At 70.5% G+C, this 53,695-nt stretch carries 40 protein-coding genes and 1 pseudogene; 19 read left to right on the top strand and 22 right to left on the bottom strand.

Annotated elements, in window-relative coordinates; genetic code table 11:
* Window positions 1–99: 99 nt before the first annotated feature.
* Together ACFWR9_RS28970 and rpsO are read right to left on the bottom strand one after the other, a co-directional pair.
* On the bottom strand, window positions 100–2,319 hold the full coding sequence (locus ACFWR9_RS28970; RefSeq protein ID WP_383846954.1) for a polyribonucleotide nucleotidyltransferase: 2,220 nt from the start codon (window positions 2,317–2,319) through the stop codon (window positions 100–102).
* Between the two features lie 302 nt (window positions 2,320–2,621).
* The gene (gene rpsO / locus ACFWR9_RS28965; protein WP_064730122.1) at window positions 2,622–2,909 is read right to left on the bottom strand and encodes a 30S ribosomal protein S15; all 288 of its coding nucleotides are present in this window, start codon (window positions 2,907–2,909) and stop codon (window positions 2,622–2,624) included.
* Window positions 2,910–3,209: 300 nt separating this feature from the next.
* On the opposite strand from rpsO, the gene ACFWR9_RS28960 reads away from it, so the two are divergent.
* Entirely contained in the window at window positions 3,210–3,506 is a 297-nt protein-coding gene (locus ACFWR9_RS28960) for a DUF397 domain-containing protein (RefSeq protein WP_383846952.1), read from the top strand.
* A gap of 47 nt (window positions 3,507–3,553) precedes the next feature.
* Here ACFWR9_RS28960 and eccD read toward each other — a convergent pair whose 3' ends face one another.
* Window positions 3,554–5,065, bottom strand: coding sequence for a type VII secretion integral membrane protein EccD (gene eccD / locus ACFWR9_RS28955; protein ID WP_383846969.1), 1,512 nt, complete (start codon window positions 5,063–5,065; stop codon window positions 3,554–3,556).
* Between the two features lie 287 nt (window positions 5,066–5,352).
* Here eccD and eccCa point away from each other — a divergent pair, with 287 nt between their 5' ends.
* The gene (gene eccCa, locus ACFWR9_RS28950) at window positions 5,353–9,327 is read left to right on the top strand and encodes a type VII secretion protein EccCa (RefSeq protein ID WP_383846951.1); all 3,975 of its coding nucleotides are present in this window, start codon (window positions 5,353–5,355) and stop codon (window positions 9,325–9,327) included.
* 158 nt (window positions 9,328–9,485) lie between these two features.
* Here the strand turns inward: eccCa and ACFWR9_RS28945 are convergent, their stop codons facing one another.
* The 8 genes from ACFWR9_RS28945 to ACFWR9_RS28910 form a co-directional block, all read right to left on the bottom strand.
* The gene (locus ACFWR9_RS28945; protein ID WP_383846949.1) at window positions 9,486–9,785 is read right to left on the bottom strand and encodes a WXG100 family type VII secretion target; all 300 of its coding nucleotides are present in this window, start codon (window positions 9,783–9,785) and stop codon (window positions 9,486–9,488) included.
* Window positions 9,786–9,887: 102 nt separating this feature from the next.
* A complete protein-coding gene (locus ACFWR9_RS28940) occupies window positions 9,888–10,235 on the bottom strand; it encodes a WXG100 family type VII secretion target (RefSeq protein ID WP_383846947.1) in 348 nt (115 codons plus the stop codon).
* A gap of 55 nt (window positions 10,236–10,290) precedes the next feature.
* Window positions 10,291–11,589: a S8 family serine peptidase gene (locus ACFWR9_RS28935; protein WP_383846946.1), complete on the bottom strand. Its 1,299-nt coding sequence runs from the start codon at window positions 11,587–11,589 to the stop codon at window positions 10,291–10,293.
* 24 nt (window positions 11,590–11,613) lie between these two features.
* A complete protein-coding gene (locus tag ACFWR9_RS28930) occupies window positions 11,614–13,305 on the bottom strand; it encodes a hypothetical protein (protein ID WP_383846944.1) in 1,692 nt (563 codons plus the stop codon).
* A 2-nt stretch (window positions 13,306–13,307) separates the two neighbouring features.
* Window positions 13,308–13,757, bottom strand: coding sequence for a hypothetical protein (locus ACFWR9_RS28925; protein ID WP_383846942.1), 450 nt, complete (start codon window positions 13,755–13,757; stop codon window positions 13,308–13,310).
* Between the two features lie 375 nt (window positions 13,758–14,132).
* On the bottom strand, window positions 14,133–14,516 hold the full coding sequence (locus ACFWR9_RS28920; RefSeq protein WP_383846941.1) for a hypothetical protein: 384 nt from the start codon (window positions 14,514–14,516) through the stop codon (window positions 14,133–14,135).
* A 293-nt stretch (window positions 14,517–14,809) separates the two neighbouring features.
* Complete coding sequence (locus tag ACFWR9_RS28915) at window positions 14,810–15,019, bottom strand: DUF397 domain-containing protein (RefSeq protein ID WP_383846939.1); 210 nt, start codon at window positions 15,017–15,019, stop codon at window positions 14,810–14,812.
* The gene (locus ACFWR9_RS28910) at window positions 15,016–15,894 is read right to left on the bottom strand and encodes a helix-turn-helix domain-containing protein (protein ID WP_383846937.1); all 879 of its coding nucleotides are present in this window, start codon (window positions 15,892–15,894) and stop codon (window positions 15,016–15,018) included. Before ACFWR9_RS28910 ends, ACFWR9_RS28915 begins: the two co-directional genes overlap by 4 nt.
* Before the next feature lie 1,534 nt (window positions 15,895–17,428).
* Between ACFWR9_RS28910 and ACFWR9_RS28905 the strand changes: the two genes are divergently transcribed.
* From ACFWR9_RS28905 to ACFWR9_RS28885, 5 genes are all read left to right on the top strand, one after another.
* Window positions 17,429–17,938: a hypothetical protein gene (locus ACFWR9_RS28905; protein ID WP_383846935.1), complete on the top strand. Its 510-nt coding sequence runs from the start codon at window positions 17,429–17,431 to the stop codon at window positions 17,936–17,938.
* An 89-nt stretch (window positions 17,939–18,027) separates the two neighbouring features.
* Window positions 18,028–20,361 (top strand): hypothetical protein, encoded by a 2,334-nt coding sequence (locus ACFWR9_RS28900; RefSeq protein ID WP_383846934.1) that lies wholly within the window; start codon window positions 18,028–18,030, stop codon window positions 20,359–20,361.
* A 69-nt stretch (window positions 20,362–20,430) separates the two neighbouring features.
* Window positions 20,431–20,952 carry a hypothetical protein gene (locus ACFWR9_RS28895; protein ID WP_383846932.1) on the top strand — a complete coding sequence of 174 codons (522 nt, stop codon included), beginning with the start codon at window positions 20,431–20,433 and terminating at the stop codon, window positions 20,950–20,952.
* A 406-nt stretch (window positions 20,953–21,358) separates the two neighbouring features.
* Window positions 21,359–22,039 carry a hypothetical protein gene (locus ACFWR9_RS28890; protein WP_383846930.1) on the top strand — a complete coding sequence of 227 codons (681 nt, stop codon included), beginning with the start codon at window positions 21,359–21,361 and terminating at the stop codon, window positions 22,037–22,039.
* Window positions 22,040–22,840: 801 nt separating this feature from the next.
* Window positions 22,841–23,242, top strand: coding sequence for a hypothetical protein (locus ACFWR9_RS28885; RefSeq protein ID WP_383846929.1), 402 nt, complete (start codon window positions 22,841–22,843; stop codon window positions 23,240–23,242).
* A 115-nt stretch (window positions 23,243–23,357) separates the two neighbouring features.
* Here the strand turns inward: ACFWR9_RS28885 and mycP are convergent, their stop codons facing one another.
* Both mycP and eccB read right to left on the bottom strand, forming a co-directional pair.
* Window positions 23,358–24,638 carry a type VII secretion-associated serine protease mycosin gene (gene mycP / locus ACFWR9_RS28880; protein WP_383846927.1) on the bottom strand — a complete coding sequence of 427 codons (1,281 nt, stop codon included), beginning with the start codon at window positions 24,636–24,638 and terminating at the stop codon, window positions 23,358–23,360.
* 22 nt (window positions 24,639–24,660) lie between these two features.
* Window positions 24,661–26,187, bottom strand: coding sequence for a type VII secretion protein EccB (eccB, locus tag ACFWR9_RS28875; RefSeq protein WP_383846925.1), 1,527 nt, complete (start codon window positions 26,185–26,187; stop codon window positions 24,661–24,663).
* 221 nt (window positions 26,188–26,408) lie between these two features.
* Here eccB and eccE point away from each other — a divergent pair, with 221 nt between their 5' ends.
* The 9 genes and pseudogenes from eccE (at window position 26,409) to ACFWR9_RS28830 (ending at window position 38,416) form a co-directional block, all read left to right on the top strand.
* Window positions 26,409–27,773 (top strand): type VII secretion protein EccE, encoded by a 1,365-nt coding sequence (gene eccE, locus ACFWR9_RS28870; protein ID WP_383846923.1) that lies wholly within the window; start codon window positions 26,409–26,411, stop codon window positions 27,771–27,773.
* Window positions 27,773–28,546, top strand: a complete 774-nt coding sequence (locus tag ACFWR9_RS28865; RefSeq protein ID WP_383846921.1) for a hypothetical protein — start codon at window positions 27,773–27,775, stop codon at window positions 28,544–28,546. The genes eccE and ACFWR9_RS28865 overlap by 1 nt, the downstream gene beginning before the upstream one ends.
* Window positions 28,547–28,845: 299 nt before the next feature.
* Window positions 28,846–28,929, top strand: a pseudogene (locus ACFWR9_RS28860) (SCO5717 family growth-regulating ATPase); the annotation flags it as partial.
* Between the two features lie 588 nt (window positions 28,930–29,517).
* The gene (locus ACFWR9_RS28855) at window positions 29,518–32,022 is read left to right on the top strand and encodes an AAA family ATPase (protein WP_383846967.1); all 2,505 of its coding nucleotides are present in this window, start codon (window positions 29,518–29,520) and stop codon (window positions 32,020–32,022) included.
* Window positions 32,023–32,325: 303 nt separating this feature from the next.
* Complete coding sequence (locus ACFWR9_RS28850) at window positions 32,326–34,185, top strand: ABC transporter substrate-binding protein (RefSeq protein WP_383846919.1); 1,860 nt, start codon at window positions 32,326–32,328, stop codon at window positions 34,183–34,185.
* Entirely contained in the window at window positions 34,178–35,242 is a 1,065-nt protein-coding gene (locus tag ACFWR9_RS28845; protein ID WP_383846917.1) for an ABC transporter permease, read from the top strand. Before ACFWR9_RS28850 ends, ACFWR9_RS28845 begins: the two co-directional genes overlap by 8 nt.
* Window positions 35,239–36,183 (top strand): ABC transporter permease, encoded by a 945-nt coding sequence (locus ACFWR9_RS28840; protein WP_383846915.1) that lies wholly within the window; start codon window positions 35,239–35,241, stop codon window positions 36,181–36,183. The genes ACFWR9_RS28845 and ACFWR9_RS28840 overlap by 4 nt, the downstream gene beginning before the upstream one ends.
* Window positions 36,180–37,385 carry an ABC transporter ATP-binding protein gene (locus tag ACFWR9_RS28835; RefSeq protein ID WP_383846913.1) on the top strand — a complete coding sequence of 402 codons (1,206 nt, stop codon included), beginning with the start codon at window positions 36,180–36,182 and terminating at the stop codon, window positions 37,383–37,385. The genes ACFWR9_RS28840 and ACFWR9_RS28835 overlap by 4 nt, the downstream gene beginning before the upstream one ends.
* The gene (locus tag ACFWR9_RS28830; protein ID WP_383846911.1) at window positions 37,382–38,416 is read left to right on the top strand and encodes an ABC transporter ATP-binding protein; all 1,035 of its coding nucleotides are present in this window, start codon (window positions 37,382–37,384) and stop codon (window positions 38,414–38,416) included. The genes ACFWR9_RS28835 and ACFWR9_RS28830 overlap by 4 nt, the downstream gene beginning before the upstream one ends.
* Before the next feature lie 51 nt (window positions 38,417–38,467).
* Here the strand turns inward: ACFWR9_RS28830 and ACFWR9_RS28825 are convergent, their stop codons facing one another.
* From ACFWR9_RS28825 to rimP, 9 genes are all read right to left on the bottom strand, one after another.
* Window positions 38,468–39,427, bottom strand: coding sequence for a bifunctional riboflavin kinase/FAD synthetase (locus ACFWR9_RS28825; protein ID WP_383846909.1), 960 nt, complete (start codon window positions 39,425–39,427; stop codon window positions 38,468–38,470).
* 91 nt (window positions 39,428–39,518) lie between these two features.
* Window positions 39,519–43,766 carry a trypsin-like peptidase domain-containing protein gene (locus tag ACFWR9_RS28820; RefSeq protein ID WP_383846907.1) on the bottom strand — a complete coding sequence of 1,416 codons (4,248 nt, stop codon included), beginning with the start codon at window positions 43,764–43,766 and terminating at the stop codon, window positions 39,519–39,521.
* 254 nt (window positions 43,767–44,020) lie between these two features.
* Window positions 44,021–44,926: a tRNA pseudouridine(55) synthase TruB gene (gene truB / locus ACFWR9_RS28815; protein WP_383846905.1), complete on the bottom strand. Its 906-nt coding sequence runs from the start codon at window positions 44,924–44,926 to the stop codon at window positions 44,021–44,023.
* Window positions 44,923–45,396: a 30S ribosome-binding factor RbfA gene (rbfA, locus tag ACFWR9_RS28810; protein ID WP_383846903.1), complete on the bottom strand. Its 474-nt coding sequence runs from the start codon at window positions 45,394–45,396 to the stop codon at window positions 44,923–44,925. The genes truB and rbfA overlap by 4 nt, the downstream gene beginning before the upstream one ends.
* An 89-nt stretch (window positions 45,397–45,485) precedes the next feature.
* Complete coding sequence (locus tag ACFWR9_RS28805) at window positions 45,486–45,779, bottom strand: DUF503 domain-containing protein (RefSeq protein WP_064730112.1); 294 nt, start codon at window positions 45,777–45,779, stop codon at window positions 45,486–45,488.
* A gap of 155 nt (window positions 45,780–45,934) precedes the next feature.
* Complete coding sequence (gene infB, locus ACFWR9_RS28800; protein ID WP_383846901.1) at window positions 45,935–49,069, bottom strand: translation initiation factor IF-2; 3,135 nt, start codon at window positions 49,067–49,069, stop codon at window positions 45,935–45,937.
* A gap of 176 nt (window positions 49,070–49,245) precedes the next feature.
* The gene (locus tag ACFWR9_RS28795; RefSeq protein WP_383846899.1) at window positions 49,246–49,527 is read right to left on the bottom strand and encodes a YlxR family protein; all 282 of its coding nucleotides are present in this window, start codon (window positions 49,525–49,527) and stop codon (window positions 49,246–49,248) included.
* Between the two features lie 102 nt (window positions 49,528–49,629).
* A complete protein-coding gene (gene nusA, locus ACFWR9_RS28790; RefSeq protein ID WP_365641960.1) occupies window positions 49,630–50,652 on the bottom strand; it encodes a transcription termination factor NusA in 1,023 nt (340 codons plus the stop codon).
* A gap of 2 nt (window positions 50,653–50,654) precedes the next feature.
* Window positions 50,655–51,221, bottom strand: coding sequence for a ribosome maturation factor RimP (gene rimP, locus ACFWR9_RS28785; protein WP_383846897.1), 567 nt, complete (start codon window positions 51,219–51,221; stop codon window positions 50,655–50,657).
* A 265-nt stretch (window positions 51,222–51,486) separates the two neighbouring features.
* Between rimP and ACFWR9_RS28780 the strand changes: the two genes are divergently transcribed.
* From ACFWR9_RS28780 to ACFWR9_RS28770, 3 genes are read left to right on the top strand one after another with little or no spacing between them, the layout of a single operon-like run.
* Window positions 51,487–52,050, top strand: coding sequence for a hypothetical protein (locus ACFWR9_RS28780; RefSeq protein WP_383846896.1), 564 nt, complete (start codon window positions 51,487–51,489; stop codon window positions 52,048–52,050).
* A 3-nt stretch (window positions 52,051–52,053) separates the two neighbouring features.
* Entirely contained in the window at window positions 52,054–52,575 is a 522-nt protein-coding gene (locus ACFWR9_RS28775; RefSeq protein WP_383846894.1) for a ferritin-like domain-containing protein, read from the top strand.
* A 39-nt stretch (window positions 52,576–52,614) separates the two neighbouring features.
* Window positions 52,615–53,526 (top strand): aminoglycoside phosphotransferase family protein, encoded by a 912-nt coding sequence (locus ACFWR9_RS28770; protein WP_383846892.1) that lies wholly within the window; start codon window positions 52,615–52,617, stop codon window positions 53,524–53,526.
* Window positions 53,527–53,695: the final 169 nt, after the last annotated feature.

Here is a 53,695-nt window from a genome sequence, read left to right as displayed (position 1 = left end):
GGGGGGGGGGGGCTGTCGGTGGTGTGGGGGGGGGGTGGGGGGGGCCCGGGCCGGCGGCCGGTGTGGGGGTGCGGGCCGTCGCCTTGGCGCTACGAGACGTCACTTCTCGGTGTCGTCCTTCTTGTCGTCGTCGGCTTCTTCGCCCTCGACCACGGGGATCAGGGAGAGCTTGCCGCGGGAGTCGATCTCGGCGATCTCGACCTGGACCTTCTGGCCCACACCGAGGACGTCCTCGACGTTCTCCACGCGCTTGCCGCCGGCCAGCTTGCGGATCTGCGAGATGTGCAGCAGACCGTCCTTGCCGGGCATCAGGGAGACGAACGCGCCGAAGGTGGTCGTCTTCACGACCGTGCCCAGGTAGCGCTCGCCGACCTCGGGCATGGTCGGGTTGGCGATGCTGTTGATCGTGGCGCGGGCGGCCTCGGCGGCCGGGCCGTCGGCGGCACCGATGTAGATGGTGCCGTCGTCCTCGATCGTGATGTCGGCGCCCGTGTCCTCCTGGATCTGGTTGATCATCTTGCCCTTGGGGCCGATGACCTCACCGATCTTGTCGACCGGGATCTTCACGGTGATGATCCGCGGCGCGTTCGGGGACATCTCGTCCGGCGTGTCGATCGCTTCCATCATCACGTCGAGGATGTGGAGGCGGGCGTCACGGGCCTGCTTGAGGGCGGCGGCCAGGACGGAGGCCGGGATGCCGTCCAGCTTGGTGTCGAGCTGGAGGGCGGTCACGAACTCCTTGGTGCCGGCGACCTTGAAGTCCATGTCGCCGAAGGCGTCCTCCGCACCGAGGATGTCGGTGAGGGCGACGTAGTGCGTCTCGCCCTTGATCTCCTGGGAGATCAGGCCCATGGCGATACCGGCGACGGGGGCCTTCAGCGGCACACCGGCGTTCAGCAGCGACATGGTGGAGGCGCAGACCGAGCCCATGGACGTCGAGCCGTTGGAGCCGAGGGCCTCGGACACCTGGCGGATCGCGTACGGGAAGTCCTCGCGCGCCGGCAGCACCGGCACGATGGCGCGCTCGGCGAGGGCGCCGTGGCCGATCTCGCGGCGCTTCGGGGAGCCGACGCGGCCGGTCTCGCCGACGGAGTACGGCGGGAAGTTGTAGTTGTGCATGTAGCGCTTGCGGGTCACCGGGGAGAGGGTGTCCAGCTGCTGCTCCATGCGGAGCATGTTGAGGGTGGTGACGCCCAGGATCTGGGTCTCGCCACGCTCGAACAGCGCGGAACCGTGCACGCGCGGGATGGCCTCGACCTCGGCGGCCAGGGTGCGGATGTCGGTGACACCGCGGCCGTCGATGCGCTTCTTCTCCTTGATGACGCGCTCACGGACCAGGTTCTTGGTCAGGGAGCGGTACGCGGCGGAGATCTCCTTCTCGCGGCCCTCGAACTCCGGCAGGAGCTTCTCGGCGGCGAGCGTCTTGACGCGGTCCAGCTCGGCCTCGCGCTCCTGCTTGCCGGCGATGGTGAGCGCCTGGGAGAGCTCGGGCTTGACGGCGCCGGTGAGGGCCTCCAGGACGTCGTCCTGGTAGTCCAGGAAGACCGGGAACTCGCCGGTCGGCTTGGCGGCCTTCGCGGCGAGGTCGGCCTGGGCGCGGCACAGCACCTTGATGAAGGGCTTCGCGGCATCCAGACCGGCGGCGACGACCTCCTCGGTGGGCGCCTCGGCGCCGCCCTCGACCAGCTTGACGGTCTTCTCGGTGGCCTCGGCCTCGACCATCATGATCGCGACGTCGCCGTCCTCCAGGGCGCGGCCCGCGACGACCATGTCGAAGACGGCGTCCTCGAGCTCGGTGTGCGTCGGGAAGGCGACCCACTGACCGCGGATCAGCGCGACGCGGACGCCGCCGATCGGGCCGGAGAAGGGCAGGCCGGCCAGCTGGGTGGACGCGGAGGCGGCGTTGATCGCCACGACGTCGTACAGGTGGTCGGGGTTGAGGGCCATGATCGTGGCGACGACCTGGATCTCGTTGCGCAGGCCCTTCTTGAAGGACGGGCGCAGCGGGCGGTCGATCAGGCGGCAGGTGAGGACGGCGTCCTCGGAGGGGCGGCCCTCACGGCGGAAGAAGCTGCCGGGGATCTTGCCGGCGGCGTACATCCGCTCCTCGACGTCCACCGTGAGCGGGAAGAAGTCGAGCTGGTCCTTGGGGTTCTTGGAGGCGCTCGTGGCCGACAGCACCATGGTGTCGTCGTCCAGGTACGCCACGGCGGAACCGGCGGCCTGCCTGGCCAGCCGTCCCGTCTCGAAGCGGATGGTGCGGGTGCCGAATGCGCCGTTGTCGATGACGGCTTCGGCGTAGTGGGTCTCGTTCTCCACTAGTGTCTTCTCCGTTACTTGTCGTCTTTCGTCCCTCCTCGCCCGTGTGGCGGGGGGACGGTCGTGGAGAAGCGCTCCGTGCGGTGCGGGCCGGTCTTCGATCGAAGCACCCGGGGTTCTGCCCGCGGGGGCCACTACCGAGGACCGGCGGCGGCGAAGCGCGCTTCTCCTCGTTTCGTTCGTTGGGTCGTACGTCGTACGTGCTGTGTCTGATACCACACTACAAAGGGCCGGCGACACCGCGCACGTACAGCAAAGGGAGCGGCCCCCGAACGAATGGGAACCGCCCCCTTCACGGCGTCCTACTTGGCGCCCGCCGCACCGCGGCGGATACCGAGGCGCTCGACCAGCGCACGGAAGCGCTGGATGTCCTTCTTGGCGAGGTACTGCAGCAGCCGGCGGCGCTGGCCGACCAGGATCAGCAGACCACGACGGGAGTGGTGGTCGTGCTTGTGGGTCTTGAGGTGCTCGGTCAGGTCGGAGATCCGACGGGACAGCAGCGCGACCTGGACCTCGGGGGAGCCGGTGTCGCCCTCCTTGGTACCGAACTCGGAGACGATCTGCTTCTTCACTGCGGCGTCGAGCGACACGCGTACTCCTCTTGGTCTGTGTGGCCACCGAGTGCCCCCGGTCTACGTCTCGGGGGGTCTTCCGTAACTCGGAAGGCGGGGATCCGCTGGGCGCGGCCTCCAGGGCTCGGGCTCCGGGGGCGCGTACACATACGGCCGTCACACAGCGTACCAGTGTGGACGGAGGCCTCTTCCCTCAGGCTCGGCGGCCTGGCCGCCACCCTTGTGGTCACGGGTATCCACAAACCGCTGAACAGGCAGAACGACGGGAAGTAGGGTGACCTCACAGACCGCTCGCAGTGCAGGAGGGACCCACCCATCATGGTCGATGCCGAGGACCGGGAACTCAAGGCGCGCAAGGACCGGGAGCGGGACGAGCTCTACTCCCTCGACATCTCCGGCGTCGAATGGCACAGCGCGCCCGGCACCGAGGAGCACGAGGAGCGGGTCGAGATCGCCTACCTGCCCGAGGGTGCCGTGGCCATGCGGTCGTCGCTGGACCCGGACACCGTGCTGCGGTACACGGAGGCGGAGTGGCGGGCGTTCGTGCTCGGGGCGCGGGACGGGGAATTCGACCTGGAGCCGGCGGCGCCGGATGCCACGGGCGGCGCCGGGTAGCACCCGGGCGGGCGGCGCGCCACTCGGCGCCCGCCCGCGGAACCGCCTCAGTTTCCTGTCATCGACCGCGCCGCGGCGTAGACGTCGAACACGGCGAGCGCCAGGGGAATCAAGGTCAGCAGCACGAAGACTTCGGCGATCTCCATGAAACGTCCCCAGAAGGGCGTCACGCCGCGCCGCGGGGTCGTCAGGCCGATCGCGGTGACCAGGGCGACAGCCGCCACGACCGCCGCAGCCAGCCAGACGCTGCGGATGTCGAGGGCACCGGTGTCCCCCTTGAGCGCGTCGTGCCAGTACTCCACCGGGGGGTTCATCGCCAGTCCCAGACCGAGGAAGACGAGACAGGCGAGCCCGGCGGCCAGCGAGGCGGCTACCTGGGCGGTGTAGCGGAAGAGCTGCGCCCGCATCACCATCGCGACGCCGGTGGCGAGCGTCAGCAGTTGCGCCCACACGTTGTCCGTGAAGCCCAGCACGATCGACGCGCCCACGGAGACCAGCGCACAGCCGCCGACCAGTCCGGCGAGGAGTTCGTGGCCGCGACGGGCCTGGACGGCGACGCGCTCGGCGTCCACGGGTTCCGGGGCGGTGTCGTCCGCCGCGTAGGAGCCGCGCGGCCCGTTGGGCGGCTCGAAACCGATGGGGAGCCGCGCGAAGCGCAGGGACAGTCCCGGCAGGAAGGCGAGGGCGCACACCGCCAGGGGGGCGCAGATCGCGGCCGCCTCCATGGGCCGCAGGTCCGTCAGCATCGCCACGAACGTCGTGAGCAGGCCGACCGCCGCGGCGAAGAGGAAGGCCACGAAGGGGCTGTCGCCGCCCGGCGACACCAGGGTGAGTACGACCGACGCGACCAGCACAGCCGCGCACGCCAGCAGGAACTGGAGCCGTCCGATGCCCTGACCCTCGGCGAGCGGCAGCAGTCCTGAACCGGCCACGGCGATGTTCGGCAGCGCACCCAGGCCGAGGGCGACCGCGAAGCCACGGTCGTCGTAGACGCGGGCTCGGACACACGCGAAGGTGACGAGCAGGAGGCCGGTGACCGCGGCGACTATGCCCTGCAGGCTGTGCATGTCGTGGCGGATCTGGGCACTCCAGACCACGAACGCCGACAGCACCGCGAGGACGCATGCCCCGACCAGGCCGGCCACGCGCGTGAGCGAGCCGTCCCACAGCGTGCGGTCGTGGGTGACGGCGGAGGCGACGGCCTCCGAGACGTCGTCGAAGACGGCCGGGGGCAGCGAATCGGCGAACGGGCGCAGCGTGAGCAGTTCGCCGTCCAGAATGCGCTGGGCCGCGAAGGACCGGGCACTTTCGAGGACGGTCCCGTCGCGGCGTACGAGGTGATAACCGACCGGTGCGCCCTCGGCGGGACTCTGCTGGGAGAACCGCAGGATCTCCGGGTACAGGTCGGCGACCGGTACATCGTCGGGCAGGGCCACGTCGATGCGGCTGTCGGGCGCAACGATCGTGACCCGGCAGAAGCCGAGCCCCGAGCCCGCCGCGGCCGGGGCAACGGTGCCCCCCGCTCCGCCTGTCGCGCCGGTGGGCGCGGAGGCCGTCATGGTCACCCGGTGTTCCCCCTCGTAGGTGATGTCGGAAAGGTGCGGTACAGGCGCGCTCTCGCCGCCGCCCGGGCGCCTCGCCGGTGTGTGCTTCTGTCGAGCGTTGCGCAGTCCACATGGTTCCCGGCACGGTTCCCGGCGGGTTCGCGGGTGTTCACGCGTCGCACAGGCACCCTACCGCCCGGCACTGTCGGTGCGTGTCAGTAGGATCGCCCTCTGCGACCGACGTGCGCCGGGAGACGGGCGGCGGACGGAACGGGTCGGGCAGGCAAGGGAATTGGTACGCATTGAGTCACATCGTCGTCAAGCGCCCGCCTCGGGCACTGCCGAAGAACGTGCCCACGCAGGAGGTCCACCTGCAGCCACCGCCGGAGCTTCCGCGCGGGCAGCAGGAGGGCGTCTGGATGCAACTCCTGCCCATGCTCGGCATGGGCGGGTCCGTGGTGTTCTTCTTCAGTCCCCAGGCCCATCCCTTCATGAAGATCATGGGGATGGTGATGGTGGCCTCCACCATCGCCATGGGTGTCGCGATGCTCATCCGCTACCGCCGCGGCAACCAGGGCCAGATGGCCGACATGCGCAGGGACTACCTGCGCTACCTGGCGCAGGCCAGGCGCACCGCGCAGAGGACGGCGACGGCTCAGCGCGACGCCCAGTACTACCTGCACCCCTCGCCCGAGCAACTGTGGGCGCTGGTCGCCGAGGGCAGCCGGACGTGGGAACGGCGCACCGGTGACGAGGACTTCGTCCAGGTACGCGTGGGTCTCGGCCCGCAGGCCCTGGCAACTCCCCTGGTACCACCCGAGACCGCTCCCGTGGACGAGCTGGAGCCGTTGACGACGGGCGCCATGCAGCGCTTCCTGGCCACGCACAGCACCCTTGAGGACCTGCCGATGGCGGTCTCACTAAGGGCCTTCTACCACGTGACGATCAGCGGCGAGCCGGTCACCGTGCGCGGCACCGCCCGGGCCGTCACCGCCTCGCTCGCCGCGCTGCACTCCCCCGAGGACCTGGTGATCGCCGTGGCCGCCGGGCACGAGTCGGCGCCGGAATGGGAGTGGGCCAAGTGGCTGCCCCACGTGCAGGCCGGGGGCGTCGCGGACGGCGCGGGCTCCCGGCGCCTGATCACGGCCGACCCGGCGGCCCTGGAGGAGTTGCTCGGCGCCCGTCTCGAGGGCCGGCCCAGGTTCCACCCGGGCGGACGTCCGGTGCCCGAGCAGCCGCACCTGGTCGTCGTGCTCGACGGGGTGTCCCTGCTTCCGACGTCGCTGCTGGCCAGTCCCGAGGGCCTGCAGGGCGTGACCGTGCTGGAGGTGATCCCCGGCACCCTCACCACCGGACGCGGCGACCTCTCGGTCGTCGTACAGCCGAAGGACCTGCGCCTTGAGTCGGCCCACGGCGCGGTCTACGAGGGGATGCCCGACGTCCTCTCCGAGCCGAGCGCGGAAGCCCTGGCCCGCCAGCTCGCACCACTGCGCGTGGGAGCGGGCGGGGACAACGACGAGCCGCTCCTCGCCAATCTGGACTTCACCGACCTGCTCAGCCTCGGTGACGCCGCCTCAGTCGATCCGCGGCGCACGTGGCGGCCCCGCTCGCAGTCCGAACGGCTCAGGGTGCCGATCGGCGTCGGTGAGGACGGCCGGCCCGTGATGCTCGACCTGAAGGAGGCGGCACAGGAGGGCATGGGGCCGCACGGCCTGTGCGTGGGCGCGACCGGCTCCGGCAAGTCGGAGCTGCTGCGCACGCTGGTTCTCGGCCTGGCGGTGACCCACTCGTCCGAGACCCTCAACTTCGTACTCGCCGACTTCAAGGGCGGGGCGACGTTCGCCGGGATGGCGCAACTGCCCCACGTCGCCGCCGTGATCACCAACCTCGCGGACGACCTGACGCTGGTCGACCGGATGGGCGACTCGATCCGCGGCGAGCTCAACCGCCGTCAGGAGATGCTCCGCGACGCGGGCAACTACGCCAACATCCACGACTACGAGAAGGCCCGCGCGGCGGGTGCCGCGCTGCAGCCGATCCCCTCGCTCGTCCTGGTCATCGACGAGTTCAGCGAACTGCTCACGGCGAAACCGGACTTCATCGAGATGTTCGTGCAGATCGGCCGCATCGGCCGGTCACTGGGGGTGCATCTGCTGCTCGCCTCGCAGCGGCTCGAGGAAGGACGCCTGCGCGGACTGGAGACCTACCTGTCCTACCGGATCGGCCTGCGCACCTTCTCCGCTGCCGAGTCGCGGGCCGCGCTCGGCGTCCCGGACGCCTACGAGCTGCCGAACGTCCCCGGCTCCGGTTTCCTGAAGTTCGGTACGGACGAGATGGTGCGCTTCAAGGCCGCGTACGTATCGGGCGTGTACCGCTCGAGTGCGCGGCAGACGGCGTCCTCCTCCGGCTCGCTGCCGGTCGACCGGCGGCCCGTGCTGTTCACCGCCGCCGAGGTCCCGGTGCGGTACGCGGCGGTGCCGCCACAGCGTGAGGAGAGTCCGGACGAGTCGGGCGACGCCCTCGCCGACACCGTCCTCGACGTCGTCGTACGGCGGCTGGAGGCTCAGGGCCCGTCCGCCCACCAGGTGTGGCTGCCCCCGCTGGACAGCCCGCCGTCACTCGACGCGCTGCTGCCCGGCCTCGCCCCGGTGGCAGGGCGCGGCCTGACCCAGCCCGGCTACGAAGGTGCGGGGCGGCTCGTGGTGCCCGTCGGCATCGTGGACAAGCCGTACGAACAGCGCCGGGACCCGCTGTGGGTGGACTTCGGGGGCGCGGCCGGCCACATGCAGATCCTGGGTGGCCCGCAGTCGGGCAAGTCGACGCTGCTGCGCTCGCTCATCTCGTCCTTCGCGCTCACGCACACCCCGCACGAGGTGCAGTTCTACGGACTGGACTTCGGTGGCGGCGGCCTGTCGGCGGTGGCCGGCCTGCCCCACGTCGGCGGCGTGGCCTCACGCCTCGACCCCGAGAAGGTACGGCGCACGGCGGCCGAGGTGTACGGCGTGCTGAGCCGACGGGAGGAGTACTTCCGCACGACGGGCATCTCCTCGATCGCGGAGTTCCGCGCCCGCCGCGCGCGAGGCGACATCGCGGTGACCGATCAGCCCTGGGGCGACGTGTTCCTGGCCATCGACGGCTGGGGGAACTTCCGCGCGGACTACGAGGCGCTGGAGTCGATCGTGCTGGACATCGCGGCACGCGGTCTCGGCTACGGCATCCACCTGATCCTTACCGCGTCCCGCTCCATGGAGGTCCGCGGCAACCTCAAGGACCAGCTGATGAACCGCCTCGAGCTCCGGCTCGGCGACCCCATGGACTCCGAGTTCGACCGCAAGGTCGCGGCGACCGTGCCGACGGGCGTGCCCGGACGTGGCCAGACCCCGCAGAAGCAGCACTTCATGGCGGCGGTCCCGCGCATGGACGGGCTGTCCTCCGACACGGACCTCGCAGAGGCCACCCAGGCGCTCGGGACCGAGGTCGCCCGGCACTGGCAGCAGCCGGGTGCACCCGTGGTGCGGTTGCTGCCGCGCGAGTTCCCGGTGCGCGAGTTGCCGCCGGGGGGCCGGTTCCCCCGACGCGGGGTGTCGTTCGCGCTCGACGAGGACAACCTCGAACCGGTGTTCGTGGACTTCGACCAGGATCCGTTCTTCCTGATCTTCGGCGAGAGCGAGTCCGGCAAGTCCAACCTGCTGAAGGTGCTCATCCAACGGCTCACCGAGCGCTACGACGGCGACTCCTGCAAGCTGTTCGTCATCGACAACCGCCGCTCCCTGCTGGGGGTGACCCCGCCCTCGCACCTCGCCGAGTACGTGCCCATGTCGAATCAGATGCAGCATCACATGGACGCGCTGGCCGAGCTGATGCAGCGCCGTACGCCGACCGCAGACGTCACGCCGGAGCAGTTGCGCGACCGCAGTTGGTGGCAGGGCCCGACGGTGTACATCGTCATCGACGACTTCGACCTGGTGGCCACGTCGAGCGGCAACCCGCTGGCTGGCCTGACCGAACTCCTCCCCTTCGCCCGGGACGTCGGCGTGCGCTTCATCATCGCCCGCTCGACCGCGGGCGCGGGCCGCGCCGGCTACGAGGCCTTCATGCAGCGCCTCAAGGAACTCGGCGCCCAGGGCGTCGTCCTCGCCGGCGATCCGGCCGAGGGCGACCTGCTCGGCGGCGTACGCCCGCGCCCGATGCCGCCGGGGCGGGGCGTGTTCGTGTCGCGGCGGCGGGGGAAGCCGTTGGTGCAGGTGGGGTTGGTGGAGGACGGGGGCGGGTGGTGAGAGGGGTTCCGGCGGCCGTCCCGGTCTACAGGACCACCTTCGGGTGAACTGCCCCAGACACGAACGAAAGAGGGTGGGCGTCTCCCGCGCACGCCCACCCTCGTTGCCGCGGCGGCTCGGACCGCCTGCGGCTACTACCTCACTTACGGCACCTGCGACTACTGCAGGTACCTGGACGCCGCCAGGTCGCCCTCCATGTACGTACCGCCGGACGAGCCGACGACATGTCCGATGCCCATGAGGGCCTGGTGGATGTCGCTGGTTTCCTTGCGCCAGAGTTCCAGCTTCACCGCATAGGCATCCTGAGCCTTGCCCGCCCAGTACTGCTTGCTGCCTTCCACCATCTTGGTGAGTTGCTGAATGTCCTCGTCGAGCAGCTTCGCCTCGTTGGCGAGGTTGGTCGCCGCGAAGTCGAGTCCGTCGTACGTCACCTGCAGTCCGTCGGCGTTACGGCTCATCTCTGCCTACCTCTTCTCGTTCCGGATGTGCTCCGGCTGTGGCTGATGTCTGCACCGCGAGCCTTGCCCAAACCGCTCTTCGGCGCCTGTTGACCGCTCGCCTCAGAACGAGCTGAGGGGCGACGACTGGACCGTGGGGGCACCGTCATTGATGTTGATCTTGTTCACGGCAGCACGGACTTCGTCTTCCTTGCTGTCCTTGATGTTGCGCGTCGCGGTCATCGCGTCCACGACGTCGGCCAGGATGCGGCCCATGTTCTGCAGCGACGTGTTGATCTCGTACTGCTTCTTGTCGAACGCGGCCCGGCCGATGCCCTGCCACTGCCCTTCGAGACTGTCGATCACACCCTGCAGGTTGTGCACCCGCTTGCGGATGGCCTCGAATTTCTCGTACATGTCCTTCTGCAGCTTGACTACCGCTGCATCTTCTAGCTTCTGGTCGACGGCCATGATCCGCCCTGCCCTCCCTGTTCCTTCTCTGACTACGACACCGACGACGCCGGTGTCAGTTCGCGCGCCGCGCCCGCAGTACGGCGAAGGCGCCGCCGCCGATCACGACGACGGCTGCGGCGGCGCCCAGTGTGATCCACAGGGTGCTGCTGCTGTCGTTCGAGGCGTTCGCCGAGGCGGCTTTCGCATCGTCCGATCCTGCTGCCGCCTGCTTGTCCTTGGACGACCCTTCCGCGCCTTGTGACGCGGCTGTTGCACCCGCGGGCGGCTCGGACGGCTTCGAGGAGGCGGACGCCGGGGGAATCTCCGTCACCAGCTTCTCCCCCTCCTGCGTGTTCTCCTTGCGGAGCGGGTCCGAGTACGGTTCACCGGCGTCGTAGTCCGGGTTCGCCAGCACCGAGCGGGGGCGGATGGTTCCGTAGCCGGCGGTCGCGGTCGGCTTGTCCTTGGGCCACTTGCGGCCAGCTGTGTCGATCAGGGAGCGGGTGACCTGGTTCGCCGTCCAGTCGGGGTGCGCGGACCAGATGAGGGCGGCTGCGGCGGAGGTGATGGCGGTGCTGAAGCTGGTGCCAGGCATGTCGGGACAGTACTCGTCAAAGCTCGGCTTGCAGTAACCAGGGATGTCCTCACCCGGCGCCACCAAGTCGACGTATTGGCCCGACTGGGCGAAGTCCGAGATGTGACTCTTTTCATCGATGGACGACACACCGATGACATACGGATAGCCGGCGGGATAGCCGATGAATCCGCTGTCCTGGCCCTCATTCCCTACGCCCGCGATCAACAACTTCCCCTTGGACGCGGCGTACTTCACCGCTTCTTCGAACTCTGGCTCGTAAGCAGGGGAGGCGAAGGACATACTGATGATGCGCACGTCGCTGTCCGCAGCTGCCTTGATCGCCGCCCACGGGGTGGGCGCACGCTTCTCTTCTTTTTCGTCGAGCAAGTCGTCCAGCGCGATGCGGTACGGCACGATCTCCGCGTCGGGCGCCAGCCCTCGGATCCCGCCTCCTGCCCCGGTGCCGGCAATCAACTCTGCCATGGTCGTCCCGTGGCCGTCGTAGTCGTCCGTGGCACCGTACGCGACTTGCTTCGGTACTTCATCGGCCAGAACCTGACCCTTGAGGGAAAGCGTGTTGGGGTTCACTCCAGTGTCGATCACAGCGACCTTGATGCCCTCCCCCGTACTGGCCTCCCACATCTTCTCGGCCTGCATCGGTCCCAGGTACCACTGCTCCGACCGAGCATCGGCCGCGGCGGCACCCGGAGCGAAGCTCAGGCCGACGGCAACCAGGGCGCTCGCGACAGCACCCCCCACGCGTACTCGCAGCCCGCGACGTGTTGCTGACTTCATGATGGGATGAGTCCTCGCTCACGCTCAGTTGACAACCGGCGGCACATCGCGCCGCGGATTCGTAGGCAGGTGTGTCTCTTCGTCCTCGACCAGGTAGTCGGGACGCTGTGTCCCTTCTTCCCTGCGTTCGTCACTACGGCGCCCACGTCCGCCGGGCCCCCGTACAAGCCCCGCACCGCCACGGGTCATGCCATTCCGCTCGGCACCGGCAGCGGACCTCAGCCCTGCGGGCACGCCTGTGATGCCAGGCTTCGTCACGGGTCGGCCCTTGCCCGACTGGGATCCGGCTTCCGCTCCGACGACCGTGCCACGTGGATGCTTCGGGCCACTTCGCCCCGCCACACCTGGAGTGCTCGCCGGCCGGCCCCCAACTACACCGCCGGCCCGGCCGGCACCGGTAACCGGGCCACTCGTCGATCGCGGTGCCATCGTGGGGTTGGCACGTGGTGTACCGCCGCTCACCCCGTGCCCCATGGGCGACGGCTTCGTTCCTGACGTGATGCCCTTGGCTCCCGGCTGCCCAGCAGACGCCGGACGCCCCACCTGGTTCAAAGGACCTTGGTTGACCGGACGGCCGGGACCCGAGCCTCCACCACCTCCCGAGCCGGGAGTCACTCGCCCCTGGGCGGAGAACGGCGTCCTAGCACGGTCAGGTCCACCGGAGGCCCGACCAGGGCGACCAGGGGGCACTGGAGTGCCGAAGCCAGATACGGACGGACCGATCGGCCCGGCGCCGTCAGCGGGAGGCAGCGTGGTCGGCAATGTGTGCCCGGAAACGGGCGCAGTGGGGAGCGTCGGCGTGCCAACACTGTCGATGTTCGTCGCAACGGGCACGTCGGGGTATACGGTCTTCCCCGTAATGCCTTCAGGAGAATCGACCCCGCCATCCGCGTACTGCGGCTGGGTCCGATCCTCCAAGACTGTGGCTGAGTGGCCGCCTGAGTTCCAGCTCCCGCGTTCCTCTACGCCATTAGATTGATGAGAAGTGGGCCCCTCCTTGATGGAACCCCTGTCAGGCTTCGGAACCCCCACATCGGGCATAGCCTTGAACGTTGGCGGCTCCAACCCCGCCAACATCTCCTCAGACACGGCGTAGTAGGACGACAACCGGTTCATCTGGTTGATCGCCTCTTGGCGGCTCTTCTCGACAAGGACCGCTTCTGCGTACTCGCTGTTGCCCTCAACCTGCATGGGCGTCGGGACCTGCTCGGGCCGCAGCGCCTTGCTCGTCGGCCTCGTATCACGTTTCGGCATGGCCGTGCGTACGGCTGCCAGGCCCACGGCAGCAGCGGTGATCTGGTCTCCCGCCCCGCCGGCGAAGGTACTCAGCCCGTGCGTGCTGGTGACGAGTGAGCGCCCCCACTTGCGGAAGGCTTCGCCGGCCTCGCCCTCCCAGCGAACACCTCCGATATGGCCGTCCAGCTCCTTGGCGGCGTCCTTGATGGCGTCCCGCGCATCCCATAGCGCCTGGCCGGAGCTTTCCAGGTCTTCCGGGTTCGTCTGTTCGACGAGGTCGACCATCTCGTTGAGGTCGTGGTCCTCGAAGTTCGTCCGGCCCTGCAAGGCCGAACCCAGCGGCGTTGATTCGACAGCCGACTGCAGCATCCCGTTGAAGATGCCGAACGAAGGACGTTCTTCCAGGCGTCGGGTGAAGTCCGCAACGGCGTTCTGCTGAGAGACTCGATCGTAGTCCGCCTCGTGGTGCTTTTCGGACATCGTTAGAGACTCCCGCTGGTAGCCGTCTGATTGGTGTGCAGGGCTTCGCCCTTGGCATCCTCGATCCGCTTGATCTGCGTCTGGATCTGTGCGAAGCGGCGGCGCTGCTCCTCTTCGAGGTTGTCGAAGCCCACGTGCGCACCCCTGACGGCGATGCCGATCGCCTCGATCTGAAGATGCAATCTCTTTGAGAGGCTGGTGAGCTCTTCGTGAACCCGGTTGTACTGCAGGTACAGCGCATGGGCCTCCGGGAAGGCGGCCATGCTGCCGCTGTTCAGCGAAGCGGGCTTGATCCTTTGTGCGTCGATACGCGTCGGATCGCCCGCCGAGCCTTCAAGATTGCGGAGTGCGCTGTCCACCCGCTTCACGAACGTCGACAGCGCCTCGCCTGTGACCTCCAGGTCGGCCGCCCTGGCAGCGGACGCCCCTCCCACCATTTCCACTGGAAGCATGCTGCTACCTCCCCCGCTTCCCCGTACGTCCATCGCCCGAGCCAGACTGAACCGCTCGCACGCACAACTGATCGTAACCGCAAGAGATCGATACTGTAGCCACCGGGTAGGCCCTACCCAACCGCCATTTACGCCAGCCTTGTTGCTCTCGCGCGCACTGGTTTCGACGTTCAACTATCGAGGCGGCACCCTGACCTCACCTACGCCCCCTCCCGACACCACCGGTCGCTCAGCCGCACACCGACCGCCCGAACATCGAGACTTTCGCCCGCAATTGGCGCATTCTCGACTCCTGAGGCCGCCAGCAACGCCCTCGTCCTGAAGCCACGAGACCCGGTCACCACGCGTCCATGCCACCGGCGCAGAGATCCACGCTCATAGCCTGAAGACCCCACGCCAGGTCCACCCAGCGCCAAGGACAGCATCCCGCAGAGGCTCGGTCATCTCCCTCGTCGAAAAGCGGAACTCCTTCCCGTCCCGATACACGGCAGGGGCGTATCCACGCCCGTACTGCTCATTGCCCCCGCCGGCGGAACGCCTCTCCCACCGTTCGTCGAGGAACCGCACCTCAGACCCAGCGGGCACGAGTCGCATCCTCGTCCGAAGCGTGACCCCCACTCGAGGCACCCGGCACTCGGCAACAAGGTCCGCCTTCTCCTCCCACAAGGCCTCCCGCACCCAAAACGGTGCCGGATCCCCGCCGAGGCCGAGCAGCGCATCTCGAACGTCCTCAACGGAGCGCGGAACGGTTCCGTTCACGGGGCGCCGCGTACCGGTGACCCTGTCGAACAATCCCACGGTTCCGTTCACCCACACTTCAGCGCATTGACAGTGGCCGAGAGGCAAGCGCGCGTGAACGTACTCGACACCCATCGTGGCCGATAACCGAGGGGCCTGAACGCGCCCGTCAAGACACTGAAGTACGAGTGACCGCCATCCATGAGGTTGCGCCCTCTAAGAACGTGTCCGGCGACTGAAAGCTCACCCCTTTCAGGCTCCCACGGACCCGTGACGTGACCGACATAGACGCGTCCGAGGCGCTGGCGGGAACCTCAGGCTTCCGCACCGTACGTCACGAAGGCGCCCCAGGCCTGGCTGCCCACAACAAAGCTGGGGCCGTCGGAGTCCTTCGAATCACGGACATGGACGGCGCCGGGAGCGTGGGCGATCTCGACGCAGGTGTCGCCGTCGGGTCCGTCGCTGTAGCTACTTTTGAACCATGCCAGTTCGGGGGCATCACTGGCAGCGGTCTCGCGGATCATTCTTCTCCCAGCAGTTGCTCGATGAAGGCCAGCGACTCCCCCGGTGGAAGCGCCTGAGCCCGGACAGTGCCATACCGCAGTTCGAGGATTCGCAGCAGCCTCGGCTCGTGGATCGGGCGGCCGTTGAACGCGCCATCAGAGCGCCCCACGGCCGTCCCGTCCACGAACTTCAGTACCTCGATCCTGCCGCCCATGCCGGAGTGCGGTCCACTGTCCATAGGCATCACCTGAAGCGTGACGTTGCCCAATTGACCCACCGCCAACAAGCGTTCGAACTGCTGTCGTCGCACCATTGTGCCTCCGACCCTGCGACGGAGCGTCGCCTCTTCCAGGACGAACCCGAGCGCAGGCGCGGGGCACCGGTCGTAGACGGCCCGGCGTGCCATGCGGGCGGCCACCCGGCGCTCCAGGTCCTCCGCGGAGTAGGCGGGCTGCCAGCACGCCAGCAAGGCACGGGCGTGCTCGGGAGTTTGCAGCAGACCCGGAATGCTGCTGCACACGTACAGCCCGATTTCCACGGCCTTGGCCTCCAGCTGCGCGAGCTCCCGCACCTTCTTCGGGTACCGGACCTTGGCCACGTCCTCCTTCATCGCCGCGAGCAGCCCGCCGGCCCCCAGAAGTTCGTCCGCCTTGTCGAGATACTCGGGGCGGGGAATCCGCTTCCCGCCCTCGATTTTGTAGACCAGGTCCTCGCCATACCCGGCCGCCTTCGCGAAGTCCGGCGCCCTCATCCCCGCAGCCTCGCGCCGCAGCTTCAGCTGCCGCCCCACGGTCTCGATGACCGCGACGCCCCACTCGTCGTCGGGGTCGACCTCCCACCCCGGTTCGTCCGTCTCGCTCCTGAGCTGCCCCGCGTCGCTGTCGACCGCCACCATGCCCGTGCCCCTCCGTCGTGCCGCATCACTTCAACGCCGCACTACCGCACCGCCCGCCCCGACAAGCCCGGACAGTGACCTTGCGTATTCGTACCGTCACGCTTCACGATAGACGGGTGCCACCATGCCGTGTGGCGCGAACCGGGAGATCGCCGACCGCGCCAACCCGACAGCCACCCAAGACATCTGTCCGCAGCGAGGTTTGGTGCGTGCTTGAAGGGCGGAGCGTCACCTCATCGGTCCGGACCTACTCGTGCCCAGCGTTCAACATCCGCACTGACCGGCGTCACCGGAATCTGAGCACCCCACGCCAGGTCCACCCAGCGCCGAGGGCGGCGTCGCGCAGAGGGTCAGTCATCTCGCGTGTGGAGAAGCGGAACTCCTTCCCCTCCCGGTACATGGCTGGGGCATGCCCCCGCCCGTACCGCACACTGGCCCCGTCCCCGGAGCGTCGCTCCCAGCGCTCGTCGAGGAACCGCACCTCACACGCGTCCGGCACGAACCGCATCCGCGTCCGCAGCGTGATCCTCACCCGGGAACCTGGCACTCGGCCACGAGGTCCGCCTTCTCCCCCGGCATAGCTTCACGTACCTGGAACGGCTCCTGATCCCCAACGAGCCCGAGCAGCGCGTCCCGAACATCCGCAACGGGCCGGGGAGCGACTCCCTTTACGGGACGCCGAGTACCGGAGAGCCTGTCGAACATACCCATAGATGCCGTTCACCCGCAGTTCAAGGTTTTGACGGTGGCGAGTGCGTCCGTTTGACGTCCATACAGAAGGCCGTATCCGCCCTGTCAGCGTGATGCGGTACCGGGCCCGATCGGAATCGGCCGGACCGATCGATGCGGCGTCTACGCCCAGTTGTGGAGCGTCCCCGCTGCCATGTTCGACAACCTCGTGCTCGACCTTCCTGGCGCATTCGCCGTCGAAGTCGGCCTGGGCACCGTCCTCCAGCGAACCGCCGTAGGTGAAGCTGCCGTCCAGGGACCGAGTTGCGCCCTTGACTGCGCTCGTCAATTCGTCGCCGCTCCACTCCCCGTTGTCCTGCACAGCCAGCCCCTGGAAGCCGACGACGACACAGACGAAAGCCATGGCGACCAGGATGACGCGGCCGACCACGAAGGCCCCGTCCGGGAGGTCCGGAACGGATGGACTAGGCGACTCGCGCCAGGAACGGACGCGGTCTGCCTTGATACAGGCCACGGGCACCAGCAAGGCAGAGAGCACGAAACAGGAAGACCGTCAGCCCCGTCAGTCCTGACATGGCCGACCCACCCTCCTCAACGCCGTTGCTGTACATAGTGCTGCACCACCGCCAAGGCATCCCCCTCCGAGCGTCGCGATGGCAGACGGTGGGGACGGAGACTCTCATCACGCTGCCGCTGGAAGCGCCTCGTTCGGTCCGTGGCTGCCCGTAGGGCCTGCATCGCACCGTCTTGCCGTTGCTAGGTTAGGGCAGAGTCAGTTGACCGCACGACGCCATCCGGCCCGCGATGGCGCCGCCAGTCCTGCACACGGGGAAGGTAGCCGTCCATGGCATGGGACGAGTGGGAGCAGCTCAAAGCTGACGCAGCGCAGCGTCAGCAGGGCTCTACGCACATGCAGTTGAACCAAATGGGCGGGGGCGGGCCGACGAGCCGACCGGACACATACGGAGGTCTGGAGGTCAAGAACGACGCCCTCACCAAGGTCGGCAAGGACGCCCACGACCTGTACAACCAGCTGTGGGACAAGGCCCGCGTCCACATCGCGAGCACCGACACCGCCGCAAGCAATCTGTCGAAGCAGGGCTTCGCGCTCGGGACAGGGCTTCGGCACGTCGGGAACCGGTGGGACGAGCAGCTGAAGTCCCTGATGGATGCCTGTGCCCAGATCTCCAACCACATGCAGGTCACCAAGAAGCTCCATGACGGCGACGAGGGTTACATCCAGCGGCAGATGAGCAGCATCGCCATGCTGGACGCCGGCTTCAACGAACGAGTCGGGGAGCCTGGCAAGGAGAACAAGATCTACGGCGAGAAGAGCGAGAAGAAGGACGACTGACGCACCGCGCACGGGACGGCCACCACCCTCTACTCCGCGCGTGGTCGAACCCTCTTCCTTCCTCACCGACTCCCTAGGAACGATCCCCCATGGAACTCGAAGCTCTGCGCGATGCCAACTTCGCCCTGACCGACGATGCCGTCACGGACTGGTCAACGCTTGTCAACAGTCTTGAGCAGCTCAAGAAGGACGCCGAGGACAACCTCCACCAGGGCGCCAACAAGGCCGACTGGGCCGGTGTGAACGCAGGGGTGTCCAAACAGTTCATCGGAAAGACCGCCGGCGAGTTCACCGACGCCCACACCCAAGCTAAGACCATCTACAAGATCCTCAATGACACGGTAAGCGAGCTGAAGGGGTACCACCAACAGCTCCTCGATGCCATCGAGGGCGGCCGGAAGAAGAACCTCACGGTCATCGGCTACGAGGGTGGCTACACCGTCACCACCAACGCACCGCCTGAGGCACGCAGCAAGATGGACCAGGACAACAAGGGCAACATCACCGCGCTGCGTGACCAGATCCAGGGAATCCTCAACAAGGCCACCGAGAGCGACAACTCGGCCAAGACTGTTCTCCAGGCCATCGCCGATCAGAGCAAGCTGGGGTTCTCGGACGCGAATTACACGGACCGGGACTCAGCCGTCGAGGCCGTCAAGAAGGCCGACGAGCTGGCCGCGCTGGCCAAGAAGAACCCCGACGATCTGAGCGTCAAGGACTTCGACAGGCTCAACGCCGGGCTAAAGAAGTACGCCGACGACGAGCTGTTCGCCGAGCGGTTCGCGACCGCGCTAGGGCCGAAGAAGACGCTGGAGTTCTGGACCGGTATCACCGACCCACAGCAGGGCAACTGGGATCTGGGGCGGGAGCGTCTGGAGCAGTTCGACGACTTGCAGCGCAGCCTCGGCATGACACTGGCGCACGCCACGCAGAGCGATTCGGCGGCGATGACCGACTGGAAGCGCACGATGATCGACATCGGCGACAAGCCACTGCACGGCAACCATGGCGGGCCAGTGGGCTTCCAGGTCATGAGCAACCTGATGCGGACCGGCGACTACGACGACCAGTTCCTGAAGGACTACGGCACGAAGCTCATGGCCACCGAGCGAAGGCTCACGGGGAACGGCGAGCAGGGCAACCTGGCGTGGAGCCGTGCCGCCGGGGCTTCATGGCTCAACCGCATCGGGGAAGACAGCGGAGCCGATCCGCTGACTGGGTACCTGAAGGGACTGTCCAACAGCCCGGACGCGGCCACCGAGTTCTTCAACCAGCAGTACGTATCGAAGAACGACCCGGATAATCCGTTCGAGCGTGACACGGATGGCGACGGGAAGAACGGGAAGGTTGCTCTCTCCAACTTCCAGTACCTGTTCGAGGAGCGGGACTGGCCGCAGGAGTGGAACCTGAACGGCGACGAACTGCACACTGGGCAGAACAATCTTGCATTGGCGCTGGAGGCGGCGACAACAGGTCACCCAGCGGGCGAGCTGTTTCCGATGTCTGACACTCCGGGGCATACTGCCGAGCAGACTAAGCTATTCGAGAGCCTCGTGGCCTCGATCTCCGATGACAACGGGCGACTCACCGGAAAAAGTTACATGTCGGACAGCATGGGACAGATTGCATCCGAGTACCTTCCTGACATCAATCGCGCAGCAACCGATGTGGACCCTCATCCGGACAAGAATGATGTCGATGCTCAGCAGGCGTGGAAGCGCATAGAGAACCTGTATCCAGTCGCCGGTTCTTCTGCGGAGATGAATCACCGGGATGTAACGAGATTCCTCTTCGCTGTAAGTCAGAACCCGGAAGGGTACTCCGCCGTTGAGGTGGGCCAGAAGAGTTATATGGCATCCTTGATGGACTACCACTTGAACCCCGACTTGCCCGAGAATCGGCACCCTAATCACGATTCGGAGCTCACCATCCGCTCCATCGCGAGGCATTCGGGCGAAGTGTCGGGAACCTTGGCAATGGGCCGAAACGAGGCCGTGGCATCCGGCGCCGTGGAGAACGACAAGGCGTACGACCACTCTGTGGCCCAGTGGAAGAACACCGTTTCAGGAACAATCGGCCTCGGAGTGGGTATTGGCACTTCCTTTATTGCCTCCCCCGCTGTCGGAGCAGGAGTGGGAGGTGCTGCCGGCACTGTCACCAGCGTTGTCCTGGAACAGTTCTTCAAGGATGCAGAAGGAAGCGCCAAGGATGGCGCCGGACCCAAAATGGGCGAGAATTGGGAGAACGGTCAGGACAGCAATATGAAATATACTCGACGAGCTGCTTCTGAAGCCGCCAGAGCACATGACCATGCGCACCCCGGGGATGTCGCCACCTGGGCAGAGGAAGAGGCCGCACAGGGGTACCTATCCGCAGGGGACTACATGGATCGCGTCGGGCCCGAATTGGTGACCGACATCTGAGCGGCAACGCTCGATCAAGCACACCCCACTCCCATACCTCCTGTTGAGCCAGAACTGAGGAGTTCTTACGTGAACACCCACCGGCTGATGGGCATGTCGATGGCGTTGACGGCGCTCTGTACGCTCGCCGGATGCTCAGAGTCCGAACCTGAACGGGCCTACGACGCTCCCGACGCCCTCTGCGGCACCCGGGTGGATCAATCCACCGTTTCGCAGCTGCTGCCACCGGGCAAGGAGCTCGACGTCCAGGAAAAGAACCCGGTGCCCAGCCGGAAGCGCTGTCAGGTGAACGTTGATGGCGAAGCGGCTCTGAGGGTGAGTCAGGAGTGGTGGAAGCACGGGAGTGGTGTCGCCGACGTTGCGAAGGGGATTCCTCAGTTGGAAACCGCCACGTTGACCGATGACAACGAGTTCATGCAAACGGGCACAGCCGCTGCCAAGCGCGCGCGGTGTGACAGCCCGGAACACGGCGACGGCACTCTCTTCGTGACTGTTCAGGTTTACGCAGACGGCGTTGACGATCCGGCGGCCGTGAAGAGGTTGGCTACTTCGTACGCGCATGCCGTAGAGGGCTCCTTGATGTGCCGCTGATGGAAGCTCAGCAGGCCCCCGTCCGGCTCGTCGCTCCGTCCGAGTAGCTCGGGATCGTGACTGTGAAGGCGACCTCCGCGCCGACGGACGTGACGGAGGCGTGACTCGGACTGTTGCCCGGGGAAGAGGCGGCGTCCGCTCCGAGCTACGGGGCGGCGCCGCCGCCGTGTACGACGATCTCGTTTTCGATCACCTGGCTTGTCGTCGTCTCGTCGTCGCTTCACTTGGAGTTGTCCTCGACCGCCAGGCCTTGGAGTCCCGGCGTGGGCCCCCGCAAGGACGAGTTCGCGCAGGACCTGCGCGAATCGATGTTGATCGGCTACGGGGTCGGCAACGACCGGGAGAACCAGCAGGGAAACCGCCCGGAGACCGGCTGAGGCCGGCGGACGACCGAGGACACGTAAGGATGCGGATAGTGATCAGTCGTAGGCCGGTGCGCGCTGGACTCCTTGCCACGGGCGTGGCCGGCTTGTTGTGCCTCGGGGTCGCCAGTTGTGGTGGTGACGGAGACGAGGAGGTGGCCGACAAGGATGTGGCGGGGACGCGACTCTGCGGTGGCGACGCCGTGTCCGCCGATGCGTCCAAGGCGCTGAAGGTGATCACGGGGACGTCGCGGTTCGGGACCACGGCGGAGACGTCCACCGTCGCGCATGCCGCGACGGAGCTCGTCGAGGCGTGGCCGCGCTCCACCGGAGGGCGCGACGACGTCTGCCGTATCTACACGGCCGACGGCACCTCGGATTTCGCGCTCCGAGTCACCTGGGGGCTGAAGGGCGGCCCCCCGACGGGGACACCGGCCCCGGATTTCACCGTGCTGAAGATGGGGGAGCGCACCCTGGCGGCGGCGAACAGGGCGTCGGTCCGGTTCGCATGCCGCAGCGACAGGTTCCCCGAGTCGACGAAAGCGGCTCACATCGCCATCGGCGTGGAGCGCTGGGGCATGCCGACGGAGCCCGAGGACAACGTTGAGGCGTTGAAGGACGCCTACGCGACCGTGGCGCACTCCTTCTCGCTGGCCATGGCCAAGGAACTGGGCTGTGAGGAGAACGGCGGGCTTCCCGCGAAGCCGGTGTTGGATCCCGCGTAGCCACCGGTGAGGCATCACGGCATGGAGCCTGGCAAAGGCGTGTTCGCGCAGGACCTGAGTGCATCGATACTGAGCCTTTCCAAACTGGCAGTCCTGAGAGCGAGTTGGACAGCCCTGCGCAACAGCGAAGCTCCTGGTAGACGGGTTCTTCCTGATCTGTCCACCCCGCAGCGGAAACTCGACGGCACCCTGCTCCCGATCGACCGCATCGTCGCCGACAGATCACCGACGTCGTGAAGGCCGTCCTCGTCCTTCATCACGCATCAGCGTGAGGTGGGAAAGGGCTCGCTGACCGGCGTCACCGGAATCTGAGCACCCCCCGCCAGGTCCACCCAGCGCCGAGGACGGCGTCGCGCAGAGGGTCGGTCATCTCGCGTGTGGAGAAGCGGAACTCCTCCCCCCTCCCGGTACACGGCTGGGGCATACCCCCGCCCGTACCGCACACTCGCCCCGTCCCCGGAGCGTCGCTCCCAGCGCTCGTCGAGGAACCGCACCTCACACACGTCCGGCACGAACCGCATCCGCGTCCGCAGTGTGATCCTCACCCGGGGAACCTGGCACTCGGCCACGATATCCGCCTTCTCCCCCGGCCTGGCTTCACGTACATGGAACGGCACCTGATCCCCAACGAGCCCGAGCAGCGCGCCCCGAACATCCGCAACCGGCCGGGGAGCGACTCCCTCTTCGGGACGCCGGGTACCGGTGAGCCTGTCGAACATTCCCATAGCCTTTACTTCAGCTCCTGTCTCGTCTCATGGCGCCGGCTCAACTGCGAGAACCTCGCTGCTAGATTCGTCGGCCATGCGATCACGTGAGTACGACCTCGACTTCCGATACAGGTATAGCCGGATACGCGCCTGGGGTATCGGTCTGTTGGTTGTGGCGGCGCTCCAGTGGACGTGGTGTGCCCTGTTGCTGCTCACGCCGTACGAGGTCGATGAGGAGCCCGACGACCGCTACCCCGCGCAGTGCGAGTCACGGTTGTTGACCGATTACGGCACGGCCAACGACGGCCTGCAAAGGGGTGATTGGTGTCAGAACGAACGCGACTGGCCTGAAGCCCTGACTGTGCTCGGGCTGTCCGTTCCGGTGTCGGTCGCTGGTGTGGCGCTCTTCACGAGCGGCAGTGTGAGTCTCCGAATGAGCGCACACGCCGAGGCGATGCGCGAACTGGACAAGTGGGCCGACGCACGGAACGCGTAGCCTGCACGGGTTAGCAGACGGCCGTTTCGGGTGCATCGGCCGGAGCATCGAAGAAGTGCCATGGGATCGTGAGATAAGGGGCCTACAGCGGCTCGGACATCCGTCGTGTCACCCCTCAGGTTTGACGTCCGCCATGATTGCCCCGCCGTCGTGAGTCCCGTACCGCCACCGCCGTGCCGCCGAGGGCGGCGGCCAGGACCAGGGCGCCGACGGCCACGTAGGTGCCCAGGCGAGTGTTGCGTTCCTCGGCGGTTTCGCCGAGGTGGAGAGGGGGGACGTCGGGGGCCTTTGCCCGGGTGCCCGCTTGCTCGGCTGTGGGGGACTCGACCGGGTGTGCCGGGTCCACGTCGGTCAGGGCCTTGACCGGGTCGATCACGCCCCAGCCGACCAGGCGGTCGTCGCCGGGGATGGAGCGTTCGGCCGTCTGCTCGATCTGGGAGATGATCTGCGCGGCCGTCCACTTGGGGTGCTCGGCCTTCAGCAGAGCCGCCACCGCTGCCACGTAAGGGGCGGAGAAGCTGGTGCCGTTGTCGGAGCAGTGGCCGCCGCCGGGGACGGTGGAGACCATGTCGACGCCGGGGGCCGCCACGCCCACGAACTCGCCGGCCTGGGAGAAGGACGCGCGTTCGTTGTTGCGGTCGGAGGAGGCGACGGCGAGGACGCCGTCGTACGAGGCCGGGTACGTCGTCTTGTCCTTGCCTCCGAGGCCGTCGTTGCCCGCCGAGGCGACGACCACCACCTCCTTGTCCAGGGCGTAGTCGACGGCCGACTCCAGGTTCGAGGCGGGTTTGACGGCGTTGGCCGTGTCCTGCGAGATATTGATGACGTCGGCGCCGACGTCCACGGCATGACGGATCGACGTGGCGAGTGTGTCGGCCGTGCCGTTGCCCTCCGCGTCGTTCTGTTTGATGGGGATGATCGTGGCCTCGGGGGCGAGGCCGACGAAGCCGGTGTCCTCGGCGGGGCGGGCCGCGATGATGCCGGCCACGCGCGTGCCGTGCCCGACGCTGTCCGTGGTGCCGTTCGCGTTGCCGCGTTCGATCTTCTCACCCTTGTCGTTCTTGGGGGGCAGGTAGTTCTTGCCCTTGGAGGCGTCGACGGATTCCGTGAGTTGGGGGTTCTTCACGTCCACGCCTGTGTCGATCACCGCGACCTGGACGCCCTTGCCCTTCGACTGCGTCCACAGCTCGTCCAGGTTGACGCGTTGCAGCGCCCACGGCCTGCCCTCGTAGTTCTTGGAGGGGAAGGTGCACTGGCCGCCGTCGGCCGCGCGTGCCTCGGGGGCGGTGGGGAGTGTGAGGGCCGTCGGTGCGGCGATCACCGATGCGGTGAGTGCGGCCGCCGTCAGCGCCCGGACGCGACTGCCGCGCCCGGGGAGGGTCGTCTCGTTCTGCATGATCTCGCTCTCCTGGTGGCCGCTACGCGCCCTGCGGCTGGCGTGCGGCTGCCTCGGACAGGCGGGGTCCCGTGGGCAGGAAGGTCGACCACTGCGCCGGTACGGGTGAGGGGTTCACGTCCTCGTAGCCGAGCCGGGCCTGGGCGATGCGCGCCTCGCTCAGTTCCTGCTCGCGCTTCTTGTCGGAGGTGCCGATGCCCTGGTCGTCGTCGGCACTGTCGCTGTTGGACTGCAGGGCATAGCGCAGTCCCGTGTCGGTGACCAGGAAGACGCCGCCCGCCTTCGTCTCGGTGCCCTGGAACTGGCGGTAGAGCTGTCCGGAGCCGGGTGTGACGTACGCGCTGGAGGAGCCGGTGGGCAGCTGGGCGGGGAAGTCGGTGCTCGCCCAGGTGGACAGGGTCGTCTCGCCGTTCTTGGGGTTCACCGCACGCAGGACGTTGCAGACGGTGTTGCGGCCGGACGTGGCGGAGGAGCCGTCGTTGACCGTTCTCGGTCGGTACGACGGCCAGTTCCGCTGTCCCTCGAACTCGGTGCTGTCGACGACCGCGCCGGGGCTGACCTGCTGCGCCTCGCCGGCCTGTCCTACGCCGACGAGGTCGCCGCTGTTGAGGAGCAGCGTCGCGGTGAACTCCGAGATGCGGGTCACGCCGCCGCTCAGGACGACGTAGTACTGCATGCGCCGGCCGTCGTACGCCTTGATGACCATGCCCACCTTGTCGTGCTCCCCGAGCATGTCGGAGGCTCCCGCGTCCGCGCCGGGGGCGCCCTCGATCTCCGGGATGTCGACCGGGTCGCCCTTGTGGAGGGTGTTCAGCCACTCCTGGGACACCCGCTGCGGGGCGCGGCCCTGGGTGTCGAGGGCCTTGAGGAGTTCCTTGTCGGCGGGGTCGGCCAGTCGGTAGGCGTAGCCGCGCGAGTCGACGACGTACTGGGAGGTGCCGTCCGGTGCGACGACGTACATCAAGTCGCCCCCGGAGAGCTTCTTCGAGCCCTCCGTCTTGGACCACTCCTTCTCGGCGAGGACGAACGCAGCTTTCTGGGTGCCCCGGCCGCCGGGACCGGGGCGCTCGCAGACGGCCCACCGCTTGGTGGTCTCGGCCTCGTCGGGCGAGGGCAGGCGGTCGGGTGCGTAGGGGATGCCGATCGTGGCGCCATGCGGTGGTCTGCCGCTGTCGAGGACGTTCTCGTCGACCGTGATGACCTTCTCCTTGCCGGGATCGAGGAGGAGTTTCGCGGAGGCCATGTTGAGGACCGGGTGCAGTTGCCTCTTCCCGTCGGTCTTCAGCACGACGTAGCGGGTCGTGGAGTCGCTGGCCACGATCACGTTCTCCCCCACCTTGTCCCAACCCTTGGGCGCCGTCGGGCTGAACAGACCGATCGCTCCGAACACGGCGAGGACGACGATGCCGACGACGGCACCGGGGACAACCGCCCTCAATGGTCTGGGCGCTCCTTCTTCCGAACCCGAGGGGGAAGGTTGCAGGAAGGACGCGAGTGTGCGGCGCTTCGCGAAGGTGTAGGCGTTCAGTTCATCACGCCGTGATGCCATGTGTTTTCGTTCTCTCCCCGTGTGGCGGCGTGGTGGAGCGGTGGGATGCGGCGCTCGGCCCTGATCCGTCTCCCGCTCCGACTGCCTCCGGAATCCCGGCTGTCAGACCCGGCCCCTACTATGCCTGGTGCGGGATGGTGCATGGGGCACGGGTAGGCTTCTGCAGCCCTGCCGTGTGCTGAACGCGTTGTCTCTGGGGAGAGTTCGGGGGAATTGGAGTAATGGCTTCCGCACCACAGACCCGGTCCCGGTCCCGGTCGCGGTCCCGGTCACGACCGGCGTCCCGGTCACGACCGATGTCCCGACGGCCTGACGCCGCGGCGGGCGCCCAGGTGCCGGCCTCGGCCGCCACGGGCCCTGTCACGCCGCATCTGCAGGCCCGTCGGGCACGGGGCGGTTCCTTTGCCCTGCAGCGGATGGTGCTGCTGGAGCTGGCCGTCGCGCTGACGGTGTGCGGCTGGCTCATCGGGTCCCTCGTGCTGGTGCCGTCGGTCGTCGTCGCTGTCGTGTTGGTGCTTCTGGCAGTGGTACGTCGTCGGCGGCAGTCCCTGCCGGAATGGCTGGCCGGCCACATGGCACTGCGCGCCAGACTCCGCAGAGCCGCGAACACCCCGGTGGCGCAGGGCGTCGACGCCGGCCTGGCACCGGCCGTGGAGTGCGAGCCGAACCTGCGCACGTACAGCTACGTCCACCGGGATGGCCGCGACCGGCGGCCGGTGGGCATGCTGGGCGACGGAGGTTTCCTGACCGCCGTGCTCCAGGTGGAGGCCGACGCCGGGGCACTGCGCGCCGACCGCGGCCGCAGACCGCTGCCCCTCGCCCTGGTCCGGGACGCGCTCGACGTGGACGGCATCCGCCTGGAGTCCGCGCAGGTCGTACTGCATACCCAGACCGCGCCCGCGCCCCACCTGCCGCGGCAGTCGGTCGTGGTGACCAACTACGCGCAGTTGCAGTCGGGGAACGTTTCTCCCGCCGTCCGCATCATGTGGATCGCGCTGAAACTCGACCCTGAGCTGTGCCCGGACGCGGTGGCCGCGCGCGGTGGCGGACTCACAGGGGCTCAGAAGTGCCTGACACGGTCGGCGGAGCACCTGTCCAGTCGGCTGACGGGTGCCGGGTTCCGGGTCAGCCTGCTGACCGAGGAGGAGCTCTCGGCCGTACTTTCCACCTCGATGTGCGCCAACCCGATGGTGGCCGTCCAGACCGGACAGGGTGACGCGCCCCGGCGCCGGACCGAGGAGTCCGGCCGCAGCTGGCGCTGCGACAACCGACGGCACACCACGTACTGGGTGCGCCGCTGGCCCCAGCTCGGCGGCCACGACGCCGGTTTGCCGCAGTTGGTGGCCAGGCTGACGGCGGTACCCGCGCTGGCGACCACGTTCAGTCTGACGCTTGCCCCGAGCAGTCGGCAGGACGTGACGATCACGGGACACGTCCGGGTTACCGGTCGCAGCAGCACGGAGCTGGCAGATGCCCGCCGGGGCCTGGAACATGCCGCACGCCAGGCGCGAACCGCCCTCGTACGACTGGACCGTGAGCAACTGGCCGGCATGCTCGCCACACTGCCGCTCGGAGGTGCCCGCTGATGACGGCGACGTCACCCGCCGCCCACATCGATCCGACGGGCGCCGGACAGTCCGCCACAGGCCTGCGGGAGCGGCTCCGCGCGGGACTCGGCCTGCTGGGCCCCCGGCACCCTCGGCACACGCTCTCCATGGCCGAGGTCGAAACGCTCGCCCTGCCCGTCGGGGACGACGGTGTCGTCGTGGGCGTCAACAGCGAAGGGCAGCCCGCCGTCCTCGGAGTGAACCGTCCGACGCCGTTCGACATGGTGTTGATCGGCGGACTCTGGACCGCGCAGGTCCTGGCGCTGCGCGTGGCGGCGACCGGAGCGAGGGTCGCCGTGGAAACCGGTCGCGCGGGTCACTGGGCGCAGGTGCTGCAGGCGGTCGGTGGCGGCCAGTCCGGCATGACCGTGCACGAGGTGGGCCGTGTTCCGCCACAGGGCGCCTCGGCGGCGGCGCCGGTGCTGGTCATCCGCGACTGCGGTATGCGTCCGCCGCGTGGGCGGGTGGTCTCCGCGCCGTGGCAGTCGGTGCTGACTCTGCTTCCGTATCTGAGCCCGCTCGCGCCGCGGTTGATGCGCCAGGCGCGCTTGGTGGGCGTGCAGCGCGTCTCGCCGGACGAGTCGATGGAGATCGGCCGTGTGACCGGCCTGCCCCGCTCCGAGTACGAGGCACTGCCGACCCTTGCCGACGGGGTCACTCTGTGGTGTACGGAACGTGACAGGCAGTACGTGATGACCCAGCCGACCGATTCGGAGGTCGGTCTCCTGGGTACGCCCCGGCGGATGGACTGACCCAATCACGTTGACCGGATCACCCCAGTTGCATCCGCTATGCCACTAAAGTTCGCCGCTTTTGCGCCAGTTGTGGCGTTAGATGCGGGCGCGTACAGGGGTACGGGGCCTGACGGGTTCGGGGCGCTCGTGATTAGGCTGGTGTGGTGCGCGACGTCAGAACCCGTGGACCGGGCGTCGGCGTCCCAGGGGGAAGAGCCGGTCATCGGACGACCTCGAACGGCCTTGGACAACTTCGAATGACAAGCAAGGGTCGCCCCAGCACGGCTTGAGGGTGCTCGACCACACCAGGAGGAACTGTGAGCAGCGACCGGGACGGGAACCGCGGGGGCTGGGCTACACCCGGCGATGACCAGCCCGACGCGGAGTCCTCAGTCGAGACGACCGGCGAGTTCACCATCGACTACGCGCCGCCCGCCTGGTACACGCAGAACGCGTCGAGCGAATCGGGGCAGGAGGACGAGGGGCCGGGGGCCGGTTCGTCGTCTGGTTCGTCGTCTGGGGCTGGTGCCTCCGGTTCCGCCGCTCCGGCCGCGCCTTCCGCTCCCACCGCTCCGCCTGCTCCCCGTGGTCCGGTTCCGCCGTTGCCGGGGCTGACGCCTCCGGCGCACGCGTCGCCGTCCGGCGGGCCTTCCGCCGTTCCGGCTCCCGCGCCGGGCGCGCCCTTCACGCCGCCGCCACCCGCGCCCGCGCCGGGTGCGCGGTACACGCCGCCTCCGCCGCCCGGGCCCGGGGCGCCCTTCACGCCGGCTGCGCCGCCTGCGCCGCCCGCGCCGCCTGCCGGGGGGCCGACCGGGGTGCCGCGGTTGCCGGTCGGGAGCGGGTTCGAGCCGCAGCCGCCGCAGCAGCCATCGGCGCGGGCCGAGCCGGAACCCACGCCGGAGCCGACGCCTGAGCCCGAGCCGGAGGTGCAAACGCCGGAGGCCTCGCCCGCGCCTGGCCCGAGTGCGGATTTCAGTTCCCCCACGGCTGTGCCGACCTTCCCGGCCGGAGGGTTCCAGCTCCAGGCGCCCGCTCCCCCTCCGACCCAGGAGCCGGAGCCGCAGCCCGAGCCCGAACCGCACCCTGAGCCCGAGCCGCAGCCCGAGCCCGAGCCGCAGCCCGAGCCGGAGGCCGAGCCGGAGGCCGAGCCCGAGCCGGCCAACGGTGATCTTGAGAGTGGCGCGACCATGCGCTTCTCCGCGGCCGCCCTCCACCGGGAGATCGCCGAGCGTGCCGCCGCGGACGCCGGCACGGACACCGACGACGACGCCGTGGAACCGGAGGACGCCGAGCGCTCCGAGACCGGCGACGCCGATGAGGACACGGACGGTACGGACGACGCCGCTTCCGGCGAGGGCGCCGACGAGGTGTCCGAGCCCGAGCCGGTCGCCCTGAGCGCCGTACCAGATCCCGAGCCCGAGCCCGAGCCCGAGCCCGAGGACAGCGTCCCGGCGGTGGACGAGCCCGAGGACGCCGTGCCCGGCGATGCCCCGCAGGACGCCGTTCCTGAGGACGCGCCGCCCGCGGCGCAGGGTGGGGTGCCGCCGCTGCCTCCGTCGTACCCGCCGGCCGCGCCCGCGCCGGCGCACCAGTGGCCCGCGCAGCCGGCACCCGGCACCCCGGAGCAGCCCGCCGTACCGGCCCAGCGGCCGCCGTTCCAGCCGCAGGCTCCGCAGCCGGCCCCCGCCGCGTGGAACCCGCAGCCCGCTCCGCAGGCCGGTTACGGCTTCCCGCAGCCCGGCGCCACGCCTCCGGTCCAGCAGCCGGGCGGCGCTCCCACGCCCGGGGCCGATGGCGGTTACGGCTTCCCGCAGCCTCCTCAGCCGCACTCCCCCGCCCAGCCCGGTGCCTACGGGTTCCCGCAGGCACCGCAGGGGCAGCCGCAGCCCGACCCCGCTCAGGCTCCGCCGGCCGCGCCCCAGCCGACCCCGCAGGGCTTCGCCCCGCAGGTCCCGCCGGCCCAGCCGATGCCGCAGCCGGGCCAGGCACCGCAGTCACCCCAGCCGCCGCAGGCGATGCAGCCGCCGCAGGCGATGCAGCCCGGCGCGCCCGGTCAACCGGGCCAGCCCGGTCAGCCCGACTATCAGCCGCAGCAGCAACAGCACCCCCAGGTACCGCAGCAGCCTCAGGCACCCCAACCGCACCCGCAGCAGCCGGACACCCCCCAGCCCCCGCAGCAGCCCGTCGACCCCCGGCTGGGGGCCGCCTGGCCGCAGCCCATGCAGCATGACCAGCGGCAGCCCACCAACCCGGGTGCCGCGCCGCTCGGGTACACCGCGGCCGTGGAGCTGTCGTCCGACCGGCTGCTCAACAACAAGCGGCAGAAGGCGAAGAGCAGCCGTCCGGCGGCCGGCGGTTCGCGGTTCAAGCTGGGCGGCAAGAAGGAGGAGGCCGAGCGGCAGCGGAAGCTGGATCTGATCCGCACCCCGGTGCTGTCCTGCTACCGCATCGCCGTCATCAGCCTCAAGGGCGGTGTCGGCAAGACGACCACCACCACCGCCCTCGGCTCCACGCTCGCCACCGAGCGGCAGGACAAGATCCTCGCGATCGACGCCAACCCGGACGCCGGCACGCTCGGCCGCCGCGTGCGCCGCGAGACCGGGGCCACCATCCGCGACCTCGTGCAGGCGATCCCGCACCTCAACTCGTACATGGACATCCGGCGGTTCACCTCGCAGGCCTCGTCCGGTCTCGAGATCATCGCCAACGACGTCGACCCGGCCGTGTCCACGACGTTCAACGACGAGGACTACCGGCGCGCGATCGACGTGCTCGGCAAGCAGTACCCGGTCATCCTCACCGACTCGGGCACCGGGCTCCTCTACAGCGCGATGCGCGGCGTGCTCGACCTCGCCGACCAGCTGATCATCATCTCCACGCCGTCCGTGGACGGTGCGAGCAGTGCCAGTACGACGCTGGACTGGCTGTCCGCGCACGGGTACGCCGACCTGGTGTCCCGGTCGATCACGGTCATCTCCGGGGTCCGCGAGACCGGCAAGATGATCAAGGTCGACGACATCGTGGGGCATTTCCAGACGCGGTGCCGAGGTGTGGTCGTGGTCCCCTTCGACGAGCACCTGTCCGCCGGTGCCGAGGTCGACCTCGACATGATGCGGCCGAAGGTGCGGGAGTCGTACTTCAACCTCGCGGCGATGGTCGCCGAGGACTTCGTCCGCCACCAGCAGTCGCACGGCCTGTGGACGTCGGACGGCAACCCGCCGCCGGTCGCCGCCCCGCCGATGCCGGGCCAGCAGCAGCCGATGCCCGGCCAGCAGCAGCCGGTGCCGGGCCAGCCCCAGCCGGGCCAGGCCTATCCGCAGCAGCCCGGTCAGCCGTACCCGCAGCAGCCCGGCCAGCCATACCCGCAGCAGCCGGGGCAGGTGCCCCCGCAGCACCCGGGGCAGCCCTACCCCCAGCCCGGGCAGCCGTATGCCCAGCCCGGGTACGGGTATCCGCAGCAGGGGCAGACACCTCCTCCCCCGCCGCAGCAATAGCCCCCGGAGTCCCGAAGGCCCGCGTCGTCCCGGACGACGCGGGCCTTCGCGTGTGCGCGGGCAGCACCGGTGAGACGCGGGCGTCAGGCTCTCACCAGGGAGGCGCCAGAGGTCTGTGCCAATGAGAGTGACGGGCTGGTCAACTCGCCGTTTCCGCAGGCCACATGGGGTTTGACGGACCGTTGACGCGCGCAGACTGCCGCTGGTAGACACACACTTCATTCCGCGTTCACCACTGTTCAAGCCCGCCTCACGCGAGGGCGCCCGGCGTTCCCGCGTGCGATGACGCGAGGTCAGGTAGTCATGAGCACACACGATCAGCACGGCAGTGGACGTACCGCCCGCCGCCCGTGGAGAGCCCGGCTGCTCGCCGCGGTCGGCGCCTGCGCACTGCTCCTCACCTCCGGGGCGGTGGCTCCCACGGCCTCGGCGAAGGAGGGCGGCGGAGGCGGCGACAAGACGCTCACCGTCGCCGTGGCGCAGAGCGTCGACTCGCTCAGCCCCTTCCTGGCGGTACGCCTGCTCAGTACGAGCATCCACCGGCTGACGTACGAGTACCTGACCAACTACGATGCCAAGGACAACCACGTCATACCGGGGCTTGCGACCGAGTGGAAGGCGTCGCCCGACAAGCTGACCTGGACGTACACGATCCGCTCCGACTCCAAGTGGTCGGACGGGCAGCAGGCAACCGCCGAGGACGCGGCGTGGACGTTCAACAAGATGATGACCGACCCCGCCGCCGCCACCGCGAACGGCAGCTTCGTCGGCAACTTCGCGAAGGTCACCGCGCCCAGCCCGACCGAGCTGGTGATCCGGCTGAAGAAGCCGCAGGCCACGATGACGGCGCTGGACGTGCCGATCGTGCCCAAGCATGTGTGGGAGAAGGTCGGGGACTTCTCGAAGTTCAACAACGACAAGGACTTCCCGATCGTCGGCAACGGGCCGTTCATCCTCACGGACTACAAGCCGGACAGCTATGTGCGGCTGAAGGCCAACAAGGACTTCTGGCGGGGCGCCCCCAAGTTCGACAACCTGGTCTTCCGCTACTACAAGGACCAGGACGCCGCCGTCGCCGCCCTGCGCAAGGGCGAGGTGTCGTTCGTGGCCGGGGCGCCGTCCCTGACGCCCGCCCAGGCCGACTCCCTCAAGGGCGAGGAGAACATCCGCGTCAACGACGCCCCCGGCCGCCGTTTCTACGCCCTCGCCACCAACCCGGGCGCCCGGGCGAAGGACGGCACGAAGTTCGGTGACGGCCACCCCTCGCTCCTTGACCAGCGGGTGCGGAACGCGCTGTTCATGGCGGTGGACCGCAAGGCGATCGTCGACAAGGTGTTCCAGGGGCACGCGGTCGAGGGCGCGGGCTACATCCCGCCGCGCTTCTCGCAGTACTTCTACGAGCCGACTGCCGAGCAGGAGCTGGCGTACGACCCGGCCGAGGCGGCCCGGCTGCTGGACGAGGCGGGCTACCGGACGAACGCCGACGGCAAGCGCCTCGGCAAGGACGGCAAACCGCTGAACTACCGCGTCCTGTGCCACGCCACCGACCCGAACGACAAGGCGGTCGGCAAGTACCTCCAGGAGTGGTGGGGCGAACTCGGCATCTCGATCACCCTCAACTGCCTCGACAACGTGACCGACCCGTGGCTGGCCGGCAAGTACGACCTCGCCTTCGACGGCTGGTCCGTCAACCCCGACCCGGACTTCGTGCTCTCCATCCACACCTGTGGGGCGCTTCCGGCGACGCCCAAGGACACCGGCGCCACCGACAACTTCATCTGCGACAAGAAGTACGACGAGCTGTACGCGCGGCAGTTGGGCGAGTACGACGCCGGAGAGCGCGCGGACCTCGTCAAGCAGATGCAGTCCCGGCTCTACGACACCGGCTACATGAACGTCATGGCGTATCCGAACGCGGTCGAGGCCTACCGCACGGACCAGATCAAGTCGATCACCACGATGCCGTCCGACGCGGGCAACATCTACGGCCAGGACGGGTACTGGAGCTGGTGGTCGGCCGTCCCCGCGGACTCCGGTGACTCCTCGGGCGGTTCGTCGTCGACGGGCACCGTGATCGGTATCGTCGCGGGTGTCGTCGTCCTCGCCGGTCTCGGAGTGCTCTTCGCCGTCCGCCGCCGGGCGACGGCGGACGACCGTGAGTAGCGCGACGGACTCCGCACCCCTCGCCGCGACCGGCCCCGCGCTCGGGAAGCGGCCGTCCGGGCCGTCGCGGGGGCGCGGGGGCAGCGGGTACCCCCGGTACGTAGCGGGGAAGCTGGGCGGAGCGGTCGTCTCCCTCTTCGCCGTCCTGGTCACCAGCTTCTTCCTCTTCCGGCTGATCCCCGGCGACCCGGTGAAGTTCATGACCGGTGGCCGTCCGGTCTCGGCCGAGCAACTCGACATCTATCGGCAGGAGTTCGGGCTCGACCTGCCGCTGTGGCAGCAGTTCACGGACTACTGCCTCAAGGCGCTGAGCGGGGACCTGGGCACGTCGTACCAGTTCCACGCGCCCGTCGTCGACAAGATCGTCGAGGCGCTGCCGAACACGCTGCTGCTCACCGGCACGGCCTTCGTGATCTACACCGCGCTGGGTGCCTTCCTCGGCACCCGGTCGGCGTGGCGGCACGGGGGGCTGGGTGACCGGCTCAACACCGGTCTCGCGCTGACGCTCTACTCCATCCCGTCCTTCTGGCTGGGGCTGCTGCTCATCATCGTCCTGTCGGTCGGTGTGGACCCGATCCCGGGCCTGTTCCCGACCGGCGGCATGGAGTCGGGCGGCGAGGAGGGCTTCGCCTACCTGCTCGACGTCGCCCACCACCTCGTCCTCCCCGTGGTGACGCTGGTCGCCGTGGAGTACGGGCAGACGCTGCTGGTCACCCGGTCGGCGCTGCTGGACGAGATGGGCGGCGACTATCTGACGACCGCGCGGGCCAAGGGGCTCAGGGACGACCTCGTGCGCCGCCGGCACGCCGTGCCCAACGCAATGCTGCCGACCGTGACGCTGGTCTTCGTCAACCTGGGCCGGACCGTGGCGGGCGTCATCCTCGTCGAGACGGTCTTCTCCTGGCCGGGGCTCGGCGGGCTGTTCTACCAGGCGCTCAGTGTGCCCGATCTGCCGTTGGTGCAGGGGCTGTTCTTCGCCTTCGCCGCCGCGGTGATCCTGATGAACACGCTGGCCGACCTCTTGTATCCGCTGCTCGACCCGAGGGTGGGCCGATGACCGCCGAGACCACCGAGACCCCTGCGGAGCCCTCCGGGAAGGCGGGTGCGCCGGGTCCGCGCGCGCTCGCCCGGCGGCGGCGACGTGCCTCCGTCGCGCGCTTCTGGAAGGAGTACCGCAGACACCGGGCGGGGCTGTTCGGGCTGGCCGCGCTGACGCTGTTCGTGCTGATCGCGCTGACCGCGCCGCTGACGGTCGGGTCGGACGTGGACAGCGTGACCGACGCGCCGGGGCAGCCGCTGGAGAGCCCGAGCGGGCAATTCCCGCTGGGCACGGACCAGTTCGGGCGGAACCTGCTCGGCCTGCTGATCTGGGGCTCGCGCGTGTCCCTGCTCGTCGGGCTGCTCGCGGCCGCGCTGTCGGTGGCGATCGGGGCGGTCATCGGGATCACGGCCGGGCACTTCCGCGGGTGGTACGCCACGGTGATGATGCGGATCACGGACTGGTTCCTGGTGATGCCGACGCTGGTGCTGGCGATCGTGCTGGCGACGGTCATGTCCCGTTCCCTCGGCACGATCGTGCTGGCGATCGGTGTGACCACGTGGCCGACCACGGCGCGGCTGGTGCGGGCGCAGACGCTGGCGGTGGAGTCACGGCCGTACATCGAACGCGCGAAGGCGCTCGGGGGCGGGCACTGGCACATCATGTCCCGGCACGTGCTGCCCAATGTCATGCCGCTGGTCCTCGCCCAGACCACGCTGATCATCTCCTCCGCGATCCTGGCCGAGGCGACGCTGGCCTTCCTCGGGCTCGGGGACCCGACGGTGGTGTCCTGGGGCGGGCTGCTGCAGGACGCGCGGGAGGCCGGGTCGGTGAGTTCCGGCGACTGGTGGTACCTGGTGCCGCCGGGCGTCGGGATCGCGGTCGTGGCGCTGGCGTTCACCCTGTGCGGGCGCGCGGTGGAGGCGGTTCTCAATCCCAGGCTGGGGGTGTCCCGTTGAGTCTGCTGGAGGTCCGGGACCTGAAGGTGACGTACGCCGGTGGCGCCGCCGCCGTGCGCGGGGTCGACCTGCGCCTCGACGCGGGCGAGAAGCTCGGCATCGCGGGCGAGTCCGGCTGCGGCAAGTCCACGCTGGCGCTGGCGCTGCTGCGGCTGCTGCCGGCCGGGGCCCGGACCGGCGGGGAGATCCTGCTGGACGGCGAGGACGTGCTGACCATGAAGTGGGGCCGGCTGCGGGCGGTGCGCTGGGCGGGGGCGTCGATCGTCTTCCAGGGCGCGATGCACTCCCTGAACGCCGTGCACCGCATCGGTGACCAGATCGCCGAGCCGGTCCTGCTGCACCGCGGGGCCACGGCGGCCGGCGCGCGCAAGAGGACGGGCGAGCTGTTGGAGCAGGTGGGGCTGCCCGCGTCCCGGGCGAGCGCCTACCCGCACGAGCTGTCCGGCGGGCAGCGGCAGCGCGTGATGATCGCGATGGCGCTGGCCTGCGACCCGCGTCTGATCGTCGCCGACGAGCCGACCACGGCGCTCGACGTGATGATCCAGGCGCAGATCCTGCGGCTGATCGAGGGCTTGGTGGGCGAGCAGAACGTCGGCCTGATCATGATCAGCCACGACCTCGCCGTCCTGGCCGACACCTGCGACCGCCTCGCGGTGATGTACGCGGGCCGGGTGGTCGAGGAGGGCCCGGCCCGGCAGGTCTACGAGGACGCGCGGCATCCGTACGGCCGGGCGCTGTCGGAGGCGTTCCCGACGATCGGCGACCCGGCCTCGCGGTTCGCACCCCGCGGCCTGCCCGGCGACCCGCCCGACCCGACGGCGGTGCCCTCCGGCTGCGCGTTCCACCCGCGATGCCCGGTCGCACTGGACCTCTGCGCCACCGAGGACCAGGCCCTCCGCGAGACGGGAACGCGCCGGCGGGCGGCTTGCGTCCACGTGGGCGCCGGGGCCACGGCGGTGTCCGCCGACGCCAGATCGTCGGGGAAGCCCGAGGGGGCCACCGACAGCGGGGCACGTGACGGCACGGCCGCGCCCGGCGGCACGAGCACGCCCGGTGGCACGGAGACGGGCGACGGCCTCAAAGCCACGGACAGCGGAGCGCCCAACGACTCCGGCACGCCCGGCGGCACCGGCACAACCGGCGGCGCGAGTCCCTCCGGTGGCGCCGCGACGAACGACGGAGTGAGGAGCAGTACCCCATGACGAGCACCACACCCCCGTTGCTGAGCGTCCAGGGGCTGCACGTCACGTTTCCCGGCAGGCGCGGGGCGGCCGACGCGCGGGCCGTGGACGGGGTCGACCTCGACATCCGGCGGGGTGAGATCGTCGCGCTGGTCGGCGAGTCGGGCTGCGGCAAGACGACACTCGCGCGTGCCCTGCTCGGCCTGGTCCCGCCGACCGGGGGCCGGGTCACCTTCGACGGCGCCCCGCTCGCCCGCTCGGGCCGTGCGCTGAAGGCGTACCGCAGGCGGGCCCAGCTGGTCCTCCAGGACCCGAGCGGCTCGCTGAACCCGCGGCACACGGTGTACGACATCGTCGCCGAGGGCCTGCGCATCCACGGTCACGCGGGGGACGAGCGGTCGGCGGTCGCCGAGGCCCTGTCCCGAGCCGGGCTGCGGCCACCCGAGCGGTTCTTCCTGCGCTATCCGCACGAGCTGTCCGGCGGCCAGCGGCAGCGGGTCGTCATCGCGGGCGCGCTGGTCCTGGAGCCGGAACTCCTCGTCGCGGACGAACCGGTGGCCTCCCTCGACGCGTCGGTGCGCGGTGAGATCCTCGCGCTGCTGCTGCGGCTGCGCACCGAACTGGGCCTGGCGGCGCTGGTCGTGACCCACGACCTGGGCCTGGCCTGGAACATCGCCGACCGGGTGGCGGTGATGTACCTCGGCCGGATCGTCGAGACGGGCCCGGTGGAGCGGGTGCTGACGGCGCCGCGGCATCCGTACACGCAGGCGCTGCTGTCGGTTCTGCCGGAGGCGCCGGGCACGCCGGTCGTGCTCACCGGTGAGCCCCCGGACCCGTCGTTCATCCCCTCCGGCTGCCGCTTCCACGTCCGCTGCCAGGTCCTGGCCGGCGGCGAGGCGGAGCGGGCCGGCGTGGCCGACGCGTGCCGGCACGGGGAACTGGAGGTGCTGTCCGGCGGCGACGAGGCCCAGGTCGCCTGCCACTGGGCCCGGTCGCGGGCGGAATGGCCCACGGCCGGAGCGGGCGACGAGGCGGCCGTCCGGCCGGGCTGAACGTCAGGAGCGGTGGACGTCAGGAGCGGTGGACGTCAGGAGCGGTGGACGTCAGGGGCGGTGGAGGTCCGACGCCGCGATGATCTCGCGGCACCTCTGGACGTCCTGGCCCATCTGCTCAAGGAGCGCGTCCAGCGTCTCGAACTTCGCCTGGCCGCGTACGAAGGCGCGGAAGTCGACGGCGACGTGCAGGCCGTACAGGTCGAGGTCCACGCGGTCGATGGCGTACGCCTCCACCGTGCGCTCGGTGCCCTCGAACTGCGGGTTGGTGCCGACCGAGATCGCGGCCGGCATCGCCTCGCCCTGGGCGTGCAGCCAGCCGGCGTAGACGCCGTCGGCCGGGATCGCGGTGTGCGGGAGGGTCTCGACGTTGGCCGTCGGGAAGCCCATCTCGCGCCCTCGCTGGGCGCCGCGCACGACCACGCCCTCCACGCGGTGCGGGCGGCCCAGGATCTCCGCGGCGCCCTCGACGTCGCCCTGGGCGACCAGGCGGCGGGTCAGGGTGGAGGAGAACGGCTCGCCGCCGCCCGCGTCACCGGTCACGTACAGGTCGACGACCTCGACCTCGAAGTCGTAGACCTTGCCCTGCTCGGTGAGGAAGTCCACGTTGCCCGCGGCCTTGTGGCCGAAGCGGAAGTTGGGGCCCTCGACGACCGCCTTGGCGCGCAGCCGGTCGACCAGGACCTTCACCACGAACTCCGCCGCGGAGAGCTTCGAGAACTCCGTCGTGAACGGCAGGATCAGCACCGCGTCCACGCCCAGGTCCGCCATGAGTTCGGCACGGCGGTGGTGCGCGGCGAGCAGGGGCGGGTGACTGCCGGGGCGGACGACCTCGCTGGGGTGCGGGTCGAAGGTGACGACGACGGCGGGGACGCCCAGCTCGCGGGCGCGGTCCACGGCGTGCTTGATGATCAGCTGGTGCCCGCGGTGGACGCCGTCGTAGGAGCCGATGGTGACGACGCTGCGCCCCCAGTCCTCGGGGATGTCCTCCAAGCCACGCCAGCGCTGCACTGTGTCTGCTCCTTGGTGGTTTCCGTGATCTCGGTGGGTCCGGTGGTGACCCTTACGCAGGACTAAGGGTGCCATGCCGTCCGGGCCGGGGTCAGGCGGGGACCCGGGCGCCCGCGAGGTTCTCGATCGTGCGGCGCGCGCTGGGGCCGACCAGCGCGGCCCAGTCCAGCGGCGCGTCGGCCAGCCAGCCGGTCAGCCGGGTGGCGAAGCCCGGGAGGTGACGGGCCAGGTCGACCAGTCCGCGGTCGAAGCGGGTGGCGCCGTCGGGGGTGCGGACGAGGAGGAGGCCGGTGCGGTGGACGAGGGCGCGCTGGTCCTCGCCGGCACACCGGGCGGCCGCGTACAGCAGCGCGTCCAGGACGGCGGGGGCCTGCTCGTGGGCGAGGAGGTGCTCGCGCAGGTCCCCGCGGAGCGGGCCGACCGCGGCGGCGCCGTCGGCGGGGAGGACACCGGCGAGGGCGGCCCGCGCGGGCTCGGGGCCGTCGTCGAGGAGACGGGTGACGAAGGGGTGGAGTACGGCGCGGTCGGCGGGGTCCCGGTCGAGGCGCCGGTCGACGTAGGCGGCCAGGTGTCCGGCGGTCTCGGGGCGGTCCGCGACGGCTCGCGCCACGAGGGCGGCCACCGGGCGGGCCAGCGCGGGTGTGGTGGCGTCGGCGAGCACGCGCAGCGCCTCCCCCGCGTCCGGGCCGCGCAGCCTGGCCCGGAAGGCTTCGAGGACGGCATCCGGATGGGTGGGCAGGGCGGTGGCCACCGCGCTCGGCGGGAGGTGGGGATCGCCGGCCGCGAAGTGGTCCAGCGCCCTCGGGAGGTGGCGTTCGCGGCAGTCCGGGTCGCGCAGGAGCAGGGCGAGCGCGCCGCCGTGCAGGAGGCTGTCGGCGGGCCCGGCGAGCAGAACGAGGGCGGCGTGCCGGAGCAGGGTGCGGTCGGCGGCGGTGCGGGCGTGCGGGGCGGTGCGCAGGCCGTGGGCGACGGCGGCGCTCCGCCGCTCGGGGCGCTCGTCGCGCGCCCACCGCTCGACGGCGCGGCACAGGGCCGAGGGTTCCTCCTCGGCCAGGACGGCGAGCAGTTCGTCGGCCCGCCGGTGGGTGCTGTCTACGAGTACCTCGGTGAGCCCGTCCAGGCCCCGGTGGCGGTGCGTGTGCAGCAGCGCCTGCGCGGCCGTCGCGACGGTGGCGTGCGGGGTGGCGGGCAGCGGCCGATCGTCGTCGAACCAGCGGACGAGGAGCGGCTGTACGGCCGCGGGGCCGGCGGTGAGCAGTGCCGCGACGGTGTCGAGGTGGCGGGGGCCCGGTTCGCTCGGGGGGCCGTCGGCGAGGACGAGGCGGCGCAGCAGGTCCAGCCGGGTGGCCTCGGGCAGCCGCAGGCCCGTCCAGAAGGCGGGCCCGAACTCCGCCGGCACCGGCCGTCCCTCTCCGCGCCGTTCCGCGAGGCCGTCGGCGAGGAGCCGCAGCACCTCCGTGTACGGGGTCGCGTCGGGCACGCGCGCGAGGACGCGGGTGAGCAGCCGGGGGGCCCACCAGGAGTGGGGGTCGGCGTCGAGGGTGTTCACCAGCTCTTCGAGGGTCAGGGCGAGTTGGAGGACGCCGTGCTGCCGGGCGAGGAGCAGGACGGCCTCGACGACGGGGCCGATGCGGTGGTGCGGCACGGGGAGGGTGTGCGGGTCGTGCGTGTCGTGCGGGTCGTGCGGGGTGCCGCGGCGGTGGACGAGGGCGCGCAGGGCGCCGTCCAGATCGAGGTGGACGCCCTGGATCCAGTCGGCCAGCTCCTCGTGTGCGAAGCGGTAGCCGGGGCCCGCGGGGACGAGGAGGCCCTCGGCGAGCACGGCCGACGCCCATCCGGTGCCGCCGCCGAGCCGGGCCGGGGCGGGCCCCCACGGGAACAGCGCCTCGAAGGACTCCCGGTCCAGCGCGCCCTGCCCGGGGCCGAGACTGCGCCGGGCGGCCTCGTGGACCTGCCCGGAGACCTTCGCGGCGAGGCGGCGTACGGCGGTGCCACGCAGGCCGTTCTCGCCGGCCAGGCGGGTCGCGACGCGCAGGCACATCAGGTCCAGGTACGCCACGAAGACCGCGTCCCGGTCGACGGGCGCCGGGGGCACGTCGAGGCCGGCGTGGGCCTCCGCGAGCAGACGCAGGGTGAGGGGGTGCCGGTCGTCCGGGGCCGCCAGGGCGCCGTCCGGGACGCGGTGGCGGGCGCGCACCTCCCGGGCCTCTTCGTCGCCCAGGTCGCCGATCGGGACACAGGGCGGGAGCACCGGCCCGGCGGCGGCTGTCTCCGCCCCGGCAAACGCCGGCCGGGACACGACGACCGCCGCCCCGGCCCCGGCCACTCCGCCGGACGGCGCCGGCGACCAGGCACCGACGGAAGCCGGGCTCGGCGACCAGGGCCCGCGGGTTGCTCCCGGTGGCCTCGGTCCAGATCCGGCGGACGCCGCCCCGGGTTCGGCCCCTCCCACGGACGGCAACGGAGACCAGGCCCTCGCAGACACCGACCCCGGCGCCCAAGGACCGGCAGTCGGGCCCGGCGGGTTCGGTCCGAATCCGGCGGCCGCCGTCCCGGATTCGGCACCACCCACGGACGGCACCGAAGACCAGGCCCTCGCAGACACCGACCCCGGCGCCCAAGGACCGCCGCTCGGCCCCGGCGGGTTCGGTCCAAATCCGGCGGACGCCGTCCCGGATTCGGCACCACCCACGGACGGCACCGAAGACCAGGCCCTCGCGGACACCGCGCCCGGCGCCCAAGGACCGGCGGTCGGGCTCGGCGGCCGCAGTCCAGATCCAGCCTCCGACGTCCCGGGGGGCGGCACCGCACCGGCCGACGCTCGTCCCCCGGCGGCCGCCCAGGACGGCACCGGCATGGCTGACCGGCCTTGCCGTACCACCCCCGGCGTCTCGGACGGTGCCTTGTCGGCACCGTCCGCCGTACCCGGCGCGAAGGGCCGCTCGCCGGGCACCGGGTCGTACAGCAGTTCCCGTGGGAATTCGGCTCCCGCGTGCTCCCAGTACTCCGCCCGGCAGGCGATGACGAGCCGGATGCCCGTCTCCCCCAGCCAGGCCGCGGTGCCCTCGGTCCACTCGGGGAGGCGGTGGGCGAGCACGGGCGGCATCTCCTCGGGGCCGTCCAGCAGGAGGAGGAGGGGCCTTCCGGCGGTGCGGGCCAGGCGGGCGAGGCGTTCCGGGGCGATGTCTCCGAGGTCGTCGGGGCGGGCGCGGTCCGAGGCGGCGACGATGCGGGCGGCCCGGGACAGCGTCCGGCGCACGGCGTCCGCAAGCGACATGTCCTCGTCGCACAGGTCGGCGCCGCGCAGCCACAGCGTGGGTGCCGGTGCGGGGCCCCGGGAGCGGCGGGCGGCGAGGGCCGCCAGCTCGGTCGTACGGCCGCTGCCCGGCGCGCCGACCAGTCCCAGCACGCGGGCGCGGCTCGCGGCGAAGGCGGTGAACGCGCGGGTCACCGGGGCCCGTTCGACCGGATTCACCAGCGCGGGTGCGCCGCCGGCCGGCCCGGCACCGGGCGTCGCCCCGGAGCCCTCCACCGCACGGGCGTCCCCGCGCGGACCGTCCTGCCCGACCGACGTGGCCGTGAGGGCGAGGACACCCGCCAGGTTGAGATCGGCTCCGTAGGCCGGGACCGTCGCGGCGTTCTCGGCGAGCAGGGCGGCGAGCGGGCCCGTGTCCGTGCGGCGCAGCGGCACGGCGAAGCCGACGTCGCTGTGTCCGGAGCTGAGCGCGGTGCCGAGGACACCGAGGACGGCACCGGTCGCGATGTCGAGGACGGGACCGCCGGCCGCGCCGCCGCCCAGCCGCAGCGCGTCCCGCCCGGAGGTGCCGCAGGCCAGTTCCAGGGCGTCGCCGAGGAGGTGGAAGCGGTCGGTGGCCGTGTAGGTCACGTCGGTGGCGCCCAGGACGCGGGCCTCGCGCCAGCCGCCGGCGGCGATACGCACGTAGGTCCCGGCCTCGACGCGGTCCCGCGTGGTGACGGGCAGCGGGCGGACGCCCAGGCCCTCGGTGCGGACCAGGGCCAGGCCGAGGGCGGGCAGCGGGGTCACGTCCGCGGCGGCCACCACGCGGCGCCGGTCGTCGGCGGTGCGCAGGACCAGCCGGGAGAGGCCGTCGACCGCTTCGTGGCTGGTGAGCACCGTGCCGTGGTGGTCGGCGACGAATCCCGTGCCGCGGGGGCGTCCGGCGAGGTCGTGCACCTGGACCAGGGCGTCGTCGGGCGCGTGCCGGGCCGGATCGGCCGCCCGGGCCGTGGGCCCGCCGCGCGCGTCCCGGGCTCCGTCCCTCGACCCCTGTCCCGCCCTGCCGCCCGCCGCCTCCCGGGACCGGTTCCTCGACGCCATCGCCGAACCTCCCCGCCGTACACCCGTGCTGTGTGTTCGACGGTAGGCGCGTGATGATCAGCGGGACAGATCCCCTGGCGAACGCGCCCCCTTCCACTCCCCCGGTTCACTCCGAGCGCCTGCCCGGACGGGTGAACAGGAGGGGAAGGTTGGATACACCCTAGGAGGCGGGGGAACCGAGGGGGGCCGTGGAGCGGCGACAGTGAAGTCCCCGTGATCGCCGCTCCACGGGCGGACGCCGACTGCGCGTCGGCTCAGCCGAAGACGGCCAGGCTCTTCGCCTTGCCCTTGTGCTCCTCGACGAGCGCGAGCAGTCCGCCCTCGGGTCCGTAGACGGCGACAGCACCGGCGCCCGTGTAGACCTCGGGCATGTCCAGCCGGACCCCGTTGGTGAGCAGCTTGGCCCGCCTGTCGTCGACGTCCCAGCGCGGGAAGGCGGCACCGGCCGCGTCCGCGATGGGCATGACGGTCAGCTCCTGCTGGAGCTGGTCCAGCGTCCGGGCGGTGTCGAGCTTGTAGGGCCCGACCCGGGTGCGGCGCAGCGCGGTGAGGTGACCGCCGACGCCGAGACCGGCGCCCAGGTCGCGCGCCAGGGCCCGGATGTAGGTACCGGAGGAGCAGACCACCGAGACCACCAGGTCCAGCACCGGGGTGCCGTCCTCGGCGACGGCGTCGCGGACGTCGTACACCGAGAACGAGGAGACGGTGACGGGGCGGGCGGGGATCTCGAACTCCTCGCCCTCGCGCGCCCGCTTGTAGGAGCGCACGCCATTGATCTTGATGGCGCTGACCTTGGACGGCACCTGCATGATCTCGCCGGTCAGTTCGGCGATGCCGGCGTCGATCGCGTCCCGGGTGACCTTCGAGGCGTCCTCGGACCTCGTGATCTCGCCCTCGGCGTCGTCGGTCAGGGTGGTCTGCCCGAGCCGGATGGTGCCCAGGTACTCCTTCTCGGTGAGGGCGAGGTGTCCGAGGAGCTTGGTCGCCCGCTCCACGCCGAGGACCAGGACGCCCGTCGCCATCGGGTCGAGCGTGCCGGCGTGCCCGACGCGCCGTGTCCGGGCGATGCCCCGCATCTTGGCGACGACGTCGTGCGAAGTGAAACCCGACGGCTTGTCGACGATGACAAGGCCGTCGGGCGTGGTGTGCTTCTCGGTCATTTAGCGGTGTCGTCCGTCTCGTCGCCCTCGCCGGCCTCACCGTCATCCTCGTCCGGCTTGCGGTACGGGTCGGCCCCGCCGGCGTACGCGGCGCCCGCGGACGCCTCGCGCACCTTGGCGTCGGACTGACGCGCCTTGTCGAGGAGGTCCTCGATGTTGCGCGCGGTGTCCGGGAGGGCGTCCATGACGAAGGCCAGGGTCGGCGTGAACTTCACGCCCGCCGCCTTGCCGACCTCGGAGCGCAGGATGCCCTTGGCGCTCTCCAGGCCCGCCGCGGCGGCCGTGCGCTCCTCGTCGTCCCCGTACACCGTGTAGAAGACGGTCGCCTCCCGCAGGTCACCCGTGACCCGGGTGTCCGTGATGGTGACGTGCGAGCCGAGCCGCGGGTCCTTGATCCCGCGCTGCAGCTTCTGGGCCACCACCTCTCGGATGAGGTCCGCCAGCCTTTTCGCCCGCGCGTTGTCGGCCACTGGTCCGTCTCCCGTTCTTTCTTCTCTGGCGTGATCTTGCGTGATCTTGCGTGATCTGGTGTGATCTGGCCTGGTCTAGCGTGGTCCGGTCAGTCGTCGTCGCCGTGGAGGCGCCGTCGCACGGACAGCAGTTCCACCTCGGGCCGGCCGGCCACCAGCCGTTCGCACCGGTCGAGTACGTCGCTGAGGTGGCCCGCGTCGCCGGACACCACGGCCAGGCCGACGACCGCCCGGCGGTGCAGGTTCATGTGCTCCACCTCGGCCGCGCTCACCGCGTACTTCCGCTGGAGTTCGGCGACGATCGGGCGGACCACGGAGCGCTTCTCCTTCAGCGAATGTACGTCGCCGAGGAGGAGGTCGAAGGACAGCGTCCCCACATACATGTATGCAACCGGTTCACCCGCCGGTTCGGGATCGATGGCCCCGCCGTTCACGGGCGGGGACATCAGAACCGTACAACGAACGGCCGGGGCCGATCGACGGATATTTGTGCTCCGCCGACCGGCCCCGGACCGCACCGTCTCGGAAGTCGCGGTGGTTACACCCGCGGCTTCTCGCGCATCTCGTACGTCGCGATGACGTCGTCGACCTTGATGTCGTTGAAGTTTCCGAGGTTGATACCGCCCTCGAAGCCTTCGCGGATCTCGGTGACGTCGTCCTTGAAGCGACGCAGGCCCACGATGTTGAGGCTCTCCGCGATGACCTTGCCATCGCGCAGCAGGCGCGCCTTGGTGTTGCGCTTGACCTCGCCGGAGCGGATGAGAACACCCGCGATGTTGCCCAGCTTGGACGAGCGGAAGACCTCGCGGATCTCCGCCGTGCCCAGCTCGACCTCTTCGTACTCCGGCTTGAGCATGCCCTTGAGGGCCGCCTCGATCTCCTCGATCGCCTGGTAGATGACCGAGTAGTACCGGACGTCCACACCTTCGCGCTCGGCCATCTGCGCGGCACGCCCCGCGGCGCGCACGTTGAAGCCGATCACGATGGCGTCGGAGCCCATCGCCAGGTCGATGTCGGACTCCGTGACCGCACCGACGCCGCGGTGCAGGACGCGGATGTCGACCTCTTCGCCGACGTCCAGCTGGAGCAGGGAGGACTCCAGGGCCTCGACCGATCCGGAAGCGTCACCCTTGATGATCAGGTTCAGCTGCTGGACCTCGCCGGCCTTGAGCACCTTGTCCAGGTCCTCGAGCGACACGCGGCGCGTGCGCTTGGCGAACGCCGCGTTCCGCTCGCGGGCGGCGCGCTTCTCCGCGATCTGGCGGGCCGTACGGTCCTCGTCGACCACGATGAAGTTGTCGCCGGCACCCGGGACGTTGGTCAGACCCAGCACCTGGACCGGGGTCGACGGACCCGCCTCGGCGACGTTGTTGCCGTTGTCGTCGAGCATGGCGCGGACGCGGCCGTAGGCGTCGCCCACCACCATCGTGTCGCCGACCCGCAGGGTGCCTCGCTGCACGAGGACCGTCGCCACGGCACCGCGGCCGCGGTCGAGACGGGACTCGATCGAGATGCCCTGCGCGTCCTGGTTCGGGTTGGCCCGCAGGTCGAGCGAGGCGTCCGCGGTGAGGACCACGGCCTCCAGCAGGGAGTCGATGTGCAGACCCTGCTTGGCGGAGATGTCGACGAACATGGTGTCGCCGCCGTACTCCTCGGCCACCAGGCCGTACTCGGTCAGCTGACCGCGCACCTTGGTCGGGTCGGCGCCCTCGACGTCGATCTTGTTGACCGCGACGACGATCGGGACCTCGGCCGCCTTGGCGTGGTTGAGCGCCTCGACCGTCTGCGGCATGACGCCGTCGTTGGCCGCGACGACCAGGATCGCGATGTCGGTCGACTTGGCACCGCGGGCACGCATGGCGGTGAACGCCTCGTGACCCGGGGTGTCGATGAAGGTGATCTTGCGCTCTTCGCCGTGGACCTCGGTCGCGACCTGGTAGGCACCGATGTGCTGGGTGATGCCGCCGGCCTCGCCCGCGACGACGTTCGTCTTGCGGATGGCGTCGAGCAGTCGGGTCTTACCGTGGTCGACGTGACCCATGACGGTGACGGCCGGAGGACGGACGACCAGGTCCTCCTCGGAGCCCTCGTCCTCGCCGAACTCCAGGTCGAAGGACTCGAGCAGCTCGCGGTCCTCCTCCTCCGGGCTGACGATCTGAACCGTGTAGTTCATCTCGCCGGCGAGGAGGTGGAGCGTCTCGTCGGAGACGGACTGGGTCGCGGTGACCATCTCGCCGAGGTTCATCATGACCGCGACGAGCGACGCCGGGTTGGCGTTGATCTTCTCCGCGAAGTCGGTGAGCGACGCACCGCGCGACAGGCGAATGGCTTCGCCGTTGCCGCGAGGCAGCATCACGCCGCCGACCGACGGGGCCTGCATGGCCTCGTACTCCTGGCGCCTCTGCCGCTTCGACTTGCGACCGCGACGCGCGGGACCGCCGGGACGGCCGAAGGCGCCCTGCGTGCCACCACGGCCACCCGGACCACCGGGACGACCGCCGAAGCCGGGACGGCCACCGCCGCCACCGAAGCCACCGCCACCGGGACGACCGGCGAAACCGCCGCCGCCACCGGGACGACCGCCGCCGCCACCGCCGCCGGGACGACCGGCGAAGCCGCCGCCGCCACCGGGACGACCGCCGCCGCCGCCGGGACGACCGGCACCGCCGGGACCGCGACCGCCGCCGCCACCACCGGGGCCCGGACGCGGGCCCGCAGCGGGACGCTGCGGCATCATGCCGGGGTTCGGACGCGGACCGCCGCCGGGACGGGGACCGCCCTGGCCGCCGCCCTGCGGACGAGGCATCGAGCCGGGGCTCGGACGGTTGCCGCCCGGAGCCTGGGGACGGGGACCGCCGCCCTGGCCGCCGGAGGCCTGCGGACGGGGACCGGCGCCGGAGGCACCGGGGCCGCCAGGACCGCCGGGACCGCCGTGGCCTCCGGCCGGTCGAGGACCGCCCTGCGGACGGGGCGCCTGCGGGCGCGCCATGCCGGCGTTGCCGCCGGAGGTGAAGGGGTTGTTGCCCGGACGCGGACCGCCGGAGCGGCCGCCGGGACGCTGCGCCGGGGCGCCGGGACGCTGGCCACCGGGACGGCCCTGGCCGCCCTGCTGACCACGGTCCTGACCCGGACCGGACGGACGACCGCCGGGCTTGGGGGCGCCGGGACGCGCGCCGGGCTTCGGGCCGGCCGGAGCCGGCGTCGAGGCGGCCGGTGCGGCCGGTGCGGTCGGCGGAGCGGTGAACTCCGGCGCGGCCGGGGCCGGACGCGGCGCGGGCTTCGGGCCCGGCGTCGGACGCGGACCCTGGGAGGGCGCCGGAGCGGGGGCCGCCGGAGCCTCGGGCTGCTGGGCAGCCGCCGGCTTCGGGGCCGCCGGACGCGGCGCGGCCGGACGATCCCCCGCTGCCTGAACGGCGCGGGAGGGGCCCCCAGCCTGCGCCGGAGACGGCGCGGCGGGCCTGGGGGCGGCCTTCTTCGGGGCGGCGGGGCGACCGGCTGCCCGGCCGTTGCCACCACCCTGCTGGAAGGCATCTGTCAGCTTGCGTACTACGGGCGCTTCGATGGTCGAAGACGCCGAACGGACGAATTCACCGAGCTCCTGGAGCTTGGCCATGACGACCTTGCTCTCGACGCCGAACTCCTTGGCGAGTTCGTAGACCCGGACCTTAGCCACTTCGCTCCTCTGAGGTCCGGGTTGCGTCCGGACCGTCGCTAGTTCATGGGCGTACTCATCGCGTACTCATCGAGTGCTCATCGCAATCTCGACCTGCTTTCGACTCGCGAGGTACCGGGCCGGGCGGGGGATTCCGCACGGCTCGTCTTCCTTACCACGTTGCTTACATGCTGCTTTCAGCAACCTTGTGTCTGCTCGACGCAGTGGCGCAACGCCTTTACGTCGAGCGGACCCGGGACGCGGAGCGCCCGCGGGAACGCCTTGCGGCGCACCGCCTGGTCGACACAGACCGGTACGGGGTGTACGTACGCACCCCGGCCGGGCAGCGTACCGCGTGGATCAGGGGTGCAATGACCCTCGACCGCCACGGTGCGCAGCAGCTCGCTCTTGACCGCTCGCTCCCGGCACCCCACGCAGGTGCGCTCAGGGCATGCTCGAGTACGTGTCCGGCCAGACACTGCTAAGTCTACCTCCCCGGGCCGACCTCACCCCTTCGGGGCAAGAATCGAACACGTGCCACACGCAAAGCTGACGTGATCTCAGCGCCGTGCGGCTTGGATCTATTCCCCGTGCTCGCCCGAGGGCTGCTCGGAGGGCTGTCCGGACGGCTGCTCGGTGTCCGGGCGGATGTCGATGCGCCAGCCGGTCAGCCGGGCCGCGAGGCGGGCGTTCTGGCCCTCCTTGCCGATGGCCAGCGACAGCTGGTAGTCCGGCACGATCACCCGCGCGGAGCGGGCGGCCAGGTCCACGACCTCCACCTTGGAGACGCGGGCCGGGGAGAGCGCGTTCGCCACCATCTCGGCCGGGTCGTCCGACCAGTCGACGATGTCGATCTTCTCGCCGTTCAGCTCCCCCATGACGTTGCGCACCCGGCCGCCCATGGGGCCGATGCAGGCGCCCTTGGCGTTCAGGCCCGAGCGGGTGGAGCGGACGGCGATCTTGGTGCGGTGGCCGGCCTCGCGGGCGATCGCGGAGATCTCGACGGACCCGTCGGCGATCTCCGGCACCTCCAGGGCGAAGAGCTTCTTCACCAGGTTGGGGTGGGTGCGGGACAGCGTCACGGAGGGACCGCGCACGCCCTTGGCCACCCGGACGACATAGGACCGCAGCCGCATGCCGTGCGGGTAGGTCTCGCCGGGCACCTGCTCCTGCACCGGCAGGATGGCCTCCAGCTTGCCGATGTCGACCAGCACGTTCTTCGGGTCGCGGCCCTGCTGGACGACGCCGGTGACGATGTCGCCCTCGCGGCCGGCGTACTCGCCGAGCGTCGCGTCGTCCTCGGCGTCGCGCAGCCGCTGCAGGATGACCTGCTTGGCGGTGGTGGCGGCGATACGGCCGAAGTCGGACGGGGTGTCGTCGAACTCGCGGGCCGCCTGGCCCTCTTCGAGGTCGTCGGGGTCCTCCTTCGCCCACACGGTCACGTGTCCGGTGTCCCGCTTGAGTTCCACGCGCGCGTGCCGGCGGCTTCCCTCGGTGCGGTGATAGGCGATGAGGAGGGCCGACTCGATCGCTTCGACCAGCAGGTCGAAGGAGATCTCCTTCTCCCGTACCAAGCCCCGCAGGGCGCTCATGTCGATGTCCACGGCTACGCCTCCTCTTCCGTCGTGTCGCTGTTGTCGGTGTTCTCGGTGTTCTCGGTGTTCTCGGTGTGCTCGGCGTGCTCGGTGTCCTTGGCGTCCTTGCGGTTGAACTCGACCTGGACGCGTGCCTTGTCGATGTCACCGAAGGCGAGTCTGCGGGTGGTGGCCTTGCGGCCCTTCACGCCGGGCACTTCCAGGTCGAGTCCGTCCTCGTCCACGGCGAGGACACGGGCGACCAGCTCGCCGCCCTCGTGCAGCTGGAAGCGGACCAGGCGGTCCGTGGCGCGCACGTAGTGGCGGTGCTCGGTGAGGGAGCGCTCCGCGCCCGGGGTGCCCACTTCCAGGGTGTACTCCGCCTCGCCCATCGCGTCGCTCTCGTCCAGCGTCGCCGAGAGCACGCGGCTCACATCGGCGATCCGGTCCAGGTCGGCGCCGGTGTCGGAGTCGACGACCACTCTCAGCACACGCTTGCGGCCGACCGAGTCCACCGCGATCTCTTCGAGGTCCAGTCCCTGGGAGGCGACGAGCGGCTCCAGCAGCTCTCGCAGCCTCTCGCTCTGGGTGGTGCTCATCCGGGTGACTCCTCGGCCGCGTGTGCTGTTGTGGGATGGGTCGCGTGTCTGGTCAAAGGGTATCGGGTCCCGGGGGGTGTTGCCGTCCACCCCGGCTCGGCGGTGCCGATGACCGGGGCCCGGCCGGGGCCCGGGTACCGTGATCACGGGCCGGCCGCGCCGCGGGTCCCCGCCGCGTCGCCCGTCGCTTTGTCCGTCGTTCTGCCCGTCGCTCTGTCCGTCGCTTTGCCGCCGCTTCCGTACGAGCCTGTCGAGGACGTCTGCCGTGTCGTTTTCCGCATCGCCGCGCCCGCCGTCGGGGCCGCGCAGAAGGAGTCTGCTCGTGTCGGCCGCCGGGGCCGCCGGGGCCGTCCTGCTCGTCGGGTGCTCCGGCGGCTCGGAGTCCGAGGACCGGGCCGCCGAACGCTCTGCGGCCGACGCCGCACGCGCGCGTGCGGGCCGGGACAGCGAGGCGCTGGCCGCGCGGTACGCGGCGGTGATCGGCGCTCATCCGGGGCTGGCGGAGCGGTTGCGTCCGCTGCGGGAGGAGGTCGTACGGCACGCGGAGGCGTTCGGGGCGGGGGGTACGGCGTCGGCGGGAGCGTCGTCCGAGGCGTCGTCGGTGGCGTCGCCCTCGGTGTCCGCGCGGGCTGCCGGGCCCGGGGACGGCGTCGGGCGGGTGCCGGCGGACGAGAGGGACGCGGTGGCCCTGCTGGCCGGCGCCGAGCGGAAGCTGGCCGACCGGCGGGCCGAGGCGCTGCTGGAGGTGCCGGGTGAGCTGGCGCGGCTGCTGGCCTCCGTGGCGGCGGCCGGGGCGGCGCACGTGTATCTGCTGACGGACGGAGGGTGACGGGTGAGCGAGGCGGAGGACCGGAAGCTGGACGCCCTCCAGGCGGCGCTTTCGGCTGAGCACGCGGCTGTGTACGGCTACGGGGTCGTCGGGGGGCGGATCGGTGAGGAACGGCGCGGCGAGGTCCGGACGGCCTATGACGCGCACCGGGCACGGCGGGACGCGCTGACACGCGAGGTGCGTGACCTGGGCGGCAGGCCGGTGGCCGCGTCGGCCGGGTACGCGCTCCCCTTCTCCGTGCCGGACGCGGCGGCGGCGGTGCGGCTGGCGGCCGAGCTGGAGGAGCGGCTCGCCGGGGTCTACTCCGACCTGGTGCGGGCGGCCGAGGGTGAGCGGCGGGCCGCTGCGGCCGGGGCGCTGCGGGAGGCGGCGGTCCGTGCGGCGCGGTGGCGGGGCGGGAGCGTAGCCTTCCCTGGGCTCGCCGAGCGGACCGGCAGGTCGTCGGGGCGCACCTCGGCTCCGGGGGCCTCGGCTCCGGGAGCTTCGGCTCCGGGAGCTTCGGCTTCTGCCACACCGGCTGGGTAACGCGTACGGCTGCACGTACGGGAAGGGAACGGCTCGCGCATGGCTTTCGAAGCGCCGCGGCGGCTGGTCAGGGCGCTCGGCGAGACGGCACCTGGCGGCGACGACTGGCTGGCGCGGCTGCCCGAGGCGGCGGAGCGGGCGGTGGCGCTGCGCGGGCTGAGCGCCGAGCGGGTGCAGGTGCCCGGGGGGCGGAGCAGCCTGGTGGTCCTCGTGCGGGGCGCCGACGGGGCGCCCGCGGTGCTGAAGCTGGCCCCGCGGCGGGCGCGGCCGGAGAGTGAGCGGGCCGCGCTCGCGCACTGGGGTGGACTGGGGGCGGTTCAGCTGCGCGAAGAGGCTGCTGCTGGGGAGGGCGGCGAGGGGGTGCTGCTGCTGGAGCGGTTGCATCCTGATGTGTCGGTGCGGTCGTTGCCTGAGGCGAAGGCATTGCTGGAGGCGGCCGGGACGTTGCGGCGGCTGTGGGTCGAGCCGCCGGCCGGGCATCCCTTCGAGACGGTGGCCGAGCGGACCGGGCGGCAGGCTGAGGCCATGCGGGCGGGTGCGGCGGCGGACGCCGAGGTGGCGCCGCTGGTCGACGCGGCGCTCGCGGCTCGCGAGGAGTTGCTGGCGGGGCCGCCTGGGGCGCGGTTGCTGCACGGCACGTTCCGGCAGAGCAAGGTGCTTGCCGGGGACCGGATGCCGTGGCTGGCGGTGGGGCCGGATCCGGTGGTCGGCGAGACTGCCTTCGACCTCGCGCGGCTGGTGCGGGATCGGGTCGAGGACCTCATCGCCCAGCCGTCGGGGGCGTCGACGACCCGGCGCCGGGTGAAGCGGCTCGCGGAGTCGCTGGAGGTCGACCAGGAACGGCTGCGGGGGTGGACGCTGTTCCGCGCGGTCGAGTCGGGGGTGCGGGCTCGGCGGGTGGGCCGTGAGAAGGACGCGGAGCTGTTGTTGGAGTTCGCGGGCTGGCTGTGAGGGGCGGGTGCGGTGCCTGCGGCGGCCTGTGGCTGCTTCGGTGGGGGTGCGCGTAGCGCGTTGCGGTCGGTGGTGGGTCGGGGCCGCGCCGGGGGGTGTCCGTCCTCGGAACGGCGCGGAATCGGTCGGCCACAGAAGTGACCTGTGTTGACGCGCCAACCGCTGCGGG

Origin of the sequence: Streptomyces sp. NPDC058534 (assembly GCF_042717365.1) — a bacterium.
GTDB lineage: Bacteria > Actinomycetota > Actinomycetes > Streptomycetales > Streptomycetaceae > Streptomyces.
The sequence above is the reverse complement of the archived record's forward strand: the minus strand, read 5'-3'. Positions and strand labels throughout refer to the sequence as shown.

Coding starts and splice junctions, on each gene's coding strand:
- truB (WP_383846905.1), bottom strand. CDS start 44,926: ATGACCGAGAAGCACACCACGCCCGACGGCCTTGTCATCGTCGACAAG.
- ACFWR9_RS28890 (WP_383846930.1), top strand. CDS start 21,359: ATGCGGATAGTGATCAGTCGTAGGCCGGTGCGCGCTGGACTCCTTGCC.
- ACFWR9_RS28900 (WP_383846934.1), top strand. CDS start 18,028: ATGGAACTCGAAGCTCTGCGCGATGCCAACTTCGCCCTGACCGACGAT.
- ACFWR9_RS28930 (WP_383846944.1), bottom strand. CDS start 13,305: ATGTCCGAAAAGCACCACGAGGCGGACTACGATCGAGTCTCTCAGCAG.
- ACFWR9_RS28820 (WP_383846907.1), bottom strand. CDS start 43,766: ATGGCGTCGAGGAACCGGTCCCGGGAGGCGGCGGGCGGCAGGGCGGGA.
- ACFWR9_RS28840 (WP_383846915.1), top strand. CDS start 35,239: ATGACCGCCGAGACCACCGAGACCCCTGCGGAGCCCTCCGGGAAGGCG.
- ACFWR9_RS28960 (WP_383846952.1), top strand. CDS start 3,210: ATGGTCGATGCCGAGGACCGGGAACTCAAGGCGCGCAAGGACCGGGAG.
- eccE (WP_383846923.1), top strand. CDS start 26,409: ATGGCTTCCGCACCACAGACCCGGTCCCGGTCCCGGTCGCGGTCCCGG.
- mycP (WP_383846927.1), bottom strand. CDS start 24,638: ATGCAGAACGAGACGACCCTCCCCGGGCGCGGCAGTCGCGTCCGGGCG.
- ACFWR9_RS28850 (WP_383846919.1), top strand. CDS start 32,326: ATGAGCACACACGATCAGCACGGCAGTGGACGTACCGCCCGCCGCCCG.
- ACFWR9_RS28865 (WP_383846921.1), top strand. CDS start 27,773: ATGACGGCGACGTCACCCGCCGCCCACATCGATCCGACGGGCGCCGGA.
- ACFWR9_RS28915 (WP_383846939.1), bottom strand. CDS start 15,019: ATGATCCGCGAGACCGCTGCCAGTGATGCCCCCGAACTGGCATGGTTC.
- rimP (WP_383846897.1), bottom strand. CDS start 51,221: ATGAGCACCACCCAGAGCGAGAGGCTGCGAGAGCTGCTGGAGCCGCTC.
- ACFWR9_RS28905 (WP_383846935.1), top strand. CDS start 17,429: ATGGCATGGGACGAGTGGGAGCAGCTCAAAGCTGACGCAGCGCAGCGT.
- ACFWR9_RS28805 (WP_064730112.1), bottom strand. CDS start 45,779: ATGTATGTGGGGACGCTGTCCTTCGACCTCCTCCTCGGCGACGTACAT.
- ACFWR9_RS28885 (WP_383846929.1), top strand. CDS start 22,841: ATGCGATCACGTGAGTACGACCTCGACTTCCGATACAGGTATAGCCGG.
- ACFWR9_RS28940 (WP_383846947.1), bottom strand. CDS start 10,235: ATGGCCGTCGACCAGAAGCTAGAAGATGCAGCGGTAGTCAAGCTGCAG.
- eccB (WP_383846925.1), bottom strand. CDS start 26,187: ATGGCATCACGGCGTGATGAACTGAACGCCTACACCTTCGCGAAGCGC.
- ACFWR9_RS28830 (WP_383846911.1), top strand. CDS start 37,382: ATGACGAGCACCACACCCCCGTTGCTGAGCGTCCAGGGGCTGCACGTC.
- ACFWR9_RS28910 (WP_383846937.1), bottom strand. CDS start 15,894: ATGGTGGCGGTCGACAGCGACGCGGGGCAGCTCAGGAGCGAGACGGAC.
- ACFWR9_RS28770 (WP_383846892.1), top strand. CDS start 52,615: ATGGCTTTCGAAGCGCCGCGGCGGCTGGTCAGGGCGCTCGGCGAGACG.
- ACFWR9_RS28935 (WP_383846946.1), bottom strand. CDS start 11,589: ATGAAGTCAGCAACACGTCGCGGGCTGCGAGTACGCGTGGGGGGTGCT.
- ACFWR9_RS28945 (WP_383846949.1), bottom strand. CDS start 9,785: ATGAGCCGTAACGCCGACGGACTGCAGGTGACGTACGACGGACTCGAC.
- ACFWR9_RS28925 (WP_383846942.1), bottom strand. CDS start 13,757: ATGCTTCCAGTGGAAATGGTGGGAGGGGCGTCCGCTGCCAGGGCGGCC.
- eccD (WP_383846969.1), bottom strand. CDS start 5,065: ATGACGGCCTCCGCGCCCACCGGCGCGACAGGCGGAGCGGGGGGCACC.